This window comes from Bradyrhizobium sp., from assembly GCF_004799405.1.
Taxonomy (GTDB): Bacteria; Pseudomonadota; Alphaproteobacteria; order Rhizobiales; family Xanthobacteraceae; genus Bradyrhizobium.
Map to the genome: position 1 here is coordinate 1 of NZ_SSMW01000113.1, position 57671 is coordinate 57671.

Annotated in this window: 49 protein-coding genes (1 of these 49 running past the window's edge); 26 read left to right on the forward strand and 23 right to left on the reverse strand. The window is 62.6% G+C overall.

What is annotated here, in order from left to right; all coding sequences use genetic code 11:
- Positions 1–742: 742 nt before the first annotated feature.
- The 10 genes from E7813_RS17290 to E7813_RS17335 all read left to right on the forward strand — a co-directional run bounded on the left by E7813_RS17290 (position 743) and on the right by E7813_RS17335 (position 9495).
- Positions 743–2422 carry a benzoate-CoA ligase family protein gene (locus E7813_RS17290; RefSeq protein WP_291575863.1) on the forward strand — a complete coding sequence of 560 codons (1680 nt, stop codon included), beginning with the start codon at positions 743–745 and terminating at the stop codon, positions 2420–2422.
- A gap of 52 nt (positions 2423–2474) precedes the next feature.
- Positions 2475–2894, forward strand: coding sequence for a RidA family protein (locus tag E7813_RS17295; RefSeq protein ID WP_291575934.1), 420 nt, complete (start codon positions 2475–2477; stop codon positions 2892–2894).
- 80 nt (positions 2895–2974) lie between these two features.
- Complete coding sequence (locus E7813_RS17300) at positions 2975–3403, forward strand: SgcJ/EcaC family oxidoreductase (protein WP_291575865.1); 429 nt, start codon at positions 2975–2977, stop codon at positions 3401–3403.
- Positions 3404–3568: 165 nt separating this feature from the next.
- Entirely contained in the window at positions 3569–4576 is a 1008-nt protein-coding gene (locus E7813_RS17305) for an ABC transporter substrate-binding protein (RefSeq protein ID WP_291575866.1), read from the forward strand.
- A 38-nt stretch (positions 4577–4614) separates the two neighbouring features.
- Complete coding sequence (locus E7813_RS17310; protein ID WP_291575867.1) at positions 4615–5430, forward strand: ABC transporter permease; 816 nt, start codon at positions 4615–4617, stop codon at positions 5428–5430.
- A 4-nt stretch (positions 5431–5434) separates the two neighbouring features.
- Positions 5435–6220: an ABC transporter permease subunit gene (locus E7813_RS17315; RefSeq protein WP_291575868.1), complete on the forward strand. Its 786-nt coding sequence runs from the start codon at positions 5435–5437 to the stop codon at positions 6218–6220.
- Positions 6217–7278, forward strand: a complete 1062-nt coding sequence (locus E7813_RS17320) for an ABC transporter ATP-binding protein (protein WP_291575869.1) — start codon at positions 6217–6219, stop codon at positions 7276–7278. The genes E7813_RS17315 and E7813_RS17320 overlap by 4 nt, the downstream gene beginning before the upstream one ends.
- 3 nt (positions 7279–7281) lie before the next feature.
- Positions 7282–8121 carry a phosphodiesterase gene (locus E7813_RS17325; protein ID WP_291575871.1) on the forward strand — a complete coding sequence of 280 codons (840 nt, stop codon included), beginning with the start codon at positions 7282–7284 and terminating at the stop codon, positions 8119–8121.
- A 51-nt stretch (positions 8122–8172) separates the two neighbouring features.
- Entirely contained in the window at positions 8173–9141 is a 969-nt protein-coding gene (locus tag E7813_RS17330) for a tripartite tricarboxylate transporter substrate-binding protein (protein ID WP_291575873.1), read from the forward strand.
- A gap of 99 nt (positions 9142–9240) precedes the next feature.
- The gene (locus E7813_RS17335; protein ID WP_291575875.1) at positions 9241–9495 is read left to right on the forward strand and encodes a hypothetical protein; all 255 of its coding nucleotides are present in this window, start codon (positions 9241–9243) and stop codon (positions 9493–9495) included.
- 68 nt (positions 9496–9563) lie between these two features.
- Here E7813_RS17335 and E7813_RS17340 read toward each other — a convergent pair whose 3' ends face one another.
- The 3 genes from E7813_RS17340 to E7813_RS17350 form a co-directional block, all read right to left on the reverse strand.
- The gene (locus E7813_RS17340) at positions 9564–10565 is read right to left on the reverse strand and encodes a TRAP transporter substrate-binding protein (RefSeq protein ID WP_291575877.1); all 1002 of its coding nucleotides are present in this window, start codon (positions 10563–10565) and stop codon (positions 9564–9566) included.
- 43 nt (positions 10566–10608) lie between these two features.
- Positions 10609–12501, reverse strand: a complete 1893-nt coding sequence (locus E7813_RS17345; protein WP_291575878.1) for a TRAP transporter large permease subunit — start codon at positions 12499–12501, stop codon at positions 10609–10611.
- Positions 12502–12619: 118 nt separating this feature from the next.
- On the reverse strand, positions 12620–13360 hold the full coding sequence (locus E7813_RS17350; protein ID WP_291575879.1) for a GntR family transcriptional regulator: 741 nt from the start codon (positions 13358–13360) through the stop codon (positions 12620–12622).
- A gap of 77 nt (positions 13361–13437) precedes the next feature.
- On the opposite strand from E7813_RS17350, the gene E7813_RS17355 reads away from it, so the two are divergent.
- A complete protein-coding gene (locus E7813_RS17355; protein WP_291575880.1) occupies positions 13438–14250 on the forward strand; it encodes an SDR family oxidoreductase in 813 nt (270 codons plus the stop codon).
- Positions 14251–14256: 6 nt separating this feature from the next.
- Here the strand turns inward: E7813_RS17355 and E7813_RS17360 are convergent, their stop codons facing one another.
- The 4 genes from E7813_RS17360 to E7813_RS17375 are packed head-to-tail and all read right to left on the reverse strand — an operon-like array spanning position 14257 to position 18527.
- On the reverse strand, positions 14257–14964 hold the full coding sequence (locus tag E7813_RS17360) for a substrate-binding domain-containing protein (RefSeq protein ID WP_291575881.1): 708 nt from the start codon (positions 14962–14964) through the stop codon (positions 14257–14259).
- On the reverse strand, positions 14961–17093 hold the full coding sequence (locus E7813_RS17365) for a molybdopterin cofactor-binding domain-containing protein (RefSeq protein WP_291575882.1): 2133 nt from the start codon (positions 17091–17093) through the stop codon (positions 14961–14963). The genes E7813_RS17360 and E7813_RS17365 overlap by 4 nt, the downstream gene beginning before the upstream one ends.
- Positions 17090–17560 (reverse strand): (2Fe-2S)-binding protein, encoded by a 471-nt coding sequence (locus E7813_RS17370; RefSeq protein WP_291575883.1) that lies wholly within the window; start codon positions 17558–17560, stop codon positions 17090–17092. Before E7813_RS17370 ends, E7813_RS17365 begins: the two co-directional genes overlap by 4 nt.
- Before the next feature lie 13 nt (positions 17561–17573).
- On the reverse strand, positions 17574–18527 hold the full coding sequence (locus E7813_RS17375) for a tripartite tricarboxylate transporter substrate binding protein (RefSeq protein WP_291575936.1): 954 nt from the start codon (positions 18525–18527) through the stop codon (positions 17574–17576).
- Positions 18528–18725: 198 nt separating this feature from the next.
- Between E7813_RS17375 and E7813_RS17380 the strand changes: the two genes are divergently transcribed.
- The 6 genes from E7813_RS17380 to E7813_RS17405 all read left to right on the forward strand — a co-directional run bounded on the left by E7813_RS17380 (position 18726) and on the right by E7813_RS17405 (position 25314).
- Complete coding sequence (locus E7813_RS17380) at positions 18726–19793, forward strand: extracellular solute-binding protein (RefSeq protein ID WP_291575885.1); 1068 nt, start codon at positions 18726–18728, stop codon at positions 19791–19793.
- Positions 19794–19807: 14 nt separating this feature from the next.
- Complete coding sequence (locus E7813_RS17385) at positions 19808–21181, forward strand: MmgE/PrpD family protein (protein ID WP_291575887.1); 1374 nt, start codon at positions 19808–19810, stop codon at positions 21179–21181.
- Between the two features lie 120 nt (positions 21182–21301).
- The gene (locus tag E7813_RS17390) at positions 21302–22057 is read left to right on the forward strand and encodes a 3-oxoacyl-ACP reductase family protein (RefSeq protein ID WP_291575889.1); all 756 of its coding nucleotides are present in this window, start codon (positions 21302–21304) and stop codon (positions 22055–22057) included.
- Positions 22058–22140: 83 nt separating this feature from the next.
- A complete protein-coding gene (locus E7813_RS17395) occupies positions 22141–24228 on the forward strand; it encodes a molybdopterin oxidoreductase family protein (protein ID WP_291575891.1) in 2088 nt (695 codons plus the stop codon).
- Positions 24229–24304: 76 nt separating this feature from the next.
- Positions 24305–24502 carry a hypothetical protein gene (locus E7813_RS17400; RefSeq protein ID WP_291575893.1) on the forward strand — a complete coding sequence of 66 codons (198 nt, stop codon included), beginning with the start codon at positions 24305–24307 and terminating at the stop codon, positions 24500–24502.
- A gap of 35 nt (positions 24503–24537) precedes the next feature.
- The gene (locus E7813_RS17405) at positions 24538–25314 is read left to right on the forward strand and encodes an enoyl-CoA hydratase/isomerase family protein (RefSeq protein ID WP_291575894.1); all 777 of its coding nucleotides are present in this window, start codon (positions 24538–24540) and stop codon (positions 25312–25314) included.
- Positions 25315–25321: 7 nt separating this feature from the next.
- Here E7813_RS17405 and E7813_RS17410 read toward each other — a convergent pair whose 3' ends face one another.
- Together E7813_RS17410 and E7813_RS17415 are read right to left on the reverse strand one after the other, a co-directional pair.
- Positions 25322–25750: a heme-binding protein gene (locus E7813_RS17410; RefSeq protein ID WP_291575895.1), complete on the reverse strand. Its 429-nt coding sequence runs from the start codon at positions 25748–25750 to the stop codon at positions 25322–25324.
- The gene (locus tag E7813_RS17415; RefSeq protein WP_291575897.1) at positions 25743–28685 is read right to left on the reverse strand and encodes an FAD-binding and (Fe-S)-binding domain-containing protein; all 2943 of its coding nucleotides are present in this window, start codon (positions 28683–28685) and stop codon (positions 25743–25745) included. Before E7813_RS17415 ends, E7813_RS17410 begins: the two co-directional genes overlap by 8 nt.
- 145 nt (positions 28686–28830) lie before the next feature.
- On the opposite strand from E7813_RS17415, the gene E7813_RS17420 reads away from it, so the two are divergent.
- From E7813_RS17420 to E7813_RS17430, 3 genes are all read left to right on the forward strand, one after another.
- The gene (locus E7813_RS17420; protein ID WP_291575898.1) at positions 28831–30033 is read left to right on the forward strand and encodes an aminotransferase class V-fold PLP-dependent enzyme; all 1203 of its coding nucleotides are present in this window, start codon (positions 28831–28833) and stop codon (positions 30031–30033) included.
- Positions 30034–30181: 148 nt separating this feature from the next.
- Positions 30182–31390 carry an aminotransferase class V-fold PLP-dependent enzyme gene (locus tag E7813_RS17425; protein ID WP_291575900.1) on the forward strand — a complete coding sequence of 403 codons (1209 nt, stop codon included), beginning with the start codon at positions 30182–30184 and terminating at the stop codon, positions 31388–31390.
- Positions 31391–31441: 51 nt separating this feature from the next.
- Positions 31442–32239, forward strand: coding sequence for an enoyl-CoA hydratase/isomerase family protein (locus E7813_RS17430; RefSeq protein ID WP_291575902.1), 798 nt, complete (start codon positions 31442–31444; stop codon positions 32237–32239).
- A gap of 12 nt (positions 32240–32251) precedes the next feature.
- Here the strand turns inward: E7813_RS17430 and E7813_RS17435 are convergent, their stop codons facing one another.
- From E7813_RS17435 to E7813_RS17470, 8 genes are all read right to left on the reverse strand, one after another.
- Positions 32252–33841, reverse strand: coding sequence for a hypothetical protein (locus E7813_RS17435; protein ID WP_291575904.1), 1590 nt, complete (start codon positions 33839–33841; stop codon positions 32252–32254).
- A 39-nt stretch (positions 33842–33880) separates the two neighbouring features.
- A complete protein-coding gene (locus tag E7813_RS17440) occupies positions 33881–35149 on the reverse strand; it encodes a class I SAM-dependent methyltransferase (RefSeq protein ID WP_291575906.1) in 1269 nt (422 codons plus the stop codon).
- 37 nt (positions 35150–35186) lie between these two features.
- Positions 35187–36164: an SDR family NAD(P)-dependent oxidoreductase gene (locus E7813_RS17445; RefSeq protein ID WP_291575907.1), complete on the reverse strand. Its 978-nt coding sequence runs from the start codon at positions 36162–36164 to the stop codon at positions 35187–35189.
- Complete coding sequence (locus E7813_RS17450) at positions 36161–37222, reverse strand: Gfo/Idh/MocA family oxidoreductase (RefSeq protein ID WP_291575908.1); 1062 nt, start codon at positions 37220–37222, stop codon at positions 36161–36163. Before E7813_RS17450 ends, E7813_RS17445 begins: the two co-directional genes overlap by 4 nt.
- A gap of 80 nt (positions 37223–37302) precedes the next feature.
- Positions 37303–37851: an NUDIX hydrolase gene (locus E7813_RS17455; protein ID WP_291575909.1), complete on the reverse strand. Its 549-nt coding sequence runs from the start codon at positions 37849–37851 to the stop codon at positions 37303–37305.
- Positions 37848–38660 (reverse strand): glycosyltransferase, encoded by an 813-nt coding sequence (locus E7813_RS17460; RefSeq protein ID WP_291575910.1) that lies wholly within the window; start codon positions 38658–38660, stop codon positions 37848–37850. Before E7813_RS17460 ends, E7813_RS17455 begins: the two co-directional genes overlap by 4 nt.
- Before the next feature lie 18 nt (positions 38661–38678).
- Entirely contained in the window at positions 38679–39941 is a 1263-nt protein-coding gene (locus E7813_RS17465) for a nucleotide sugar dehydrogenase (protein ID WP_291575911.1), read from the reverse strand.
- Positions 39938–40672: a class I SAM-dependent methyltransferase gene (locus E7813_RS17470; RefSeq protein WP_291575912.1), complete on the reverse strand. Its 735-nt coding sequence runs from the start codon at positions 40670–40672 to the stop codon at positions 39938–39940. The genes E7813_RS17465 and E7813_RS17470 overlap by 4 nt, the downstream gene beginning before the upstream one ends.
- A 347-nt stretch (positions 40673–41019) precedes the next feature.
- Here E7813_RS17470 and E7813_RS17475 point away from each other — a divergent pair, with 347 nt between their 5' ends.
- The 4 genes from E7813_RS17475 (at position 41020) to E7813_RS17490 (ending at position 46183) form a co-directional block, all read left to right on the forward strand.
- Positions 41020–42006 carry a tripartite tricarboxylate transporter substrate-binding protein gene (locus E7813_RS17475; protein ID WP_291575914.1) on the forward strand — a complete coding sequence of 329 codons (987 nt, stop codon included), beginning with the start codon at positions 41020–41022 and terminating at the stop codon, positions 42004–42006.
- A gap of 163 nt (positions 42007–42169) precedes the next feature.
- Positions 42170–42712: a tripartite tricarboxylate transporter TctB family protein gene (locus E7813_RS17480; RefSeq protein ID WP_291575916.1), complete on the forward strand. Its 543-nt coding sequence runs from the start codon at positions 42170–42172 to the stop codon at positions 42710–42712.
- A 23-nt stretch (positions 42713–42735) separates the two neighbouring features.
- Positions 42736–44247 carry a tripartite tricarboxylate transporter permease gene (locus E7813_RS17485; protein ID WP_291575918.1) on the forward strand — a complete coding sequence of 504 codons (1512 nt, stop codon included), beginning with the start codon at positions 42736–42738 and terminating at the stop codon, positions 44245–44247.
- Between the two features lie 196 nt (positions 44248–44443).
- Entirely contained in the window at positions 44444–46183 is a 1740-nt protein-coding gene (locus tag E7813_RS17490) for an NF038122 family metalloprotease (RefSeq protein ID WP_291575921.1), read from the forward strand.
- 32 nt (positions 46184–46215) lie between these two features.
- On the opposite strand, the gene E7813_RS17495 is transcribed toward E7813_RS17490, so the two are convergent.
- The 5 genes from E7813_RS17495 to E7813_RS17515 form a co-directional block, all read right to left on the reverse strand.
- Complete coding sequence (locus E7813_RS17495) at positions 46216–47409, reverse strand: CoA transferase (protein ID WP_291575922.1); 1194 nt, start codon at positions 47407–47409, stop codon at positions 46216–46218.
- A gap of 95 nt (positions 47410–47504) precedes the next feature.
- Complete coding sequence (gene rfbB, locus E7813_RS17500) at positions 47505–48629, reverse strand: dTDP-glucose 4,6-dehydratase (RefSeq protein WP_291575923.1); 1125 nt, start codon at positions 48627–48629, stop codon at positions 47505–47507.
- Positions 48630–48775: 146 nt separating this feature from the next.
- Positions 48776–49807, reverse strand: a complete 1032-nt coding sequence (locus E7813_RS17505) for a glycosyltransferase family 2 protein (protein ID WP_291575924.1) — start codon at positions 49805–49807, stop codon at positions 48776–48778.
- A 2-nt stretch (positions 49808–49809) separates the two neighbouring features.
- Positions 49810–51003: a glycosyltransferase family 4 protein gene (locus E7813_RS17510; protein WP_291575925.1), complete on the reverse strand. Its 1194-nt coding sequence runs from the start codon at positions 51001–51003 to the stop codon at positions 49810–49812.
- On the reverse strand, positions 51000–53348 hold the full coding sequence (locus E7813_RS17515; RefSeq protein ID WP_291575927.1) for a glycosyltransferase: 2349 nt from the start codon (positions 53346–53348) through the stop codon (positions 51000–51002). The genes E7813_RS17510 and E7813_RS17515 overlap by 4 nt, the downstream gene beginning before the upstream one ends.
- 270 nt (positions 53349–53618) lie before the next feature.
- Between E7813_RS17515 and E7813_RS17520 the strand changes: the two genes are divergently transcribed.
- Positions 53619–54668 (forward strand): glycosyltransferase, encoded by a 1050-nt coding sequence (locus E7813_RS17520; protein ID WP_291575929.1) that lies wholly within the window; start codon positions 53619–53621, stop codon positions 54666–54668.
- 25 nt (positions 54669–54693) lie between these two features.
- Here E7813_RS17520 and E7813_RS17525 read toward each other — a convergent pair whose 3' ends face one another.
- Positions 54694–56622, reverse strand: a complete 1929-nt coding sequence (locus E7813_RS17525; protein WP_291575930.1) for a hypothetical protein — start codon at positions 56620–56622, stop codon at positions 54694–54696.
- A gap of 351 nt (positions 56623–56973) precedes the next feature.
- Here E7813_RS17525 and E7813_RS17530 point away from each other — a divergent pair.
- The coding region annotated (locus E7813_RS17530) for a glycosyltransferase family A protein (RefSeq protein WP_291575932.1) crosses the window boundary (this coding region is incomplete at its 3' end): on the forward strand, positions 56974–57671 show 698 of its 839 nt. The annotated region continues 141 nt past the right edge of the window.

Here is a 57671-nt window from a genome sequence, read left to right on the forward strand (position 1 = left end):
CGAAGTCGTGTGGTCCTGACACCCCGACGCTGGTGTCAAGTTTGCGAAAGGCAACTTTCGCAGATGACGGTGGCAAGAAAGCCCGGTCACCGGGGAGAGCGCGAAAGAAGCCGTAAAACCATTGTGCGGGGAATGCCGGGTGATTTCCGGTGTGACCGTGGTGACTTTGCTGGCATGGCTTGTTTTTTCTGCCCTGCCAGGCTGCGGGCGCGTTGGGCGCCCGGCATTCCCTGCCCTGGCAAACCTCGGGCACATGGGTGCCGCGAGAATGCGAAAGTGTGTCCACAGCCGTCATCGCCCGCGAATGCGGGCGATCCAGTATTCCAGAGACGTTGATGATTGAATCGATAAGCCGCGGCGTACTGGATGCCCCGCCCGAGCCTGTCATCGGGCTCGCCGAAGGCGAGACCCGGTGGCGGGGCATGACGACGTGCGATGAAGCGACGCGGCGCGTCATACCCTCTATCGTCGTTCCTGCGAACGCAGGAACCCATAACCACAGGAAGTTGGGTTATGCGAAACGCGTCGAACAGCGTCTTTCACAACAAGCGGCGCAGCGTGTGGATCTCTGCGTCCGCAGGGACGGCGAGAGCGTGGCTTCGTCGCGCGGAATCAGCAGGGCGCGCCAATGTCAGCTCTCAAAAAACCGTTGAATGACCGGGTCTTGGGCCCTTGCGTCCAATTCCTTTAAGTATAAAATGTTTTGGAAATGAGCCTTTCATCCCGAAAACGAGGGGCGAACATGTCGGTTCCCGAGCTTGGCCCGTCCGGGCATGTCGACGATTTCGCGCGGCGCAATCTGCCGCCGTTCCAGCAATGGCCGGAATTGCTGCTGGAGCGGCCGGAGTTTCAATACCCCGAATATCTCAACGCCGCGGTCGAACTGACCGACCGCATCGTCGAGAAGGGGCTCGGCGACCGGATCGCGCTGATCGGCAACGGCCGCCAGCGCACCTACAAGGAACTGGCGGACTGGTCGAACCGGCTGGCGCATGCGCTGGTGGAGAATTACAGCGTCAAGCCCGGCAACCGCGTGTTGATCCGCTCGGGCAACAATCCGGCGCTGGTGGCGGCATGGCTTGGCGCTACCAAGGCCGGCGCCGTCGTCGTCAACACCATGCCGATGCTGCGCGCCGGTGAACTGACCAAGATCGTCGACAAGGCCGAGATCGCGCTGGCGCTGACCGACAGCCGCATCGCCGATGAACTGGTGGCCTGCGCCAAGACCAGCCGCTTTCTCAAGCAGGTGGTGAATTTCGACGGCACCTCGAACCACGATGCCGAACTCGACCGCGTGGCGCTGAACAAGCCGGTTCGCTTCGATGCGGTCAGGACGGGGCGCGATGATGTCGCGCTGCTGGGATTTACCTCGGGCACCACCGGCGAGCCCAAGGCGACGATGCATTTCCATCGCGACCTCATGATCGTGGCGGACGGCTACGCCAGGGAAGTCCTCAACGTCACCCCGGACGATGTCTTCGTGGGCTCGCCGCCGCTGGCCTTTACGTTCGGGCTCGGTGGCCTCGCGATCTTTCCGTTGCGGTTCGGCGCCACCGCCACGCTTTTGGAAAACGCCGCGCCTCCCGAGATGGTCAAGATCATCGAAACCTACAAGGCCACGATCTGCTTCACCTCGCCGACCGCGTATCGCGCGATGATGGCCGCGATGGACAAGGGCGCCGACCTGTCGTCGCTGCGGATCGCGGTTTCGGCCGGCGAGACCCTGCCGGCTCCGGTGTTCGAAAGCTGGACCCGCAGGACCGGCAAGACGATTCTCGACGGCATCGGCAGCACCGAATTGCTGCATATCTTTATCACCAACCGGGTCGGCGATGCCGTCGCCGGCTCCACCGGCCGGCCGGTTTCCGGCTACGAGGCCAGAATCGTCGACGATGACATGAACGAATTGCCGCCGGATACCGCCGGCAAGCTCGCGGTGCGCGGGCCGACCGGCTGCCGCTATCTCGCTGACGCGCGGCAATCGAACTATGTGCGCGATGGCTGGAACCTGACCGGCGATACGTTTGTCCGCGACGCCAATGGCCGCCTGTCATTCGTGGCCCGCTCCGACGACATGATCATCTCGTCCGGCTACAACATCGCCGGCCCCGAAGTCGAGGCAGCCCTGCTAAGCCATCCGGCGGTCGCCGAATGCGGCGTGGTCGGCGCGCCCGACGATGCGCGCGGCATGATCGTCAAGGCCTATGTGGTTCTGGCGGCCGATGTCACCGGCGATGCCGCGCTGGCGGCTGAATTGCAGGACCACGTCAAGCGCGAGATCGCGCCCTACAAATATCCGCGCGCGATCGAGTTCGTCACCCAACTGCCGAAGACCGGAACCGGCAAACTGCAGCGCTTTGCCTTGCGGCAGATGGCTTCCGCGAGCCCGGCGTCGCCGTCCTCGGGCATGGCCGCGGAATGAAGGAGATCGATTCGTGAGCATGCCAAAAGGTCCAACCCGCACTGTGCTGCCGATGGCGAAGGACGACGTTTCGCGGGCGGGGCCGCAAATCCTGCAGCCGAGCGGCTGGCCGGCGCCAAAGGGCTACGCCAACGGCATGGCCGCCGATGGCCGCCTCGTGGTGACCGGCGGGGTGATCGGCTGGGACGGCCAGGGACATTTGCCCGACAATTTCATTGCGCAGGTCCGGCAAACCCTGGGCAACATCTCCGCCATTCTGGCGGAAGGAGGCGCCCGTCCCGAACATCTGGTTCGCCTTACCTGGTATGTCGTCGACATCGAAGAATATCTGGCGAACCTGAAGACTCTAGGGCAGGTCTATCGCGAGTTTTTTGGCGCGCACTATCCCGCGATGGCGCTGGTCCAGGTGGTGCGTCTTGTGGAAAAGGCCGCAAGGGTTGAGATCGAGGCCACCGCGGTGGTGCCGCGCTGAGTACCGGGGTTAAAAAATTTGAACGCTAGGCGCTCCGTTTGTGCGTAGACTGCCGGTATCGTCGGAGGATGGAGACCGTTATGCATAGACATATTGCAGTGATTTGCCTCGCAACCATGTTGTTTTCGATGGGGGCTGCGAAAGCCGGGCCGGTTGAGGATGCAGCCTCAGTTCGGGCGCAGTGGGAGCAGGTCTACAATTCCGGAGACGCCGACAAGTTCATGGCTCTCTATACCAAGGATGCGATGCTGTTCGGATCGACCGCCCAGCTGTTCACCGGCGCCGACGGCGTGCGCACCTACTTCAGCAAGCTTCCGCCCGGTATCAAGACAAAGATGGGCGACCAGCAAGCCATCGCGGCCGGACCCAATGTTCTGCTCAGTTCGGGGTTTGCGGATTTCATCCTAAAGGACGGCACCGTGGTGCCCTACCGCCTGACATTTGCGATGGTCAAAGTCGACGGCCAGTGGTTGATCGCTCAGCACCACGGTTCACCCGTGCCGAAGTAACTATTGACCAGGTAGTTTGATCCTGCTCCCGAGCAGTCCCCGGTTTTGCTGCAGAGCAAAAGCTCGTCGTCGCAAATCTTTCACACGCGGACTGTACTTGGTCGCTCGTTGGTGATGATGTCCCGATCTTCGGGAATGCCTGGCTTTGAAATCGGAGCGAATTTCATGAAGACCGTCCGTTTTGTCCTGACTTTGCTCGCGCTGTCGCTGGTGGCTCCGTGGCAATTCGCCAAAGCGGCCGACGTCATCTGCTACAATTGTCCGCCGGAATGGGCGGACTGGGCTTCCATGCTCAGGGCGGTCAAGGCCGATCTCGGCTACGATATTCCGCACGACAACAAGAACTCGGGTCAGGCGCTGGCGCAGATCCTGGCGGAGAAAAGCAATCCGGTCGGCGATATCGGCTATTTCGGCGTCACCTTCGGCATGAAAGCCAAGGCGGAAGGCGCGCTGGAGCCGTACAAGCCGGCCGGTTGGGACGAGGTGCCCGCCGGATTGAAGGATCCCGACGGCTACTGGACCACCATCCATTCCGGCACGCTTGGGCTGTTCGTCAACAAGGATGCGCTCGGCGGCAAGCCGGTGCCGGCCTGCTGGAAGGATCTGTTGAAGCCGGACTACAAGGGCATGGTGGGCTATCTCGATCCATCGTCGGCGGCGGTCGGGTATGTCGGGGCGGTGGCGATCAACCAGTCGCTCGGCGGCAGCGAGACCAATTTCGATCCGGCGATCAACTTCTTCAAGGAGTTGCGGAAGAATGATGCGATCGTTCCCAAGCAGACCTCCTACGCCCGCGTGGTTTCCGGCGAGATGCCGATCCTGCTGGATTACGATTTCAACGCCTATCGCGCGAAATATTCGGAGAAGGGCAATTTCGAATTCGTGATCCCGTGCGAGGGATCGGTGGTGTTTCCCTATGTCGTCGGCCTGGTGAAGAATGCACCCGACAAGGCCAAGGCCGAGAAGGTGCTGGATTATCTGTTGTCCGACAAGGGACAGGCGATCTGGACCAACGCCTATCTGCGGCCGGCGCGTCCCATTGAACTGCCGGCGGCGGTCAAGGCCAAATTCCTGCCCGACAGCGACTATGCCCGCGCCAAGTCGGTTGATTGGGGCCGGATGGAAAGCGTGCAAAAAGGCTTTGTCGACCGCTATCTCGCCGAGGTCCGCTGATGCAGTATGGCGCCTTGAATTAAAGGCGCCGTCGCTTGATGCCGCATAAAACCTTCGTCTGGCTGTGCCTGCTGCCGCTCGCCGTGGTGACGACGGCGTTCTTTCTGCTGCCGATGGCCCGTCTGGTGGTGACCGGCGCCGAAGGCCCGCAGGGCCTCGCCGGATATCTCGCGATCCTGACCGAGCCGCGCTACCGCGCCACTTTGATCAACACCGTGTTGCTGGCCACCGCGACCACGATCGTGACGCTCGCGGTCGCGACGGTGGCCGGAATGTTCCTGCAGCGTCATCGCTTCCCCGGCCGCGCCGTGCTGATTGCGATGCTGACCTTTCCATTGGCGTTTCCCGGCGTGGTGGTTGGTTTCCTGATCATCCTGCTCGCCGGACGCCAGGGCCTGATCGGCGATATCACCAGCCACCTGTTCGGCGAGAAGCTGGTGTTCGCCTATTCGATCTACGGCCTTTTCCTCGGCTATCTCTATTTTTCGATCCCGCGCGTCATCCTTACCATCATGGCGGCGGTCCAGAAACTCGACGTCGGGCTGGAAGAAGCCGCGCGTTCGCTTGGTGCCAGCCCCTGGGCCGTGCAACGCGACGTCGTGCTGCCGGCGCTGGGACCGGCCTTCGTTGCGTCCGGCGCGATTGCGTTTGCCACCGCGATGGGAGCGTTCGGCACCGCGTTCACGCTGGCCACCAATATCGACGTGCTGCCGATGCTGATCTATACCGAGTTCACGCTGGCTGCGAATTTTGCAACTTCGGCCGCGCTGTCGGTCGGCCTCGGCATCATCGCCTGGGCGATCCTGGCGCTGGCCCGCTCGTTTGCCGGCAGCTCTGTCGCGGCGGCCGGATGAAACCATGCGCGACCGCCTGATTTTCACCGGCCAACTGATGTTCACGCTGCTCGTCGCTGCCTTCCTGGTGGTGCCCGCCATCCTGTCGATTTCCGCCGGCGTCACGGTGAATTACTTTCGCGGCATTTCTTCCGGCGTGACGCTGCAATGGGTATTCCAGGTCTGGGACCTTTATGCCGGCACGATCCTGCTGTCGTTCGTGATCGCGTTCGCGACGCTCGTCGTGACGCTGGCGGTCGGCGTTCCCGCAGCTTACGCCTTGCACGTCCGAGGCGGGCGGGTCTCACGCATCGTCGAGGAAATCATCACGCTGCCGCTGGCGATTCCGGGGCTCGCGATCGCGCTGGCGTTGTTGCTGACCTACCAGGGCTTCGGCGGCTTTCGCCGCTCCTGGCTCTTCATCCTCACCGGCCATGTCGTCTTCACCATGCCGTTCATGGTGCGGTCGGTGATGGCGGTGTTCGCGACCGTCGATATCAAGACGCTGGACGAGGGTGCGGCATCGCTCGGCGCCTCGCCATGGCGGCGCTTTCGTGACGTGATTGTTCCCAACGCGGTGCCGGGAATCCTGGCCGGCAGCCTGATGGTGGTCACGCTTTCGCTCGGCGAATTCAACCTGACCTGGATGCTGCATACGCCCTTGACCAAGACGCTCCCGATCGGGCTCGCCGACAGCTACGCCTCGATGCGGCTGGAAGTGGCGTCGGCCTATACGCTGATTTTCTTCGTGATGATCATTCCGCTATTGGTCGCGATGCAGATGTTCGCCGACAAGGAGCAAAGCAGATGACGATGGCTGCCGGGCACGGCGCTTCGGTGCGCATCAAGAGTTGCGGCAAGACGTTCGCCGACGGCACCCGCGCGCTTGAACCGGCGACCCTCGACATCGCGCGCGGCGAAACGCTGGTCCTGCTCGGCCCTTCCGGCTGCGGCAAGACCACCATGCTGCGCATCATCGCAGGACTCGAATTGCCCGATCCCGGCGGCCGGGTGCTGTTCGACGGCAACGACATGACGTCGGTGCCGATCGAGCGGCGCAATGTCGGCATGGTGTTTCAGTCCTACGCGCTGTTTCCGAACATGAGCGTCGCCGACAATATCGGCTATGGCCTGAAAATCCGCGGCATGGCTCAGCAAGCACGCGCCGCGCGCATCGCCGAGCTGGTGGCGCTGACCAATATCACCGGACTAGAGAACCGCCGCATCGACCAGCTTTCCGGCGGGCAGCGCCAGCGCGTCGCACTGGCGCGCGCGGTTGCGATCCGGCCCGGCATCCTGCTGCTCGACGAACCCCTGACCGCGCTCGATGCCGCGCTGCGCGACCGCTTGCGCGGCGAGCTCAATCGATTGCTACGCGCGCTCGGCATCACGACGATTTATGTGACGCACGATCAATCCGAAGCCATGGAGCTCGGCGACCGCATTGTCGTCATGCAAAAAGGCGCGATCGCCCAGATCGGCACGCCGCGCGAGATTTATTTCAAGCCGAAGAACCGCTTCGTGGCCGAATTCATCGGGGCTGCGAACATCATCGAAGCGCCGGTCGAGAACGGCCATCTCGTGCTGCCGGGCGGCCGGCAACCGATCGGCGGCGACGCCAACCTTGCGGCCACGATCGCGATGATCCGCCCCGAGACGATTGAGGTCGTCGATCCCGCACGCGCGCCGCTAACGGGAACCATCGACAGCGTCAGCTTTATCGGCAACCGGCAGCGGATGATCGTCAGCGGCGCATCGGACAAGCTTCTGACCATCGATGCGCCGAATACCGTCAAGGTCCAGGCGGGTGAACGGATCGGGCTTTCGATGGTGCCGGATGCCGTCCGCTTGCTGCCGCCGGAAAACTGAACGATGCCGCCAAAACCCGTTCGCATTGCGCAGATTTCCGATCTGCATATCAAGCAGCCGGGTAAGCTTGCTTACGGCCGCGTCGATACCGCCCGCGCGCTGGAGCGTTGCGTGACGGCCCTGAACGAATTCCTCCCGCAGCCCGACCTCGTGGTGATCTCGGGCGATCTTGCCGATACTCCGAAGCCTGAGGAATATGACCACCTCAAGCGCCTGCTGACGCCGCTGAAGCGGCCCTTCGTCGGCATTCCCGGCAATCACGATGCACGCGAGATGATGCGTGCCGCGTTTCCCGACGCCGGCTATGCGTTTTCATCCGGGCCGCTCAATCAAAAGCTTGAGACCGACGGTCTCGATCTGTTGCTGCTGGACTCCAGCGTCGCCGGTGAACCGTATGGCGAACTCGATGCGCCGACCTTGCGGTGGCTCGACACCATGCTTGCATCCTCGCCGGACCGGCCTGCGCTGCTGTTCCTGCACCATCCGCCATTCATCACCGGCATCTGGCACATGGACCGCCAGAATCTGCGCAACGCCGGCGACCTCGCATCGATCGTCCGGCGTCATCCGCGCGTGCAACTGATCGCCACCGGCCACGTTCACCGCGCGACGCTAACGATGTTCGCCGGTGTTCCCACCACGATTTGCCCCGCGCCCAATCACGCCGTCGACCTCGACCTGGAACAGTTGCGGCCGCCCTCGTTCAGGGTCGAGCACCCCGCATTTCATCTCCACAGCTGGTTTCCAGGGGAGGGATTTGGCAACCTCGTGACGCATCAGGTGCCCATCGGCGATTTCGACGGGCCGCGTCCATTTTTCGGACCGGACGGGAAGTTGCTGTAGCGAACGCCATCGCTAGCTGGCAACGTCGTCCAAACACAGGGAGGACCCGGTATGCGCCTGCTTCGTTTGTTTGTCCCGGCTTTGGCGTTGCTCGCCGGTCCCACTGCGATCGCGCAGACGGCCTATCCGGACCGGCCGATCAAGATGATCGTGCCATTGGCGGCGGCCAGCGCCGTCGACGTCGCGGCGCGGATCGTGACCCAGAAGATGGCCGACAACATGGGCCAGCAGATCGTCATCATCAACCAGGCGGGCGCGTCGGGGCTGATCGGCGCCGAGCAACTCGCGCGAGCCGCGCCTGACGGCTACACCATCGGCGGGTTCAACGACAGCGTCATGACCATGGTGCCCAACCTGCATTCGAAGATGCCGTGGGACATCCTGAAGGATTTCGAGCCGGTATCGCTGGTGGCGACAGTGGAGTGGGGACTGATCGCCGCCAACAACACCAGCTACAGGACCGCAGCCGATCTGATCGCCGCCGCCAAGGCCGCACCGGGAAAGATCAACTATAGCTCCGGCGGTCCCGGCAGCCCGCAACACCTGGCGATGGCGATGTTCGCTTCGCAGGCCGGCATCTCGCTGACTCACGTGCCCTATAAGGGCGCCACGCAGGCGGCGACTGATGTCGCCTCCGGCCAGATCCCGGTCGGCTTTCAGGGCCTCGGCACGGTCGCAGGACTGGTGCGCGGCGGTCAGCTCCGCCTGATCGGCGTGACCACCGAGAAGCGACTGCCGCAATTCCCCAATGTGCCCACCGTTGCGGAATCCGGCCTGCCTGGCTTCTTCTTCAATTCCTGGTTTGCGATGCTGGCGCCGGCCGGCACGCCGCAGGATATCGTCGCCAGGCTGAACGCCGAAGTCCTCAAGGCGCTCGGCGATCCCGAGGTTCGCCGCAAGCTTGAGGATCTGGGTTTTACGGTGCGCGGTACTTCGGCCAGCGAACTGGGAGTCCTGACGCGCGACCAGCTCGCCAAATATGCGCGGGTGATGAAGGAGATGGGGATCGCCGACGAATAAGTGCCGGCTGTCGTTAAGGCAAAGTGTGAAGCAGCTCACATCGAGCTGTCGCGAACCGGGTTAAGCCATCATGGGGCACATCGCGCCATGGAGGCTACCATGCATGGATCATTCGATCGATCAGGCGAACCCGATAACCGTACACACCAGCGCTGGAACGTTGCAGTTTTTGCCATCCCCGCGCTTGTTGCCGCCGCTTTGGCAGGGTTGATGCTAACCCAGCCATCCGCGTCCCTCTGGATATCGGAGGCGGCGCAAGCCGAGTTTGTCGGCTTCAATCCGCCGCCCGCAATGGCTTCGACGCAAATCGCGCAGCCGGCCGCGCCCGTTCGGGCCGTCAAGGCTGTGAATTGATGCAGTCTATCCTTAAGGCGCATACGCGCTCGCGCGCGTATGCGGCCTCGACCGAAACTCCCGGGTCGTCAGCCTTTGCGAAACTTGTCGACGATGTCGCGGAATTTCTTGACGTTGTCCTCGCCGGCATAGTCGGCGATCCGCTTGTAGGCCGGGTCCATTTTCGCACGGAACGGAGCCAGGTCGGGACGCGTGATCTGCATGCCGGCCTTCTGCAGCTTGTCGATCTGATCGGACTCGGAGTCGGCCATCAGCTTGCGCATCAGTTCGCCTGAACTCTTGCTCTCTTCCCGGAAAATGGCCTGCTGTTCCGGCGTCAGCTTCTTCCAGCTATTGATGCCGACGGTATGGATCATGTTGTTATAGATGTGCCGGGTGATGGCCAGGTGCTTCTGGACTTCGTAGAGCTTGTTGAAATAGATCACCGGGACCGGATTCTCTTCACCATCGACGACTTTTTGGGATAGCGCGAGATAAAGTTCCGGGAACGCGATCGCCTGCACCACCGCGCCGAGCGCTTCCATCGAGGCCTGGATCTGAAGTTCGGGTGGCGTGCGGATCTTCAGGCCCTTGACGTCGTCAGGCACGTTGACCGGATGCACGCTGTTGGTGACGTTGCGGAACCCGTAATCCCAGTTGCGCAGCAGGACGAAGCCCTGCTTCTCCGCCAGCGGCGCGAGCCAGTCCATGGTCGGGCCGTCCAGGATCGGGAAAGCGTCCGCCGGTCCATTGAAGATGAAGGGAAGCATGACGGCGGCGAACGACTTGTCGTACTTGTCCAACTGTCCCTGCGTCGGCAGGCCCATGTCGATGGTGCCGAGCTTGATCTGCTGCGCCTGCTCCGGCGGTCCGCCAAGCTGGTTGTTCGGGAAGATCGCAATCTTGATCGCCCCGTCGGTCCGCTTCTCGACCTGGCTGGCGAATTGCTTGGCGGCGATATTTGCCGGATGACCCTCTTCGGCAAAATGCGCAAATCGCATCGTGATGGTCGCTGCGCGTGCGATGTAGGGTGCCGCTATCGTCAGACCGGCAACGCCGGCGCTGGTCATCAGGAAATGTCTGCGATCCATTTGGTATCCTCCCGTTGTTGTTGGTCCGCGTTAGGTGCGGACATTATCCGCGAAAGCCGAAATAGTGAGGCAGAAACAGCGTAAACCACGGCACGAAGGCAACGATCAGCAGCCCGACCAGGAGCACGACAAGGTAGGGCAGCATGGCGCGCGATGCCGTCTCGATATTGCAGCGCATGACGGCGCAGCAGACGTAGAACCCGACGCCGGCGAAAGGCATGAAGCCTCCAATCCCCATCGCGATGATCAGAACCAGCGCATAGTGCAATTCGCTGAGGCCAAGCTTGCCGGCAATCGGTATCAAGAGGGGCGCAAGCACGTTGAGCGACGGCAGCCCCTCCAGCAGCACGCCGACCACGATCAGAAGAACGACCGAGCAGATCATGAAGATCGTCTGGCTGTCGCCGACCGATTGCAGCAGCGCCACCAGCCGCTGGGGCAGGTAGGCGACGGTCAGGGTCCAGGAGAAGCTCGACGCCGCCGCAAAGATGAAAAGCAAAACCCCCGTGAGAGCCGCGGTGTCGATCGCAATGCGGATGAACCCTTGCAGGTTCATTTCGCGATAGACCACGCTGGACAGCAGGATACCGTACACGACCGCGATGGCCGCAATCTCGGTCGGGGTGGCAATTCCCAGCAGGATGCCTGCCAGCAGCGTTCCCGGCATCAGCAGCGGCAGGATGGCGCCGAGCCCGGCGCGGGCGACGACACCTGCACCTGCGCGCGGACTGCGCGGTGCGCCGCTGGCGCGGGCACGCAGGTAGATCAAAGCCATCAGGCAGAGCGCCATCACCGCGGCGGGCACGAGGCCGCCGATGAACATGGCTCCCACCGACACGTTGGTAATGGAGCCGACGATCAGCATCGCGATGCTCGGCGGCACCGTTTCGCCCATTACCGCGGAGGCAGCCAGAACCGCGGCGCCCTCCGCCGGGCCGTGGCGTTCACCGAGCTCGTCGCGCATCACGGTACCGACAGCCGCGACATCCGCCGGCTTCGAGCCGGACAGGCCGGAGACCACGTACATGCTGGCGACGGTGACCTGGAGCAGGCCGCCTCTAACGTGACCGACCAGGGCATAGATGAAGCGCACCAGCCGGATGCTGATCCCGCCGCGTTCCATCACGAGCCCGGCAAGAATGAAAAACGGCACCGCGAGCAGAATGAAATTGCCGGTGCCGTTGACCATGGTCTGCGGCAGCACCACCAGCGACGCGGTTCCGGTGCCCCAGAGATAGGTCGCGGTCGACAGCAGCAATACGAAGCCAACGGGAACGCCGGCCAGGATCGCAAAGAAAAACAGGCCGAGCGCCGCGATGATGGAGGCGTCGTCTCCGAGCAGCGGCAGCCAGATGTCACGCGTCAGTGCCGCGACGGTGATGACCACGGCAAATACGACGCCGACACCGAGCGCCATCGCGCCATGGTCGCGCCTGAGATTGACCCCGGCATACAGCATCAGCAGCGCCATTCCGATCGGAAGCGGCACTGCGATCAACGCCGCCGGCAGCTGGAAGATCGGCGTGAGTTCACCCCAGCTCGAGGCAAGAAATTCGATCGATGCGAAGCCCGTCAGTCCGGCGACGAACAGCACGACGACATCGGCAAGCGCGAGGCAACCTCGCTCTACGCCGAGCGGAAGCCGGCTAAGAATGACGCGAACAAACGCGTGATCGCGCCGCCGATAGGCGACCGCGCCGCCGATAAACGCCAGGATAGACAGCGCCAATCTGGCGACTTCGTCGGTCCACAAAAACGAGTGCTGGAAATAAACCCGTGCGGCGACGTTGGCCAGCACCAGCACGAGTTCACCAAGGAGAGCGGTAACGATCGCGCTTTCGGCGGCAAGATCGACGAACCGAAGCAGCGTGATCTCCGGCCGGTCCGATGACGTGGCCACGCCCGACAGAGCGATCGGCTCTCCCGTATCGGTCAACACGATCTCGACAGCACTAGTGCGCATCGCGCCGCAACGTTTGCGAACGTTGAAATAACGGAATGCCGTTCAAGGCTGATCCTCCCAATGGCGCGGCTGTTTGCGCGTCCTTTATTTGTCAGCGGCGCTCGTCGAAAAACTCCGGATTGATGCTTTGCGTGGCGGAGATATCGCTGAGAAGCCTTTCGAGATGGAATTCCATGGCGGTTTTGGCGGCGGCCGGATCATGGGCCTCGATCGCGGCCAGGATGGCCTCATGTTCCCCGATTGCTTGCGCGATCCGTCCCTGTTGCGGCAGGGTCAGCCGGCGATAGCGATCGACGTGGACTTTTACCTGCTGGATCAGGGTCCAGATTCCCGGATAACCCGCAACCCCGGCAATGGTCGCATGAAACATTTCATCCGCCTGGTGGAAGGCGTCGCGGTCCTCCGCGGCATTCGCCTCTCGCTGGCGTTCCAGGATCGAATGCAGCGCCATAATCTGGCTGGAGGAGGCGCGCTCCGCGGCCAAACGTGCGGTGGTTTCCTCAAGCGCCTTGCGGACGATGATGGCTTCCGGCAGCGCCGCCATCGGAATCCGCGAGACGAAGATGCCGGATTGGGGAAATATTTCCAGCAAGCCTTCATCCGACAGTTTCAGGATGGCTTCGCGAACCGGCGTTCGGCTCACCCCGTAGGACAGCGCGATCTCGGCTTCCGAGATCGCCTCGCCAGGGCGCCGTTGCAGCGACACCAGCTCGATCCGCAGGTCCGAATAGATCTTCGCCGACGCGGTCGCAGCACGAGGACGGCCGCCACGGCGAACGCCGGCCGCGGCAGCGCCGGCAGCTTCGGTCCTTTTGGTCGCGCGCGCCGGCATCTTTGCCTCGTCCAAATTGATATATTAGTATACGAACGCTTTCGGCCAAAGATCAAGCCAGCCCGGGAGGATTCTCGTTGACCGATTATCGCAAGCTTTTCGATCTCACCGGCAAGACCGCGGTGGTGCTTGGTGCTGCTTCCGGCATTGGCAAGTCGTCGGCGGAAGCCCTGGCAAATCTCGGCGCCAGCGTGGTCTGCGCCGATCGCGCCAGGGAAGGTGCCGAAGCGACGGCCGCCGGCATTCGCGGGCAGGGCGGTTCGGCCGACAGCGCGGCGTGCGATGCGGCCAATGCCGATGACGTCAACGCGCTTGCGACCGTCGTGATGAAAAAGTTCCCACAACTGGATATTGCCGTCACCACGCCCGGACTGAACATCCGCAAGACCATCCTCGATTATACCGAGGAGGATCTCGACCGTGTCATCAACCTCAACATCAAGGGCACGGTGTGGTTCTTCCAGGCGTTCGGCCGCATCATGGTGAAACAACAGCGCGGCAGCCTGATTGCCTGCTCATCGGTACGCGCCGTCACCATCGAGCCGGGGCTGGCGGTCTATGGCTCGACCAAGGCGGCGATCGGCCTGTTGGTCAAGGGGTTTGCTTCCGAAGTCGGCCGCTTCGGCGTTCGCGTCAATGCCATTGCGCCGAGCATCGTTGAGACGGCGCTGACCGCGCCGTTCAAGCAGCGGCCGGAGATTCACAAGCTTTACGCCGGGCATACGGTGTTCAATCGCTGGAGCAGCGCCGACGAAGTTGCGACCGCGGTCGCGTATCTGGCCTCGGACGCGGCAAGCTATGTCAGCGGCAGCACTTTGTTTGTCGATGGCGGCTGGACCGGCATCGACGGGCCGCCGACCGGTTTGACGCAATTGAATAGCGGCAACTGAGCGCGGCTATTTCTGGCCGCTGAGAAAGCCCGCGCGTTCGCGCAGTTCGCGCTGGTCGGTGCCGGTTAACAACGCGATCAGGCTTCGGGCGTGCTGTGCGGCGGCAGCTTTGGTAGCCACAGCCGCGGTATACATGGTCGAGAGTTCGCATCCCTCTGGCAGCGACCCCGATAGCGTCACGCCTTGGGTGCTGATGATTTCAGTCGATTGCGTGCAACCGACGGGTCTGGCGGCATCTGACGCCGCCAGATGACGCATCGCGGTGGCGCCATTCGGATAGATCTTGAGCCGGGCGGCGACCTCGTCGGCGATGCCGAGCTGTCTCAGAACCTTTGCGACATGAATCCCGGCGGTAGACGCCGCGGTATCGGGAACGAAGATCGCATCGGCCGCAAGAAAGGCCGCGCGTAACGCTGCGGCGTCACCAACCGAAACCCTGGGATCGCCGGCGCGCACGGCCATCGCGGTCTCGACCAGGCCGATATCGGCGATCGAAACGCTTACCACCAGATTCTCGGCTCCCAGCTTCGCGATCAGCGCCGCGGTCAAAACCACAATGTCGGCCGGCGTGCCGGTCCGCAACTTGTCGGCCATGACGCCGACCGCGCCGAACTCGCCTTCGATATCGAGACCGGTCAGCGCCTTGAATTTCGGTGCAACGCTCGCGACCAGCCCATGGGCCGCGCCGCCGCTGAGAATGTTCAGATGGCTCATGCCGTCAATTCCATCGACGCGATCAGGCTGTCGCGCGTGATCGGCAGGTTGCGGACCCGCACGCCGAGCGCATCGAACACGGCGTTGGCAATTGCGGCGGTGACCGGGCCGTGCGCGGCCTCTCCAGCACCGACCGAATCGCACTCCGGTCGTTGAATGAGCTCGACATCGACATCCGGCACCTCGCTGAAGCGAAGAATGGGATAGCCCGTCCAGGTGTTGCTGGTAATGCGCTGGCGATCGAAGCGGACGCGCTCCTTCAACACCCAGCTGGTGGCCTGGATCGCGCCGCCCTCGATCTGGTTGATGACGCCATCCGGATTGATGGCCTCGCCGACATCGACCGCGATCGTGAGCCGCCTGACGCTGATATCCTGCGCGCCCTCGATCTCGGCGATCACCGCGCAATAAGCGCCGGTGTTCTTGTAACGGCCGAAGCCGATACCGTAACCGGTGCCGCTTTGCTTCTGCGGCTTCCAGTTGGCGCGCCTTGCAACGGAACGAATGACATCCCTGGCTCGCTCGTCTCTGAGATGGCGCAGCCGGAGTGCGACCGGATCTTCACCGCGTTCGGCCGCCAACTCGTCGAGAAAGGATTCGATCGCAAAGATATTGCCTTGCGCGCCCAGTGTTCGCAGCGCCGACGTCCTGATCGGCATGGTCAAAAGGCGATGGCTTTCGATCTGCCACGCCGGAAAATCATACAGCGGTATGGAATTTCGGTCACCGCCCCCACCATTGGCCTGCGGCGGGTTGGCAGAGATGGTGCGTGGGAAAGGATTGGCCAGTTCAGTTCCCGCCAGCAGCGCCGGAAGTGCCGCGCGCCCCGGCCGCGCGGCGTGACCGTTGCTCCAGATGCTGTGCCGCCAATCGAGAATCTCGCCATGCGCATCGAGATCGGCCTCGACCTCGATCGCCATCGCCGCACCGAACGGCCCATGCGACATCTCGTCTTCGCGCGACCATTGCACCCGCACCGGGCGGCCGCCGGCCGCTTTCGCCAGCAGCACCGCATCGAGCGCGACGTCGTCGGCGGCATTGTGTCCGTAGCAGCCGGCGCCTTCCAGGTGCTCGACCGTGATGTTCTCGATCGGGAGATTGAGAACCAGCGCCAGATCGGTGCGGAGCAGATAGACCCCCTGACTGTGGGTCCAGACCCGGACGCGATCCTGCGTCCACTGCGCCATGGCGCAGGACGGCGCAATCGAGGCATGCGCGATATAGGGGCGGGTATATTGCCGCCGGATCGTCCGTGTCTTTTCATTGGCCCGCGACGCTGTTTTTCGGTCGATGAGGGTCGATTCCACCGGCTGGGCTTTCAGCCATTCCGCCAGTCCGTCTTCATCGGGAAGTGTTTCGCCGGACGACCATGCCGCGCCCTTGCGCAAGGCGCCAAGCGTGGTCAGCGCACTGTGTTCGGTTTCGCTGACCACGCCCACGAAATTGCCGTCACGGACGATGTTGACGAAGCCGGCAATGCCGCGCGCGGCATCCTCCCGCAACGCGACGAGTTTTGCACCGTAGAGTTCCGGTCGCAGCACGCGGCCGTGCAGCGTCCCCGGCAGCGCCGAATCGTGAATGAAACGGGGATGCGCGAATACCTTGTCGGGGATATCGACCCGCTGCACCGAGCTTCCGGCCAGCACGCGTTGCGCCGATGGCTTGGGTATCGCCCCCGGGATGGCGTCGCGCTCCAGCGAGACTTCTTCGGCGAGTTCCCAATAGCTGGTCCTGATATTGCCGGGTCCCGAGATGGTGCCGTCTTTGACGTCGAGCGCTTCGATACCGACACCCAGCCGGTCGGATGCGACGCCGAGAAAGATCTGCCGGACTTCGGCGCAGACCTGCCGTATCGCCCGTCCCGACTGCTGCACCGAGAGACTGCCCGAGGTGACGCCTTCATTGGGACTTGCAGCCGTCGATGCGCGGACCAACTGCACGCGGCCGATATCGACATCGAGTTCATCCGCGGCGATCTGGGCCAATGCCGTCACGATGCCTTGCCCGATCTCGACCTTGCCCGGCGAGATGGTGACATGGCCTTCGGTGGAGAAGCGTATCCACGACGACAGCTTCGGGTTCGCCGCGAGACTGACCGGCAGTTTCGGCGCGGGGGGTGGCTCCGTCATGGCGCCTCCAACTCGGCCGCCGCGCGCAGCACCGCCCGCACCATCCGGTTATGCGAACCGCAACGGCAGAGATTGCGGTCCAGAGCGGCCTTCACCTCGGCGGCGGTAGGCTTCGGGTTTCGCTTCAACAAAGCCGCGGCGCTCATCAGGATGCCGGATACGCAATAGCCGCACTGCAACGCTTGCTCGGCGATAAATGCACGCTGCAAGGGGTGTGGTCGCCCGGCAGTTCCCAGCCCTTCAGGGGTGACGATCTCCTTGCCGGCGACCGACCACAGCGGCGTGTCGCATGAAGCAACTGCATGATCGTCGACCATGACGTTGCAGGCGCCGCATTCGTTGACGCCGCAGCCGAAATGCGGGCCGGTCATGTGCAGGTCGCCGCGCAGGATATCGAGCAGCGACCTGTCAGGATCGGCTTCGACATCGGTCTCGACACCATTGAGGCGAAATCGAACGTGCGGCATCGGGTGTGCGGCCTTATTGCGGCCTGTCGGCGAATCGCTTGACCACATCGGCCCATTTCACGATATCGCCACGCAGGTATTTGTCGAACTCTTCCGGCGTCATCGACATCGCAACCGCGCCTTGTTCGGTCCAGAGCTTGACGATGTCGGGCCGCTTGACCGCGGCGTTGACGGCGGCATTCAGCCTGTCGATAACAGCCTTCGGCGTGCCCATCGGCGCCATCAATCCGAGCCAGATGGTTGCTTCATACCCGGCAACGCCGGCCTCATTGGCCGTCGGCACATCGGGCAGAACCTTTGAGCGCATCTTGCCGGTGGTGGCGAGTGCCCTTACCTGGCCTGCCGTGACGTTGGGGGCCATGGCTGGAACCGCATCGATCATCATCTGCACCTGTCCGCCGATGACGCCGCTGCGTGCTTCACCGCTGTTGCGGTAGGGGACGTGCACGACATCGATGCCGGCCATGGCTTTGAACAGTTCGCCCGCCATGTGATAGGGCGTACCCTGGCCGGACGATGCGTAGTTCAGTTTCCCCGGCTGCGATTTGGCGAGCATGATGAACTCAGCCAGCGTCTTGGCCGCGACCTGCGGATTCACGACGATCACGAGGTCGGAATAGTTGACCGGCGCGATCGGCGCCAGGTCGCGCATCAACTCATATTTGCGCTGCGGCACCAGCGATTCGTTGGCGGTTTGGGTGTTCGACATCATCAGGAGCGTGTAGCCGTCGGGTGTCGACTTGGCGACTTCCTGTGTGCCGATCACGCCGCCCGCGCCGGGCCGGTCCTCGATCACGAAGGGCTGCCCGAAACCTTCCTGCAGGATGTTGCCGAGCAGGCGGGCGTTCACGTCGGCAGGGCCTCCGGCGCCGAAGGGGACGATGATGCGCACCGGCCGCGTCGGGTAATCCTGACCGAGACACTCCGTCGCCAAGAGACCTGGAGCCGCAAGGAACGCTGCCGCCAGTGCGAGGGCGAAACCTGATCTCGTCAAAGTTTTGGCCCCGTCATTGTCGATCTCCCGGATTTTGTTCGTGCGATGTGTTAGCCAAGTCTAGCTGCAATGGGAATGCGCTGTCGACGATAGACTAAGGGTGTCCGGCAGGAATAAAACATCACGATCGGTGTACCCAGCCTCGCCAGAACATGCGGATCGAATGAGCCAATGAAACATCTGAAATTGTCGCGCCGCGGCCTGCTCAAGGGCACCGGCGGTTTGTTTGCCGGTGCCGCCTTCTCGACCCGCGTCATGGCCGCGGCTCCGCCGCCGGAACCGGTCACGCCGGACCTGATCGAAGCGGCGAAGAAGGAAGGCCAGGTCAGCTACTACACCTCGGTCGACCTGCCGGTCGCCGAGAAACTGGCGAAGGCGTTCGAGGCGAAATATCCCGGCATTGCGGTGCGCGTCGAGCGCACCGGGGCGGAGCGGGTGTTCCAGCGGATCGGCCAGGAATATTCCAGCAACATCCATGCCGTCGACGTGGTGAATTCGTCCGACGCCGCGCATTTCATCGTCTGGAAACGCGATGGTATCCTGGCGGCGTATGTGCCGGAAGACGTCGCCAAATTCTATCCTCCCGAGCACAAGGATGCCGACGGCCAGTTTGCCAGTTGGCGCGTCTGGCTCAGCATCATCGCCTACAATACCAACCTCGTAAAAGCCGACGAAGCGCCGAAGAGTTTTGCCGATCTGCTCGATCCCAAATGGAAGGGCAAGATCGTCAAGGCGCATCCCGGCTACAGCGGCACCATCATGACCGCGACCTACCAGATGCAGCGCGATCTCGGCTGGGGCTTTTTCGAAGCGCTCGCCAAGCAGAACATCATGCAGGTGCAGTCCTCGGCCGATCCGCCGAAGAAGCTCGATCTCGGCGAGCGTGCGGTGATGGCCGACGGCAACGAGTACAATATTTTCCAGATGAAGGAGGCGGGGCGCCCGGTCGAGCCGGTCTATGCCAGCGAAGGATCGCCGCTGATCATCGGACCGAACGGCATCTTCAAGGACTCGCCGCATCCGAACGCGGCGAAGCTGTTTCAAGCGTTCTGCTTCAGCCGCGACGCCCAGCAGCTCATCATCGAGGTCGGAGGCCTGCGCTCGGTGCATCCGCAGACCGTGGAGAAGCCGGGGCGCAAGCCGTTCAGGGATATCAAGACCATGAAGGATGACGCGGCGGCCGTGGAAAAAGAGGGCGATGCGATCAAGGCGCACTATACCAGGCTGTTCCACGTTTAGCGGTTAGGCCGAGTATGTCATCCGAGCTGCCGAAGACCTCCGTCGCTGAAACGCTTGCCGCCAAGATCGTGGCGCTGAAGCCGGGCGGTTTGCCGGTAGCGACCGCGCGCAAATGCGAGGATTTGCTGACCGACGTGGTCGGCCTGTGCGTCACCGCGCGCAACGAGGTTTATGTGCGCAGCTCGCTGGCCGGCTGGGACGATGATGGCCCATGCACGGTGATCGGCCACAAGCGCACCCTGACCGCTGCGGGAGCGGCCTTCGTCAACGGCACCGCGGCGCATGGCGAGGATTTCGACGACACCTTCGAGGGCGGTCCGGTTCACGCCGGAGCGGTGGTGGTGCCGGCGGTTCTGGCGGCGTGCGAGCGGCACAATCCCGACGGCCGCATGGCATTGGCCGGCATCGCCGTCGGATCCGAGGTGCTGTGCCGGCTCAGCACAGTGGCGCCGAAGGCCGTGCACAGAGCCGGGTTTCACCCGACCGCGATCTTCGGCGCCATTGGTGCGGCGGCCGGCGTTGGTGCGGCACTCGGCCTCGATGCCAGGCAGATCGTGGATGCGCTCGGCATCGCCGGCAGCATGGCGGGTGGCATCATCGAATATCTCGCCGAGGGCGCATGGACCAAGCGGCTGCATGCCGGCTGGGCGGCGCAATCGGGGATTAGGGCGGCGTTGCTGGCGCGGCAGGGATTTGTCGGCCCGCGCACGGTGTTCGAGGGTGTCCACGGGCTGTTCCACGGCTTCGCGCACACCGCCAAAGGCGACTACGACGCGCTGACCGGCGATTTCGGTAGCCGTTGGGTGACCGACACGCTGGCGTTCAAGCCCTATCCCTGCGGAACCATGGCGCAGCCCTATATCGATTGTGCGAGACGGCTGGCTGCGCGCGGCATCAAAGCGGAGGACATCAGCGAGATCGTCTGCGAGGTCGCGGAGGGGACGGTGCACCGGCTGTGGGATCCGCTCGCCGACAAGCAGCGTCCGCGCAACGGCTATGCCGCCAAATTCGCCACGCCGTATTTGCTGGCGACCGGTTTTGTCAAAGGTGGCGTCGGGCTCGGCGCCTTCACCGAAAAAGCAATTCGCGACGCCGCAGTGCTTGCCTTGGCCGCCAAGGTGAAGTTCGTCGTCGACCCTGATAATCCCTATCCGAACAACTACACCGGCCATATCCGCGCCACCCTGAAAGACGGCAGCGTGGTCGAGGAACGGCAGCCCTATTTGCGCGGCGGGGCGCGGGAGCCGCTGACGCGGCAGGACGTGACCGACAAGTTCGCGCTCAATGCGCAACACGGCGGCTGGGATAAAGCGCAAAGCGATGGGGCGTTGAAGCTGCTGGCGGGGTTGTATCACGGGAAGATCGATCTATCCTCGTTACGCAAGTAACCAACGTCATGCCCGCGCAGGCGGGCATCCAGGAATCGCCGCACTATCGGATGAAACATAGCTTGCCGTGTTCACTGGATCGTCCGCCTTTGCGGACGATGACGAACCAAGAGAGCGCACATGACCAACAAGGAACTCGGCGGCAAGGTCGCCATCGTCACCGGCGCGGGGCGAAACATCGGCCGCGCGATTGCGCTGGCGCTGGCGGAGGCGGGAACATCCATTGTGGTGAATGCGCGCAGCAACCGCGCCGAGGCCGACGCCGTTGTGCGCGAGATCGAAGCTTTGGGGTGCAAGGCGCTGGTCCATATCGGCGACGTGGCCGATGCCACCGCCGTGCAGGCGATGGCGGATGCGGCGGTGAAGCATTTCGGCCGCATCGATATACTCGTCAACAATGCCGCGCTGCGGCGGGAAAAGCCTTTTGCCGAGATGGACTATGCCGAATGGCGCGAAATCCTCGATGTCACCCTCGACGGCACATTTCATTGCGTGAGGGCCTGCCTGCCGGCGCTGCGCCGGAGCGGCGCGGGAACCATCGTCAATATCGGCGGGTTGAGCGCACATACCGGCGCCAAAAACCGCGCGCATGTGGTGACGGCAAAGGCCGGAATCATCGGCTTCACCCGCGCGCTGGCCCATGATCTCGCCGCCGACGGCATCACCGTCAATTGCGTCGTTCCCGGCCTGATCGGCACCCCGCGCCCCAAGGACAGGCCGGAACCGGCGCATCATCAGACCCATCAGACCATTACCGGCGATCGCGGCAAGCCGGAAGACGTCGCTGCGACCGTGCGATTCCTGTGCGGGCCGGGTGCGCGCTACATCAACGGACAGGCGATCCACGCCAATGGCGGGGCTTATTTCGGGGCCTGATGCATGGCCCACGGGCGGTTTTGCGCGGGCATGCCGGATAAATGCGCTCGGCTGTCCGGGTTTTTGATGGTACCTATCGCTGCATGAACCAGCACGCCAAGGTCGACATCCGGCATTCCACCTGTCCGCACGATTGCCCGTCGGCCTGCGCCCTCGATATCGAGGTGATCGGCGGCCAGACCATCGGCCGGGTGCGCGGTTCCAAGCTGCAGAGTTACACCGCAGGCGTGGTTTGCGCCAAGGTCGCGCGCTACGCCGAGCGCATCCATCACCCGGACCGGCTGATGTTTCCGCAGCGCCGCACCGGCCCGAAAGGGTCGGGCCGGTTCGCGCGCATCTCATGGGACGAGGCGCTGGACGAAATCGCGCAGCGATTCAATGCGGCCGAGCGCGAGTTCGGCGCCGAGTCGGTGTGGCCCTATTACTATGCCGGCACCATGGGCCTGGTTATGCGCGATGGCATCAATCGCCTGGCGCATGTGAAGAAATATTCGCGTTTCTATTCGACGATCTGCTCCAACATCGCGCGCGTCGGCTTTGTCGCCGGCACCGGCAAGATTGCGGGCGTCGATCCGCGCGAGATGGCAGTCTCCGACCTGGTCGTGATCTGGGGCACCAATCCGGTGAACACCCAAGTCAATGTGATGACGCACGCGATGCGCGCGCGCAAGGAGCGCGGCGCCAGGATCGCGGCGGTCGATGTCTACAATAACGACACCATGAAGCAGGCCGACATCAAGATCATCCTGCGGCCCGGCACCGATGCTGCGTTTTCATGCGGCGTCATGCATGTGCTGTTCCGCGAAGGCTATGCCGACCGCGACTACATGGCGCGCTACGCCGATTGTCCCGGCGAGTTGGAGGCGCATCTGGCGACCCGCACGCCCCAATGGGCGTCATCGATTTGCGGCGTGCCGGTGGAAGAGATCGAGGCTTTCGCCCGCGCAGTTGGACAGACCAAGCGCAGCTTCTTCCGCCTCGGTTACGGTTTTGCCCGCAGCCGCAATGGTGCTGCGCAGATGCACGCGGCAGTATGCATCCCGACCGTGACCGGCGCCTGGCAACATGAAGGCGGCGGCGCGTTCTTCAACAATTATTCGATCTGGAAGTTCAACGAAGCGCTGATCGAGGGTCAAGACGCGATCGATCCCAATATCCGGCAGCTCGATCAGTCGCAGATCGGACGCATCCTGACCGGCGATGCCGAGGCGTTGCGGGGCGGCGGCCCGGTCAAGGCGATGCTGATCCAGAACACCAACCCGATGACGGTGGCGCCGGAGCAGAAGCTGGTGCGCCAGGGTTTTGCGCGCGAGGACCTGTTCATGGTGGTGCATGAGCAGTTCATGACCGAAACCGCCGAGATGGCCGATATCGTGTTGCCGGCGACCATGTTCATGGAGCATGACGACCTCTATTACGGCGGCGGCCATCAGCACATTTCGGTCGGCGCCAAGCTGATCGAGCCGCCGGGCGAATGCCGTTCCAACCACGAGGTGCTGCAAGGACTTGCCCGCCGCCTCAACGCCGTGCATCCCGGATTCGAGATGACCCCGCGCCAATTGATCGACGCCACCCTGAAAAAGAGCGGTCATGGCGATATCGAAACGCTGGAGGCCGATCTCTGGCGCGACATTCAGCCAGACTTCCGCACCTCGCACTATCTCGACGGTTTTGCGCATGCCGACGGCAAATTCCACTTCAAGGCCGACTGGTCGTGCGTCCCCATGGGCAATGCCGGCCTGATGGGGGCGTGGAACCAGATTCCGTCGCTGCCCGATCACTGGACCATCATCGAGGAGGCCGACGAAGCGCACCCGTTCCGCCTCGCTACCAGCCCGTCGCGCAGCTTCCTCAATACCAGCTTCAACGAAACGCCGTCGTCGCAGGCGCGCGAAGGCGTGCCGACGGTGATGATACATCCCGCCGATGCCGCCGCGCTTTCCATTGCCGATGGCGACCCGGTCACGCTCGGCAACACTCGAGGCGAGACGACGCTGACGGCCAGATTATTCGATGGCGTGCGGCGCGGCGTGCTGATCGCGGAATCCGTGCATCCGAACAAGGCGCATATCGGCGGCCGCGGTATCAACATGCTCACCGGCGCGGAGGCTGTGGCGCCCTATGGCGGCGCGGCATTCCACGACAACAAGGTCTGGGTGAAAAAGGCTTGATCGGCCTTTTGGAACCAAATCGCACCCGCCTCCTTAGCCCTTCGAACGACAAGGCTTCGCACCCAGGGAGAACACGATGTCACGCCACAATGAAATGCCGCCGATCCCGCCCGCCAATCGCAGTCCCAAGGGCACCGGCGGCAACACCGAAGTCAACAAGGACACCTCGAAGGGGCACGAAGGCATCCAGAACTCGGCCGAGCAGGGCGACACCGCCAACATCAAGCAGAACACCACCAATGCGGGGTTTTTCAAGGGACGGCGCGTGAAGTAAGATGGTGCTGAGTTCCAGGTTTGAGCGAGCGGGCAATGACCGACAGCGTGATACTTAAAAAGCGCGGACAGGCGTTCTGGATCACCATCAACCGGCCGGACAAGCGCAACGCCATCAATGGCGACGTGGTCGCCGGCATCGCCAAGGGCTATCGCGACGCCCATGACGATCGCGACGTGCGGGTAATCGTGCTGACCGGCGCGGGCGACAAGGCATTTTGCGCGGGCGCCGACCTGCAGAACAGCGGTGCGGCGTTCGCGATGGATTTTGCCAGGCCGAACGTCGACTACGCCGATCTGTTGCGGCTGTCGCAGATTGCCACCAAGCCTTCGATCGCGCGGGTCGGCGGGGTCTGCATGGCCGGCGGCATGGGTCTGTTGTGCATGACCGACATGGCGGTCGCGGCCGATCACGTGATGTTCGGATTGCCCGAGGTGAAGGTCGGGGTATTCCCAATGCAGGTGCTGAGCCTGCTGCAATCGATCGCGCCGCGGCGTCTGGTCAACGAATGGGCGCTCACCGGGGAGCCATTCGATGCGAAGGCCGCGCAGGCCGCCGGGCTGCTCAACTATGTGGTGCCGTCGAGCGAACTGGACGCCAAGGTCGACTGGCTGATCGGGCGGATCACCGACAAGTCGCCGACCGCGATCCGGCGCGGTAAATACGCCATGCACGCGATCGCCTCGATGTCGTTCGATGAGAGCATCGCCTACACCGAAAGCCAGATCGCGCTATTGGCGATGACCGAAGACGCCCGGGAAGGCCTCAAGGCGTTCGCGGAGAAGCGCAAACCGGTGTGGCCGGGGAAATAATACGCGGCTACCCCGGGTTCGCCTTCAATCCCGCAGCCTCAATGCCGGCGATCGCGCAGGCTTCATCGTTATCGGAAGTATCGCCGCTGATTCCGACTGCGCCGAGCAGCACGCTGCCATCCTGAATCAGGACGCCGCCGGGCACCGGCACCAGCCGTCCCTGCGCCAGCGTATTCACCGCGCTGACGAAAAACGGCGCTTCCTGCGCGCGCTGGAACAGCGCCCGTGAACCCATCCCCATCGCCAGCGCGCCGAACGCCTTGCCGTTGGCGATTTCGCTTCGCAACAGGCTGGTGCCGTCCTGTGCCGCGGTGAGTTTGACGCAGCCGCGGGCGTCGAGAATCGTCACCACAAGCGGCTTCAGCTTCTTCTCGATGCCCTTGGCAAGCGCGGCATCGAGAATCCTGCGGGCAACGTCGAGGGTCAGTTCAGCCATGATGATCTTCCTTTGCAAGCGATGATGATTTTGAAGGAGATTGCGCGGCGTCGAGGCTCATCGCCAGCACACGTGCGACGTGAAGGGCAGTGCGCCCGGTGCCATCCTTGATCTGATGCCGGCACGAGGTGCCGTCGGCAACGATCAGCGTTGTTTCATTCGCGTGCCTGACGGCCGGCAGCAGCGAAAGCTCGGCCATGTCGATCGAGGTCTGGTAGGTATCGGCGCCGTAGCCGAAGGCGCCGGCCATGCCGCAACAACTGGACTCGATCGTCTCCACATTCAAATCCGGGACGAGGCGCAGCACCTGCTCGGCCGGCTTGAACGCGCCGAACGATTTTTGATGACAGTGCCCGTGCACCAGAGCTTTCCCGGCGACCGGACCGAGCGGCAGTCGCAAGCGGCCGGCGCCGGCCTCGCGAACCAGGAATTCCTCGAACAACAGCGCATGCGCGCCGATGCTTTTTGCCGCGGCATCCGAACGCAGCGAGAGCAACTCGTCGCGCAGCGTGAGCAGGCAACTCGGCTCCAGCCCGACGATGGGTACGCCGCGCGAGGCGAACGGCGCGTAAGTCGCGACCAGCCGGTCGAGTTCGGTCCGTGCGTTATCAACGAGGCCGGCCGAAAGGAACGTCCGTCCACAGCACAGGGGTCTTGCGCCATCCGGGGGCCTTGGAATGTGGACGCGGTATCCACCCTTGACCAGCACGCGCAAAGCGGCGTCGAGATTCTCGCGCTCATAAATGCGGTTGAAGGTGTCGGCGAACAGCACGACCTCATGGCCATCGGCGGGGCCGGCTGCTTCGGCGTCGGCGGTGAAAACGTCGCGCCGCCAGGCCGGCAGCGCCCGTTGCGCGCTGATGCCGGCGAATTTTTCAAACGCCTTGCGCAACAACGGACTTCTATTGCGAAGATTGGCGAGCGGCGCGAAGCGCGCCGCCAGATCGGCATAATGCGGCAGATATCCCACCAGCCGGTCCCTGAGCGAAAGCCCGTGCTTGGCGGCGCGTGCGGCGAGCACTTCGATCTTCATCTTCGCCATGTCGACGCCGGTTGGACACTCGTGGCGGCAGGCCTTGCAGGACACGCAGAGCTTCAGGGTGTCCATCATCTCGTCGGAGGTGAGGGCGTCCGGCCCCAGCTGGCCGGAAATCGCCAGCCTGAGCGTATTGGCGCGGCCGCGTGTCACGTCTTTTTCGTCGCGGGTGGCGCGATAGGATGGACACATCACGCCGCCTTCGAGCTTGCGGCAGGCGCCGTTGTTGTTGCACATCTCGACCGCGCCCTGGAAGCCGCCGCCGGCGCCGGGATAGGCCGACCAGTCGAGCGCGGTCTTCAATTCGCCAACGCGATAGTCTGGCGGATAGCGAAACAGCGAGCGGTCATCCATTTCAGGCGGATCGACGATCTTGCCGGGATTGAGCACGTTGGCAGGATCGAAGCGGTGCTTGACCTCACGGAAATCGGCGACGATGCGCGCGCCGAACATGGTCTCGTGAAATTCCGAACGCACGATGCCGTCGCCGTGCTCGCCGGAATGCGACCCCTTGTATTCCCTGACCATCGCAAAGGTTTCCTCGGCGATGGCGCGCATCGCCTTGACGTCCTTTTCGAGCTTCAGGTTGAGCACCGGCCGCACATGCAGGCAGCCTTCCGAGGCGTGCGCATACATGGTGCCGCGGGTGCCGTGTTTGGCGAAAATGCCGTTGAGCCGCTCGGTGTAGTCGGCCAGGTGCGGCAGCGGCACCGCGCAGTCCTCGACGAACGAAACCGGCTTACCCTCCTGCTTCATCGACATCATGACGTTGAGGCCGGCGGCGCGAAACTCCGCGATCCCGGTCTGCAGGCCTGGGTCGGTGATCTCGACCACGCCGCCCCATTTGCGTTGCGGATTGTTCCAGCCGAAACCGAGATCGGCCATCAACTCGCCGAGCTGTTTCAACCGCTGGATATTGTCGGCGTGGTCTTCCTCGGCGAACTCGACGATCAAGACCGCATCAGGATCGCCGCGGATTGCGGCGCCGATGACAGGCTGGAACATCGCGATCTCGCGGCCGAGCGACAGCATGGTGCGATCGACCAGCTCGACCGCGATCGGGCGAAGCTTCACCAGATGCTGGGTGGCATCCATCGCTTGGTAGAAGCTGCCGAAATGGCAGACGCCGAGCACCTTGTTGCGGATGAGCGGCCAAAGCTTCAGTTCGACCCGGGTGGTGAAGGCCAGCGTTCCTTCCGAGCCCACCAGCAGATGCGCCATGTTGTTGTCGGCATTGCGCGGCACCAGCGCATCGAGATTGTAGCCGCCGACGCGGCGCTGCACCTTTGGAAATTTCTTCGCGATCTCGGCGGCCTCGCGCTCGCCGAGCGCCAGCATGTCGCGAAACAGCCCGACGTCGCTGTCGCGCGGCACCTCGCCGAAATGCATCAGGGTGCCGTCGGCGAGCGCCGCATCCATCGCCAGCGTGTTGTCGCGCATGGTGCCGTATCGCAGCGAACGCCCGCCGCAGGAATTGTTGCCGGCCATGCCGCCGATGGTGGCGCGGGATGCCGTGGAAACATCGACCGGAAACCACAGGCCGTGTTTTCTGAGCTGGCGGTTGAGGTCGTCGAGCACGATCCCCGGCTCGACCACGCAGCTACGGTTTTCGACGTCGAGCGAGATCAGGCGATTGAGGTGCTTGGAAAGGTCGATGACGACGCCGTGATTGACGGTCTGGCCGCATTGCGAGGTTCCGCCGCCGCGCGGGGTGACCGTCCGCCCCTCGTCGCGGCAGATCGCCAGCGCTCGAAGCGCCTCGTCGATGGTGCGGGGGATCACCACGCCGGCCGGCAAAATCTGGTAGAACGACGCGTCGGTGGCGTAGCGGCCGCGGCTGAAGGAATCGAACAAAACCTCGCCGCTGGTCTCGCGCGCAAGCCTGTCTTCAAGCGTCATTGAAATCGAAAAATGAGAGCTTTCATAGCAAGGAACATAGGCCCCCGGCGGGGAAGCCGTCGATCAAAAAATGCGAACAATTTGTTGGTTGTAGGTTGAAAAATTGGATGCAATATGCACCCGGCCAGATCGAATGGAGGAATCCATGACTCAGGGACGCCATTTTCTGCAGATTCCCGGACCGAGCCCGGTACCGGATCGCGTGCTGCGCGCCATGGACATGCCGGTCATCGATCATCGCAGTGCCGGATTTGCCGAGCTCAGCAAGACGGTATTCGAAGGCTGCCGGAAAATCTTCAAGACCGCCGGCCCGGTCATCATTTTTCCGTCGTCGGGCACCGGTGCCTGGGAGGCGGCGATCGTCAATACGCTGTCACCCGGCGACAAGGTCCTGATGGTCGAGACCGGCCATTTCGCCATGCTGTGGCGGCAGATGGCGGCGCGCTGGGGCATCGAGGTGGATCTCATGCCCGGCGACTGGCGCCATGGCGCCGATCCCGCGGCGGTCGAGGCCCGGCTGGCGCAGGATACCGCCCATGCCATCAAGGCCGTCATGGTGGTGCACAACGAGACGTCCACCGGCGTCACCAGCCGGATCGGCGATATCCGCGCCGCGATGGACAAGGTGAAGCATCCCGCATTGCTGCTGGTGGATACGATCTCTTCGCTAGGCTCGGTCGATTACCGGCACGACGAGTGGAAGGTCGACGTCACCGTCAGCTGTTCGCAAAAGGGATTCATGCTGCCGCCGGGAATAGGCTTCAACGCCATCTCCGAAAAGGCCCGCGCCGCCTCAAAGACCAACAAGATGCCGCGGTCGTATTGGGACTGGGAAGAGATGCTCAAGCCCAACGCGTCCGGCTTCTTCCCCTATACCCCGGCCACGACGCTGCTCTATGGCCTGCGCGAAGCCATCGCGATGTTGCTGGAGGAGGGGCTGGATGCGGTGTTCGCCCGCCACAAGCGCCTTGCCGCCGCTACCCGCGCCGCAGTTACGCAGTGGGGCCTCGAGGTACTGTGTCTTGAACCGGCCGAATATTCTCCGGTGCTGACGGCCGTGCTGATGCCGCCGGGGCACGATGCCGACAAGTTCCGCAAGACCGTGCTCGACAACTACAACATGTCGCTCGGCTCCGGCCTCAGCAAACTTGCAGGCAAGGTATTTCGCATCGGCCATCTCGGCGAGTGCAACGAACTGACCCTGATGGGGGCCTTGTCCGGCGTGGAGATGGGACTCGCCGCCGCGGGCGTGCCGCACCGTGCGGGCGGGGTCGACGCTGCGATGGCGTCGCTGGAAGAGCGCACTACGCTGAATTCGCCGGGCCACCTCAAGGTAGTCAAGACCTAGCGCGGGGCAGGAGATTCGCTCAAGCGGGCCAGGCAGGGCAACCCCCGGGCCACTTACGCATTGACGGGACCCGCCGGGCGGGGGACAAGCCCGCCAAATAGTGATATTCGACCCCCTGCCAAACCAAGACCCCCCGGAAGGACCCCAGATGACCCTGCATACCGGAAGGCATTTTCTTCAGATTCCAGGCCCGACCAACGTGCCCGACCGGGTGCTGCGGGCCATGGACATGCCGACCCTGGACCATCGCGGCCCCGAATTCGCCGAACTTGGTTATGCCGTGCTCGCCGGCTGCCAGCGCATTTTCCGCACCAAACAGCCGGTCATCATCTATCCCGCGTCGGGCTCGGGCGCCTGGGAAGCCGCGATCGTCAATGTGCTGTCGCCGGGCGACAAGGTGCTGCTGGCCGAAACCGGACAATTCGCGGTGTTGTGGCGCGGCATTGCTGAGCGGTTCAAACTCGACGTCGAATTCCTGCCGACCGACTGGCGGCGCGGCGCCGATGTCGAGCAGATCGAGGCCAAGCTCGCCGCCGATCGTGCGCACAAGATCAAGGCCGTGCTGGTGGTGCACAACGAGACCTCGACCAGCTGCGTCACCCATCCGCTCGAAGTCCGCAAGGCCCTCAATCGCACCAACCACCCGGCGCTGTTGATGGTCGACACCATCTCTGGGCTGGCGGCGCTCGAATACGAACATGACGCCTGGGGCATCGATATCTCCGTCGGCGGGTCGCAAAAGGGCATGATGGTGCCGCCGGGACTGAGCTTCAACGCGGTTTCGGAAAAGGCGCTCGCGGCCGCCAAGGCGAACAAATCGGCGATGCGGTCCTACTGGGACTGGCACGACATGATCGAGATCAACAAGCAGGGCACGTTCCCCTATACGCCGGCGACCAACCTGCTGTTTGCGCTCAAAGAAGCCATTGCGATGCTCGAGGAAGAGGGGCTCGACAATGTGTTCCTGCGCCACAAGCGCCATGGCGCGGCGTCCCGTGCGGCGGTCAAGGCGTGGGGCCTCGAACTTGTGTGCCTTGATCCGCACTGCTACTCGCCGGCGCTGACCGCGGTCATGGTTCCGGACGGAAACGACGCCGACAATTTCCGCAAGGTGGTTCTGGAAAACTTCGACATGTCGCTGGGCACCGGGCTCGGAAAGCTCAAGGGCAAGGCATTCCGGATCGGCCATATCGGGCACTTCAACGACCTGATGCTGATGGGAACGCTGTCGGGCATCGAGATGGGCTTCGATCTCGCCAAGGTGCCGCATCGCGCCGGCGGCGTGCTCGCCGCCATGGAGGTCCTGAAAGGACGCGACGTGGTGCCGATGCCGAAATCAAAGGCCGCGGTTGCCTGAGTCAATTTCGACTCGGGCTGGATAAAGAAGCAAGAACAGAAAGAGCCCGCGATGAATGCTCCGGTGCCAGCGACTGAGGACCTGCTCTACGTCGTCGAGGACGGCATCGCCCGGCTGACCTTCAACCGTCCGCAGGCGCGCAATGCGCTGACCTTTGCGATGTACGAGCAGATGGCGGCGATCTGCGAAAGCGTCAACGCCGACCGCTCGATCAAGGCGATGATCCTCACCGGCACCGGCGAGAAGGCTTTCGCCTCCGGCACCGACATTTCGCAATTCCGCGCCTTCAAGACCGCGCAGGATTCGCTCGACTACGAGGCGCGGATCGACCGCGTGCTCGGCGCGCTGGAAACCTGCCGGGTGCCGACCATCGCCGCGATCGCCGGCGCCTGCACCGGTGGCGGGGCGGGGATCGCCGCCTGCTGCGATATCCGGATCGGCACCGCGTCAACCCGGATCGGCTTTCCGATTGCGCGTACGCTCGGCAATTGCCTGTCGATGACCAACATCAGCCGGTTGGTGTCGCTGATCGGACCGGCGCGAACCAAGGATTTGATCTTCAAGGCAAGGCTGGTCGAGGCCCCCGAGGCGCTCGCCCTGGGCCTGCTCAATGAAGTGGTGCCCGACGTCGAGACGCTGCAGCGCCGCGCCAACGAGACCGCAAAGCTGGTGGCCAGCCATGCGCCGATCACGCTTGAGGTCACCAAGGAAGCGGTGCGCCGCATCCGGCGGACGCTCTCGCGCGACGAGGGCGAGGACCTCATCCTGCGCGCTTACATGAGCGAGGATTTCCGCGAAGGAATGGATGCCTTCCTCAACAAGCGCACGCCGAACTGGAAGGGCAAATAGGCTCTCTTCGCGTCAGCGGCGCGGTTGCACGCTCGTCACTTTCCACAGCGTGCAGGACTGATCGTCGGTAGCGCCGAGTTTCTCGGCAACGACGTCCCGGGTGGTTCTCAGGTTGTGAAACCAGGCCCGGCCGGATTGTTCGATGGCGAGGAATTGCGGGAAATTCCTCACGATATCCTCGGTGGGCATGACCGCGGGCATCGGCCCCCATTTCTGCAGGCTTCGCATGATATTGTAATCCACGGCGTTGCCTCTGGCGCGCTCGGGATAGTTCAACACCACATCCCAATCCAGCGGGAAGCGGTACGCCTCGCGGTGATTTGCGTAGGTTGCGCGGGGCAGGAAGACGTGCGGAGATTCCGCGATCACCGGCATGTCCCCGTTGACGAAACCGGTTTCGAAGGCGGTTCCGGCGCTGTTGGAGCAGGGCACGTCGTTGTGAAACGGATCTCGGGAGAGCATCACCGCGCTCAGCAGCAGCGGCGGAACGACGGCCGCATAGACGGCAAGGCTCGCCGGGTCCTCGAGGCGCTGCCGCGCCAGCCGCGTCAGCCATTCGCAGAACGCGATATGGAGCGCAAAGCCGACGATCAGTTGGGGCGTGAAATACCGGGGCACAAACAGCGGAAACAGCGCCACCGACACGGTCCATGCCGCCAGCGTGAAACCGGATATTCCGATTAACACCAGCGCGAGATATCGGAGCGGTTGCCATGCCGGGTCGCTGAAAACCGTGCGCAACTGCAATCCGCCGCGTCTGAGGCCGGCGACCGCCGCGCTCGCAAGGCAGCCCAGTTCCACGATCGCAATCCACATCGACAATTTCGATGCGAACAGGCTTTCGAGCAGATCGGGAAGGCCCGGAGGGCCGACCCACATATAGGGCCGGCCCACCGCGCTCTGCTGGACAAAGAACGGCATCCAGGCTGCCAGCACCACGATCGCGGGGATGACGGCAACGGCGATACGCCGCCAATGGGGCCATCCGTCTTGAGGCTGGCTGAGCCCGCCGGCGAGCGCGATGCAGCCGACATAGACGATGCCAAACGTGTGCGCCAGCGTCAGTCCCGCATAAAGGAGCGCGAGCGCGGCGACGTCGCGGGGCCGGTGGCGTTCGATCAGGCGCTGCTGAAATAGCACGGCGAGCGCTGCCATGAAAAAGTACAGCGCGTAGGTTCGCAGTTCGACCGCGATATGGATCAGGTTGTCGTTCAGCGCAGCGAACAGGAACGTGCCGATCCAGCACGCCGTCGCGGACGCAGCCCGCCGGCTTACGCGATAGAGCGCTATGGTCGCGGCCATCGTCAGCGCCAGATTTGTCAGTTCGAGCGCCGCGACTGACGATACCGCGCGCGGCATCGCATGGACGATCAGCCATGCGGCGGTGAGATAAAGCGGCGGGTTGCCGTCGATGCCGGCGATGATTCCGGACCAGAGTCTAGGGAGGCTATCGGCCTGAACCAGAGTCATTGTCAGGAGTTCGTCGAGCCACAGCGGGCCGGCCAGCGACCGGAACGCGAAGATCGCGATTGCGCAACAGGCGAGAAGCAAAGATGCCGCCCGCAGTGCCCGCGTCACCCGGATTGTGCCGGCATCATCCATCGGATACTTGTCCGGCGGCGCCGCTCGCCTGCGGTTGCGTCAAAGCACCCTCGGCACCGGCAATGGCGTCACCAGCATGCCTTTGTAGCCCTTGGCGCGCAGCTTCGGCGCCAACTCATCTGCGATGTGCCAGGAAAGAATGATGGCGCAGTCCGGCTGATCTCTGAACAGCCGGCTTTCCTCGACCACGGGGATCAGCGTGCCCGGCATGCATTTTCCGATTTTCAGCGAGCCCTCGATCTCGCAGACATAGTCGATGATCGCCGAATCCAGTCCGACATAATTGATCAGCGTCGAGGCGCGCGAAGGCGCGCTGATGCCGCAGATCCGGCCGTCCTTTTCCTTGACGTCGCGGATCAGCGCATGAAGCCGTTCCTTCGAGAGCATGACGTCGTGGCGGAAGGTGACGAGGCGTCGGCGCATTGCCTCGCCGGTGGGCTCGCCGGCAAGCATTTCCTTCACGCTGGCCTGTACCGGCCGCGTCCCCTTGCGCGCCGCATAAACCCGGATCGATCCGCCATGGGTCGGTATCTTGCGGGCGTGAAACACTTCGAGCCCGTGCATGCCGAGCAGGTAAGCGAGGCTCCCGACGGTGTAGTGCCGCAGATGTTCGTGATAGACGGTGTCGTATTGCAGGTCGTCGAGCAGGCCGATCAGGTAATGCGATTCCGAGATGAACACGCCGTCGGGCGCCAGCATTTCCACAATGCCGTCGACGATCGCATGGACGTCCTCGATATGTGCAAAACAATTGGCGGCGGTGATCACCTTGGCGGCACCGTGTTTTTCCCTGACTTCGCGCGCGACTTCACGGGAGAAGTAGCGTTGCAGCGTCGGAATGCCGCGATCATTGGCGATCTTCGAAACGTCGGTCGGCTCGATGCCTAGAATGCGATGGCCGCCGTTCTGGAAGTTCGAGATCAGCGTGCCGTCATTGGAGCCGATGTCGACCACCAGGTCGTCTTTCTTGAGCCCGAGCATGCCGGAGGATTCGGCATAGAGACCGGCGAAATTGTCGCGCAGGATCCGGGTCATGCCGCTGGTGTAGGGATATTCCGGCGGGAAGATGATCTCGGGATCGACGGCAACGCCGAGCTGCACTAGTTCGCAATTCGTGCAATGCATCAGGTTGGTCGGAAACCAGATCTGCTGTTTTTGGACGGCGCCGACCGCCACCATCTGGTTTACCGGCGGCATGTAGCCCAGCGACAGCACGGTCTCCAGCGGCTCATGGCCGCAGATCTGGCAGCATTCGACCGGGACACTTCCGCCGCTACCGGCACCGCGCGCGACTTTTGTGGGGAACACGGCAATATCTCCTGGGGGCCTGGCCCGGTGCAATCGTTTAGCTCCGCGGCGCGAGGTTTTCGTTAGCCCAATACCAGTCGATGGTCGGGGCGAGACCCTGGGCCAGCGATACCTTCGGCTTGTAGCCGAGCTTTCCAAGCTTGGCGATATCGGGGCAACGGCGGTCGGTGGCTCCAGCCGGCGCCGGCGTTGCGATCAATTCGATCTGGCGGCCGCCATGGGCCGCGACGCGCGCGGCGAGATCGGCGATGGTTACCTCTTCGGTGGTTCCGACATGATAGATGCCGAGGTGCGCACCCTTGTCCCGCATCACCAGCACGCCGGCGACCAGGTCGTCGACGTGGCAGAAGCTGCGGGTCTGCCGGCCATCGCCCTGCATCTGGAACGGCAACTTGCCGGAAGGTTGCTTCGCGGCGACCGCCTTGACGCGCCTTGCGAACTGCGGAATCACGTGTTCCCAGCCCATGTCGGGCCCGTACACATTGTGCGGCCGGAAGATCAGCACGCGATCGAAGAACTTGCGGCCGTAATTGATCGCCATCAGCTCGCTGATGATCTTGCCGCCGCCATAGGAGTAGCGCGGATTGGTCGGGTCGGGCACCAGCAGCGGCGCGGTCTCGTCGGTCGGGACGTGCGGCGGCGTCTGGTAGACTTCCGAACTCGATGCCAGGATCAGTTTGCCGATGCCTTCGCTGCGGCAGGCATCGATCACGTTGACCATGCCTTTGACGCCGACGTCGAGCACGAGCTCCGGGGCGCTGTAGAAAAATTCCGTGCCGTTGACGAAAGCGAGGTGATGCACCTCGTCGACGCCACGCACGGCCTGTGTCACCACGGCGGCATCGCGGATATCGCCGCCGATGAATTCGATGTCGCCTTCGACCTCTTTCAGGCGGCGCGGCGCGCCGCGCGAATTGTCATCCAGCACACGCACGGCGTGGCCCTGCTTCAGCAGCGCCTTGACGAGCGCCGAGCCGATAAAACCGCTGCCGCCGGTGACCAATATGGAGCTCACGCCCGCTTGTCCCCCGATTCGGGCTCCACGTCGAGCCAGCAGCCGCCTTTATGGGCGCGGCGGGCGGTGTCGAGCAGCGTTTGAACGCGATAGCCCTCGGCAAATCCGGGCCAGCCGGCGCGGCCTTGAGAGATGGCATCGAGGAAATCGGCCGCAAGGCGGGATACCGGCGCGATCCGGCCATCCTGGGGGAAGGCCCGATCGACGGAGTCGCCGATTTCGACCTTGGCGAACGCCGTCGCCGGCCGCTGCGCCAGCCGGAGTTCGAAGCCGCGCATATAGTCCGATGTCTCATTCGCCAGTGTCAGGCTGCCATCCTCGCCATAGAACTCAAGACGATGGCCGGAACCAAGATAGGACGCGCAGCTTACGGCGAGGCTGGCGGATGCGCCCGAGCATAACGCCATGTTGACGCCGGCGTTGGTTTCCGTGGCCGGTGCGTCGGGCAGGCCCGACAGCCGCGCCGACAGTCCCGAGATCGGGCCGCACAGCCATTCGATATAATGGAAACTGTGGCTGACGAAGTTTCCGAGCACGCCGCCGCCGTCTCCGCCATGCGCCCTCCAGTTGCCGATCCGCATCCGCGTGGTCTGATTCTCGACGTTCCAGTTCACGGCGACGTGACGCAACCGGCCTAGGGCACCCTGTTCCAGCAGCAACTTCGCCTTGCGCCATGCCAGGATCGCGGAAAAATTGAAATCGACCATGGCTGCCCGGCCGCTGCCTTCGGCGGCCCTCAGCATGGCCGCGGCGCGCTGCAGATCGGCGGCCATCGGTTTCTCGGCGAACACCGGCTTGCCCAGTTCGAGCGCACGCAGGGCTATCGCGTGCTGCAGGGCCGGAGGTGTTGCAATGGTGACGGCGTCGACATCCGGATGTTCGACGAGATCGATCCAGCTACCGAAAGACAGTGGAATGTTCGCGGCATGCGCCAGCTCGGCGGTACGCGCCGAATCGGTGCCGGCCAGGGCAATCACCTCGCAGCGCGGGTCCAGCCGGAAAGCCGGAAGATGGACGAGGCGCCCGTAATTGCAGCCGACAATTCCGATCCGTATCACGAGGGCTCCTGCAGTGATTTCTGGATATGGGCACCAGGGCCGTGCCGCCGCGATGCGGCGGCAAAACGATACGGCCAATATTATTTAAGCGCGATGAAGTTCCGCAGCTCCGCCAGCAGCAATGCACCCAAATGCAGTTGAGAATTGAATTCTCCCGACTTGATCATCGCAACCAGTTCAGACGGGGTCGCCAATTCGACGGCAACACCCGGTTCGGGCGTGAAATTGTCGATACGGCGCTCAGTTTGCAGAAAATAGGAATGCAGCCGGTTGCTCAAGCGTCCGGTGCAGGGCGCGGTTGTTCCCAAGGGATAGATGGCGCCCGTGGGATATCCGGTTTCTTCGAGCAGTTCGCGCTGGCAGCCGATCGCTGGATCTTCGCCGGGTTCAGCGAGGCCGGCGGGCAGTTCGAGCGTAAATGCCTCCAGCGCCGGCCGATACTGCCGCACCAGCGGGAAGCGGCCATCCGGCGTCAACGCGACGATGGCGAGATAATCGAGCTGGCCGATCGCATGATAGGTCTGTGCCGGTTGGTTTGGCGCGAATTCAACCTCACGGGTGATGATATCGATCCAGGGCGAGACGGCGGTGGTTTGCCGGGATTTGATCCTCGGCCATGACTGGTTCATGCGGACAGTTCCCGCCGGATTTTCAATGCCACCGTCGCTGACGGGCGGCGAAGAAAGGTGGTCGCAAAGGCGTAGCGATACCAGCGCAGATAGGCCGGCAGCCATTTCAATACGCGGAACCGGCTGGTGCCGTGCTGGCGTTCAAACCAGCGCGCCGGTACCTCGCCGACGCGCCAGCCAAGCCGGTGCGCTTTTACCAGCAGTTCGATGCTGTAGCAGAAACCCTGATCCGACTCGATATCGATCTGTTCGATGACCCTTCGCGAAAACATCCGAAAGCCGCTGGTGGGATCTCTGGTCGGAACGGCTGCGATGTAGTGCAGGGTGAATGCCGCGGTTCGCACCAGCGCAGCCTTCAGCCATGGACAGCCCTGCATGGTGCCGCCGGGCATGAAACGGCTGGCACAGACCACGTCGCAGCCGCCGCGCATCAATGCGGCCATCGAATCGATGATGCCGGCATTGAAGTCGTCGTCGGCCGGATACACCACGACCATGGGAGCCGTGCTGACCGCAAATCCGGCAAGTACCGCGCCATGCGCGCCGCGGCCGAGATTACGGACGAACATGATATCCAGTTTCGCCCAGTCCCCAGGGTTGTTGCGGATGGCGGGCAACGTGTCGTCGTCTTCGCTGTCATAGCAGATCAGCACCCGCGCCGGTGTCCTGATCTCGCGCGCCAAGGCGCCGAGCGTCATGCGGATGTTGGCACCCTCGTTATAGACGGGAATGACAAGGTCGATCTGTGGGGCCATCACATCGGGCTCGCGTTCGCCGATCGGATTTGGGACACATTCGGTTTCCGTCATCGATCGCCGGCCGTCGATCTAGATCGACGGCACCAGGGTGCTGTCGGCGAACTCGGGAGTATTCTGCAGCATTCCCCAGACGTCGATCACCGGTTTGCCCATCAGATCGGCGGTCCGGTAGAAGCCGTGCGGCGTGCAGAGGATGAGGATATCGCTGCGGGCGACGACTTCGTCGAACGGCAGCAGATCGGGATCGGCCGTGACGAAAGGATCGGTAGTCAGAACCTCGCGCGCGTAGCCGTTCAGCACTTTCTTGAACTTGTAGCTCAGCGAAGCCCGGATATCGTCGATCTCCGATTTGAAGGCCATACCCAGCAAGCCGACCGTCATCCTGCCGAGGTCGTAGCGGCGGCGCAGATCGTCGACAATGTGCAGCGGCAGCCCTTCATTGACCAGCATCGCGGCATTGCCGAGGCTGAATTCATTACGGGCGAAAGCCGTCAACTGCATCGTGTCCTTCATCAGGCACGGACCCGCCGCATAGCCGGGACTCGGGATATTCCTGGCGCGGGGATAATTGTGCTTCATCGCCTGCAGGATGCGCTGATAGTCGAGGCCGGCGGACTTTGCGATCAGATAGAACTGGTTGGTGATGGCGAATTCGATGTAGCGATAGGCGTTGCCGAACAATTTGGCGAATTCGGCCTCGATCGGATCCAGCACGACGATTTCCGGAGCGATGATTCGAAACAGCGCGGCGGCTTCTTCCGCGGCCTCCGCGGTCGTGCCGCTGACGATCTGCGGCATCCTGGCCAGTTCATCGACGCCGTGGCCTTGCACGATTCGTTCGGGACAGAAGGCGACCTTGAGACTGCGGCCTTGGCGCGTGAGGTAGGCATTGATCCAGTCGGTGGTGCCCGGATAGAGCGTCGAACGCAGCACCAGCAATTGTCCGTCGCGCAGATGCGGCAGCAGGACGTCGATACAGTCCTGGATGACCTGGCGCTCCGGATTGAGAAATTCATCGACCGGCGTTCCGATCGTGACGATCACCGGCCCCGAGCCGGAAATCTCGCCGGGATTGCTGGTGAAGGTCAGGCGTTTGTCGCGCAGCGCGCCGGTCAGCAGTTGTTCGGCGCCGTATTCGATAAAGGGCAGGCGGCCGCTCTTCAATGCGGCGAGATTGTCGAGGTTCAGGTCGTTGACGTTGACGCTGAGGCCTTTGGCGGCAAACGAAAGCACCAGGGGAATGCCGACATGCCCGGCGCCGCCCACAACGGTGAGATCCGCCGTGCGGGCGCCGGTCCGGCTGGCGATTTTGGGAAGTTCGGCAACTGTCACGGCTTCTCACCATAGGTCAGGACGAATGAACGCAACGGCTTCATCAGGTTCGGTGCAAAGACCACGCGATCGACGGCATTATAAGCCGGTAGCAGCCAGCGCAGCTTCGCCGAAGCCAGGTAGCGATAGCTCAGGTCCGAGATATAATCCGTGTCGGCCTTGAATCCGGCCGCGGTGAAGACCGCGGAAATCCGGTGCGCCAGCACCGGGCGTTCATTCTCGGTTACGCCGACCGGGCTGTAGAGCGGCGAAGAGCGGTCGCGATACAGATACATGAACGGGTTCATACGGTTGGGATCGAACGCGGCGAACGAACCGCCCGGTCTCAACACCCGGAACGCCTCGGCGACGCAGCGCGCGGGATCGGGGAGGTGATGCAACAAGCCGCTGAGCAGGATGCCGTCGAGACTGGCATCGGCAAACGGCAGATGTTCGACATCGCCTTCGATGAAGGTGATACCGGGATATTTGGCCTGACCGAGCGTGATGAGTTTCGGGCTGAGGTCGAGCCCGACCGCATCGAAACCCTGCCGGCGCAACAGATCGGTGAACACGCCGGAACCGCAGCCGAGATCGGCGATCCGCGCGCCGGGCTTCCATTTGGCGAGCCGTGCGCAGGTGCCGATCAGCCGTAAATTGCTCTCGGGCGTAAAAACGTCATAGCTGTCCGCGGCGGCGTGACCGTCGAAGAACGCGATTTCCTTCTGCTTGTCCTGGGTGGATACGATCATTCGGACGCCTAGCACAAGACCTTGGGCCAATCATGCAGCGGGCGTGACCTGACCCCGAGCGCGAGAAAATCCTCGAATGATGTTCTGCCTGCAATTGGCGCAGCGCACGACGATCTTGTTCGAAAAAGCTTAACGCAATGCTACGTTTTCCCGGCCCCGGCGGGCCCGCTGGAGCCGCCAAAGGCGTCCATCAACGCTCTCAAAACCGGGTGCGCTAAAGGCTTGCAATCTCATGCGAAAGTCATAAGCCATGCGACCGGGATCGGCTTGAACTCGGGGTCGTTACCCCGCACTATGGTTCCAACAAGCCATCGTGAGGCCTAACCAAGGACATAGGGAAGAAACACGTGCGAAATGTCATGAAGGTTGCCGCCGCTCTGTCGGCCATGCTGGCGAGCGCGCCGGCGAGCGCCGGCTGGGAGCCGACCAAGCCGGTTGAAATCGTGGTGGCGGCCGGTGCCGGCGGCGCCTCCGACCAGATGGCGCGGATGATGCAGGCCGCGATCCAGAAGAACAATCTGATGAAGCAGCCGATGGTGGTTTCGCTCAAGGGCGGAGCGTCCGGCGCCGAAGCGCTGATGTACATGAAGTCGAGCGACGGCGACGCCAACAAGGTTTTGATAGCGTATTCGCTGATCTACATGCTGCCGCTGTCGGCGAAAATTCCGTTCAACTGGCGCGACCTGACGCCGGTCGCGGTGGTCGCACTCGACCAGTTCGTGCTGTGGGACAATGCCGCCGGGCCGAAGACCGTGAAGGAATTCATCGCGGCTGCGAAAGCTGCCAATCCGCCGTTCAAGATGGGCGGCACCGGATCGAAGCGCGAGGACAACGTCCTCACCGTGTTCGTCGAGCAGAAGACTGGCGCGAAATTCGCCTATCTGCCCTACAAGTCCGGCGGCGAAGCGGCGACGCAACTGGTTGGCAATCACACCGAATCCAACACCAACAATCCGAGCGAAAACCTCGAGGTCTGGCGCGCCGGCCAGGTTCGCGCGCTTTGCGTGTTCGATAAGGAGCGGATTGCCTACAAGACCAAGGTCACCGAGACGCAGTCGTGGAACGATATCCCGACCTGCAAGGAAGAGGGCCTTGACGTCCAGTATCTGATGCTGCGCGCCATGTTCCTGCCCGGCAAGGTCACCGCCGAACAGCAGGCATTCTACGTCGACCTGTTCCAGAAGGTGACGCAGACACCCGAATACAAGGACTACATGGAGAAGCAGGCGCTGAAGCCGATCTTCCTCACTGGCAACGATATGCTGAAGTTTCTCGAGGAAGATGACGCGCTCAATAAGTCGCTGATGACCGAAGCGGGGTTTGTGGCGAAGTGAACACCGCTGTCATGCTCCGCGAAAGCGGGGCGTCCGGTACCCCGGGCTTTCGCGATATCTTCCGGCTATGCGGAATACCGGCTCATCCGCATTTGCGGATGGCGACGGCGAGTTCGGCTCTTGCCTAACGAAACAATCGCCGGGTCAAGACAACGAGACGCGAATGTCCGATTCAGAAATTGAGATTGTCGTCGACGATCCGACCGCGCCGGAGCCTGACTCGCCTGCCGTGGCCGACACGCGCACCGTCGAAATCGTGGTCTCGCTGCTGCTGATCGCGCTGGCGCTGACGCTTGGCTGGGACAACTGGCGCACCGGAATCGCCTGGGATTCGACCGGACCGCAGGCCGGCTATTTTCCGTTTTATCTGTCGCTGATTCTGGCCTGCGCCAGCCTCTACGGGCTTGTCGTCATCCTGCTGGCGCGCCAGGAGGTCTCGGACACTTTCGTCACCCGCGCGCAACTGCGGCGCGTCATGGCGGTGTTCGTGCCGACGTTGCTGTTTTGCCTCGCCACGCAATTCCTCGGGATGTATGTCGCGAGTTTTCTGTTGATCGCCGTCTTCATGCGGATGGTCGGCAAGATCGCGCTGTGGAAGTCGCTGCTCACCGCTTTCCTGTTTACGGCGATCATGTTCGTAACATTCGATATCGCCTTTGACGTCATCATGCCGAAGGGACCGCTCGAAGCGGCCTTCGGCTACTAGCCGCAACCCGGGATAAGCGTTTCATGGAAGCCTTCGGTCTATTGCTGCACGGCTTTGCCGTCCTGATGACGTGGAAGACGCTGGCGCTGATGATGGTGGGCCTCGTGCTCGGCATTTTCGTCGGCGTGCTGCCGGGTCTCGGCGGCCCCAACGGCGTGGCTATCCTGCTGCCGCTGACGTTCACCATGGACCCGACCTCGGCCATCGTGATGCTGTCGAGCATCTACTGGGGCGCGCTGTTCGGTGGCGCCATCACCTCGATCCTGTTCAATATTCCGGGCGAGGCGTGGTCGGTCGCCACTACCTTTGACGGCTATCCGATGGCGCAGCAGGGCAAGGCGGCCGAGGCGCTGACGGCCGCGTTCACTTCGTCGTTCATCGGCTCGTTGGTGGCTGTGCTGCTGATCACCTTCCTGGCGCCGCTGATCTCGTCATTCGCGCTGCAATTCGGGCCGCCGGAATTCTTTGCGGTCTATCTCCTGACCTTCTGTTCGTTCGTAGGGCTGGGGCGCGAGTCGAAACACAAGACCATCATCTCGATGTCGCTGGGACTGTTGCTGGCCGGCGTCGGCATGGACACGGTGTCCGGCCAGTTGCGCATGACTTTCGGTTCCGACGACCTGTTGCGCGGCATCAACTTCCTGGTCGCGGTGATCGGCCTGTTCGGGATCAGCGAGATATTGCTGACGATGGAGGAGCGGCTGGCACTGCGCGGCCACGCGGCCAAGATCAGCCTGCGCGTGGTGCTCAGGGTCTGGAAGGACCTGCCCAAATACTGGGTGACGCTGCTGCGTTCCTCCGTGATCGGCTGCTGGCTCGGCATCACGCCGGGCGGTGCGATCGCGGCCTCGTTCATGGGCTATAATCTCGCCAAGCGATTTTCCAAAGATCCGGAGAGTTTCGGCAAGGGCCGCATCGAGGGCGTATTCGCGCCGGAAACCGCCGCACACGCCTCCGGCACCGCGGCGTTGCTGCCGATGCTGGCGCTGGGCATCCCCGGCTCCGGCACCGCGGCGATCCTGCTCGGCGGTCTGATGGTATGGGGACTCAATCCCGGTCCGTTGCTGTTCGTCGAACACAAGGATTTCGTCTGGGGCCTGATCGCGTCGATGTACCTCGGCAACGTGGTGGGGCTGCTGCTGGTGTTGACGACGGTGCCGGTATTTGCCTCGATCCTGCGGGTGCCGTTCGCGGCCGTAGCGCCAATGATCGTGGTGTCCTGCGCGATCGGCGCCTATGCGATTCAGAACGCGATGTTCGACATCTGGCTGATGCTGGTGTTCGGCGTCGTCGGCTATGTCTTCAAGAAGATCGGCATCCCGCTGGCGCCGTTCACCCTGGCGCTGGTGCTGGGCAGCCGTGCCGAGGACGCGTTTCGGCTGTCGATGATCGGCTCGGGGGGAGACGTGAAGGTGTTCTGGTCGAACTTCCTGGTCGGCTCGATTACCACGCTGGCGATCCTGCTGCTGTTCTGGCCCGTGATCGACATGGCGTTCGGCCGCGTCTTGCGGCTGTGGCGCCCGGCCAAGGTCTGACGGCCGCGATTTTGCCAATGTATTTGAAAGCCTTCTTTAATTATGCGTGGATGAGGCCCGCCCCCGGGATAATTTAGGTTACGAAAAACAAATAAAGGCGTGATAGGTGGTGGATCAACACGCTTCGCGTTTGTCGTTCAATATTGAATAAAATGGATTTCCTGATGACACTTTCTCGAACGCAAGGGTTTCGGCAATGAGGCATCCTTACGAGCAAGGCAGCGACTTTTCAGTACAGGCGGGCGAGATCTATTCGACCTCCGCGCCCTGGATGGCCGGCAGGCCGGGAAATCCTTCCGGGCAGCTGGCGTCCGTAAATGGGGGCAGTACAGGAATATCGACTTCCAGCGGCTCCACCGTCACGGTGACGAGCGGCGGGATTACCATCAATCTTCTTTTCGATGATGCAGCGATGGCTGCGCCGGCGAGTTTCCGCGCCGGCATCATAGAGGCGGCGACTATCCTGGCCGGAACGATTACCGACAAAATCACGGTGAATATTATCATTGACTACAGCGGTACCGGAGGTGGCGCTTCGGCCGGTCCCGATAGCGGCCAATACGAAAGCTACTCAACCGTCAGAGCCGATCTGGTCAATGACGCAACGCCTGGCGACCAGACCTTCAATGCATTGCCCACTGGGACATCGGTTCAGGGGCAAACAAGCGTCGCCGTCTGGAATGCTCAGCTGAAGCTTTGGGGCCTCATCAACCCCAACGACACAACCACCGATGACGGAAGTGCCACTTTTGCCACCGACATCGATCCCGCCCTCCTCGTGGGCGTTGCGCTTCATGAATTGACGCACGCGCTTGGGCGCGTTCCCTTTGGGACGCAGCCCGATGTGTTCGACCTGTTTCGTTTTACGGGCCCCGGTACGCGGCTGTTTTCGGGAAGCTCCACCGCTCCAGCTGCATATTTTTCGGTAGACGGCGGTCTTACCAAACTCGCCGACCTGGGCCAGCATTCGGACCCCAGCGACTTCCTTAATACCGGCGTGCAGGGGCCAAACGATCCCTTCAACGAATATTACACAAGCTCGACGACCCAGGGCCTCACGAAGGCTGATCTGGAGATGCTTGACGCGCTGGGATTCCATACGACCGGGTCAGGCTCGACCCCTCCACCTCCCCCTCCGACTTTGGCCGATCTTTCCGTCACCGGATTAAGTCTGAAGGATACCACCGTCGACTTTACGATAAACGATAGCGGGGCCGCGGCAGCGGCTTCAACTACCGGGTTGTATCTGTCGACCGACAGCACGATCACCACGGCGGATAAGCTGCTCGGAACCTTCTCGTCGCCTGCGGAGCAGGCTGGAGGCGCCAGTAACGAGGTAATTGCGCTGTCATTGCCGAGCAACCTTACCCCTGGCACCTACTATCTTGGCGTCATCGCGGACAGTACCGGCAGCGTGACCGAGAGCAATGAAACCAACAACGCGTCGGGTGCGATTCCCATCATAGTGGGCAATAGCAGCGGCAATTCGTTGACCGGCACGGCGGGTAACGACACGATTTTTGGTCTCGGTGGCAATGACAAGCTGTCGGGCGGCAGCGGAAACGACGTTCTCATAGGCGGTACCGGCAATGACACCCTGATGGGCGGTTCCGGCAATGATCAATTCGTATTCAATGCAACCAATGAAGGTCTAGACCAGATTTACAATTTCCATGCGGGCGACCTTATCGACTTCGCGGCGGCAGGCTTCGGAAACGGCCTGGCTGTCGGGCATGCCAACACCGGAGTGCTAGACCCGTCTCATTTCATCGCCAATGCGACGGGTCCGACCAATTCAGCACAGGAATTTTGGTTCGATACGGCCAATCACACCCTGTATTTCGATTCAAACGGTTCCGCGCCTGGTGGGCAGGTCGCGATTGCGCACCTGCAGAACACCTACGTCATGCACAGCACCGACATCATTCTCGTTTGACGCAGGACACCGGGCTGGGGCGGCGCACGCGATTACACCACCTTGTTTTTCCTCAGGTCGGCAATCTCGGCCGCGGTAAAGCCGAACTCGCCAAGCACCTCGTCGGTCTGCTCGCCGAACTCCGGCGGCGGGGCCGCCATCTTGCTCGGAGTGCGTGACAGCGTGACCGGCTGTCCGACCAGGCGGATGTGGCGGTTCTCGGCGTTGGGCACGTCCTGGGCGATGCCGAGATGTTTGACCTGCTCGTCTTCGAACATCTGGTCGATCGAATAGATCGGGCCGCAGGGCACGCCCGCGGCGTTGAGCTCCTTGACCCAGGCGTCGGTGGATTTCTTCGCCGTCAGCAGGTTGAGCGCCGCGTTGAGCGCATCGCGGTTCTTGGAGCGCGCAGGTGCGGTAGCGTAGTCGGGATTGGTGATGAATTCCGGTGCGCCGAGCGTCTGGGCGCAGCGTTCCCAGATCCGCCCCCCGGTGGTGGCGATGTTGATGTAGCCGTCGGAGGTCTTGAACACGCCGGTCGGAATGCTGGTCGGATGGTTGTTGCCGGCCTGCTTGGCGACGTCCTTTTCCATCAGCCAGCGCGAGGCCTGGAAATCCAGCATGAAGATTTGCGCCTGCAGCAGGGAAGTCTTCACCCACTGACCTTCGCCGGAGACATCGCGTTCCAGCAGCGCAATAAGGATACCCATGGCGCAGAACAGTCCGGCCGTGAGATCGGCAACGGGAATGCCGACGCGCATCGGACCGCCGCCCGGGGCGCCGGTGATCGACATCAGCCCGCCCATGCCTTGGGCGATCTGATCGAAGCCGGGGCGCTTGTGATAGGGGCCATCCTGCCCGAACCCGGAGATGCTGCCATAGACGATGCGCGGGTTGATCTTCCGCACGCTCTCATAGTCGACGCCGAGCCGCGCCTTGACGTCGGGACGGAAATTCTCGACCACGACGTCGGCCTTTTCGACAAGACGCCGGAACACCTCGAGGCCCCTGGGATCCTTCAAATTGAGAGTCATGGCCCGTTTGTTGCGGTGCAAATTCTGGAAGTCGGACCCGCGCCGCGGCCCGCCCAGCTGTTCGGCGCCGGCGTCCTCCAGCAGGGCATCGATCTTGATGACATTGGCACCCCAGTCCGCAAGTTGCCGCACGCAGGTCGGGCCGGCACGGACGCGGGTCAGATCGAGCACGGTGAAGCGGGCGAGGGCGGCTGAGGCACGCGGGAAGGGCATTCAGAAGGCTCCGGTAGATCAAGGGGATCAGGGCTTTGATAGCCTGGCAGCGCCACCATCGCACGGCGAGTCGCACGACGTAAAGTTTGCAAGACTCAAATTGCGTTAACTGCGGTCCGGGAACCGTAATTCTTGTCGATCCAGTCCCTGTAGGCGCCGCTGGTCACCTCGCGCCACCAGTCTTCCTGGTCAAGATACCAGCGCACCGTCTGGCTCAGTCCGCTCTCGAAGTCGACGTCACATCGATGGCCAAGTTCGTCGGCGAGTTTTGTTGCATCGATCGCATAGCGGTGATCGTGACCCGGACGGTCGGTTACATAGCGGATGAGCGAGCGACACGAATGTCCGGCGGCGGCGGCGGGACATGATGGAAAGCGTGCTGCAAGCCGTGGATCGGCGGCGAAGGCGCTGTCGAGGGTGTCGCAGATCCGGCCGACGACGTCGCGGTTATTTCGCTCGTTGCCGCCACCGATATTATAGGTTTCTCCGACGCGGCCTTTTTCGATCACGCTCATCAGCGCTTCGCAATGATCGGACACGTGCAGCCAATCGCGGATATTGGAGCCATCGCCGTAGATCGGCAGCGGCTTTCCTTCCAACGCATGAATGATCATCAGCGGGATCAGTTTTTCGGGGTGCTGATACGGGCCATAATTGTTCGAGCAGTTTGTTATAAGAGCCGGCAGCCCGTAGGTTGCAACGAACGAGCGTACGAGGTGATCGCTTGCGGCCTTGCTTGCCGCGTAGGGTGAATTCGGACGGTACGGCGACGATTCCGAAAAAGCGGGATCGCCCGACGCCAGCGATCCGTAAACCTCATCGGTCGATACGTGAAGAAAGCGGGCACGATCGAGCGCGTCATTCGACCGCCAGCTATCCAGAGCCGCCTTGAGCAGCGAGAACGTGCCGAGCACATTGGTCTGCAGAAATGCTTCGGGGTCCGCGATGGACCGGTCGACATGCGATTCCGCAGCGAGATGGGCAACGCGGGTAAATCGATGCTCTTCGAACAGACGCCGCATCAATGCGGCATCCCTGATGTCTCCCTTTGCGAACAATATGCTTTTATCGGCGATCAGTGACTGAAGACTCCGGACATTGGCGGCATAGGTCATCGCATCCACCACGACGAGCCGGTCGGCCGGATGCGCCATGCGCCACGCATGCACCAGGTTCTGCCCGATAAAACCGGCGCCGCCGGTGATCAGAATGCTTTGCATCGAAGTCGCTGCGTTGCCCGGCAACTGGAGTATTGCCTGAAAGTGACAAACCGTCGCCTATAGGGCATCGCGAAGCCCATTGGTCAACGAGAATTATTGTGCGTAAACTCGCCAAATATGGCTGCAATCGCCTAACCTTCGCAGTCCTATTGCAGCCCTGTTCCACGAAACAGCACATCCCGCATCTGCCTTATCAGGATATCGCGTTCGAACGGGTTTTTCATGCACGGGATCGCATGGACGAGGCCGGGCCAATACCGTTCGCGCAGCGCTTCGACGGCGCAGTGGCGATGGTGGGAAATCCGGCGGCGGGTTAAAAGCTTCGACTGATCGGTCGTCAGCCGGCAATGCCGCTCGACGCGATCGAGCAGCCGCAAGTGATAGGATGCCTCGACATACCTGGTGTGGCGCCTCGAGGGATGGTACGACGCATATCGCGCGCCGGCTCCGCCATCGCGGCCGGTGATGTCGTAACGCGCCAGTACTTCGTCGATATAGACGAAGCGACCCATGCTCTCCAGCCTTAGCCAAAGGTCGATGTCTTCGGTTCGCATCAAGCCTTCGTCGAACAGGCCGGCCGCAAAAGCTGCATCGCGCCGTATCATCGTCGAGGACGTGTGGACCCAGGGGAAACCGGCGATCGTCAGGCTGGCGAACAGGCCTGGCTGCGCGATCGTCTGGATATCGCGAGCCAACGCGTCGCAGCGCGTGACCTCGCGGGCCAGCGGATCAGTTTGCCACCACGGCACCATGGTTTTGAGCAGGAACGATTTCATCGTGGTCACAGAGGAGCTGTCGCGGTCCACCATGCAGTTGTCGCTTGCAACCAGGACCGCGGCCGGGACGGCGTCGAATTCCACCATGAAACGCGCGAGCTTCGAAGGTTCCCAATAGTCGTCGCTGTCGAGAAAGCCGAGGACAGCGCCCCTTGCGGCGCGGATACCGGTGTTGCGCGCGCCCGCCGGACCGCGAGCGCCTTCGTTGACCAGCAGTCTCAGCCGTGGGTCTTCGCGAAGCAGTGGCGCGATGGCAGCCGACGTCTCGTCGGTACTGCCGTCGTCGACGATAATCAGCTCCCAGTCCGGCCGGGTCTGGGCTCGAACCGACTCGATCGCGGCGGGCAACAGCGCGGCCCGATTGTATGTCGGCACAATAACGCTGATGGGCGGCCGATCCATGGTCAGCCTCGGTTGAACGCAAGCAAGCGGGGACCTGGCTGCGGGAGCGCCGGCGCCTCCACCTCAAGCGCGTCGAGAATGTCCGGCAAGCGGCGCTGCCGTGAAAATTCGGCCGCGATCAGCGTGGCCGCCGCCGCTCCCATCTGCTGAAGGCGTTCGGGTCCTTTCCCGATCAGTTCCGCCAGCCCCGCCGCCAACCCTTCGGCGGAGTGCATGTCGACCAACATGCCGGTTTTGCCGCTCTCGATCAGCCGTGTCGTGCTCGACATTGGATGGGCCATGCACGGGCATCCGCTAGCCATCGCCTCCATCAACGCGAGCGGAAATCCCTCCACCAGACTTGGCAGCACAAAGAGGTCGCATGCTCCAAGTATGGTTGACGGCATCGTCGACCAGCCGAGGAACCGGACGCGGTCTTTGGTGCCGAGGTCGCAGGCGAGTTGGGTCAGGGGCTGGCGCTTCCAGCCGTCGCCGACGATTACAAGCTCGACCTGAGGCGTGGGCCGGCCGGCGAGCATGGCGAAAGCCTCTAACAGCACATCGATTCGTTTTTCCGGCGCCAGCCTTCCCACATAGCCGATCAGCAGCGTCGACGACGCGATTGCAAGTTCCGCCCGGGCGTCGCGGCGCTGTTGGGCGGTCGGCGGGGTAAACCCAGGGTGGACCCAGTTGAGGCACGTGCTGATCTTTCGTGCCGGAAACCGGAATTCGTTTATCGCCGACGTCTTGATCTCGTCCGAGACGCAGATCGAGCGATGCAGGAGCAAACCGCTCAATCGACCGTATTGCGTCTTGGACATGCGCCGGCGCCAGGCATTTTCCCAGGGCCGGTGTTCGATCGTGAAAAGCCGGCGCGCCAGGCCGGCCGCGGTTGCCAGATCGACGATTTGAGTTTCGGCAAAACTACCGCGGCAGAAAACGATGTCCGGACGCGGATGGAGCGGTATCACGCGAAGCCATCCGAGCACTCGTTCATGCCATCGGCCCTCGCCCAGCGGGGGAATACACGCGACGATGACGCGCGGATCGCAGATCAAGCCATCGAAGTAATTGATGCTCGGACACAGGATTGTCACCCGATGCCCCAGCGCGGCGCAAGCCTGCGCGACTTCGGCGGTGTGAATATGAAGGCCGCCTGGCTCAGACGAGCCGCCAACGAAAATGATATGTCGCCTCTGCGGCGCATCGCCCGTCATCTGCTCGCCTGGCGCCTGCCCGGTCGCTGGCCAATTTCAACCGGGACAGCGGCATCCTGCAATTTCCCGGCGACAGGCGCTGCGACACGGTCGGAACGATCGATCAGTCCGGCGCACAGCGCAGCGAGTCGCTCGGCGACCAGGGCCGGAGCATAGTCGGCCTCGGCGCGCCGCCGAGCGGCGTCGCCGATAGCGGCTGCAAGGTTCGGGTCAAGCAGCAGCGTGACGCAGGCTCGGGCAAAGCCTTCGGGACTGTCATCCAGCAGGATTTCCGAGCGGGGCACAAACGACAGCCCTTCAGCACCCAGGACGGTGGAAACAACGGGCCGTGAGTTCATCGCGGCTTCAATGATCTTGATCCGGGTGCCTGCGCCGCGACGGATCGGACATAAGGCAATGGAAGTGCGCTGGTAGACCGAGGCGAGATCCGCAACGAACCCGAGACCTTCGACCCCTTCGGCCGGACATTCGCCGGCGACCTCTTGCATGCCTTCGCCGGCGAGCAGAAGCCGCGCCTGCGGGACTTGCTCGCGAACCAGCGGCCAGATTTCGCGCAACAGCCAGACCGCAGCTTCGCGATTCGGTGGATAGGCTGCGGTTCCGACAAAAAGCGTCACTGGGTCTGGCGCCTTGCGCGGAGGAACGAACGACGATGCGGTGTTTGGGATAACCGCTACTGCAGCGTTGCGGCAGACGCCGAGCAGGTTCGACCGGTCGAACTCCGAGGCAACCAGCAGGCATGCTGCCATCTTGCCGATCCGGCGCGAAGCATGGATCGCCAGCGACGCCTCGGCCAGGATAGTCAGCCATCGCCGAGAGCGCGGCATCGTCGCCGCCAGCCGTTCAAGCTTGACGTGTTCGAGGTCGTCAAAATCAACCACGACCGGCGGCAACGGCAGCCGGGTCCTCATCAAGGGCGCTGCTGCACCCAGCCGGTACACAAAAATCAGGTCGGGCTGCAGGTCATAGAGACAGCGGCGCAAGGCGTCCGCCTGCTCGCGCCCGCAGGTCCGCATGGTCGCCGCGGTATGGTAAAAGCCGACGCAGCCCCTGACAGCCCAGATCGCGTCTGCGATCCATTGCAGCGGCCGGCGGCGAACGGTCCCCACCTTGACGAACCTGACGGAACCTTCGATCGGCCAAAACCCTTTCACCCTGTCGATGTGCTGGCGCGTTTCCGCGGGCGACAGTTCGTGCTCCCCCCAGAAAAATATCGCGTCCACCGGGCCAATTCGGGAAAGGGCGTCGAGATGACGACGCAGACGCTGAAACGCGCCGAATACGCATTTTGCCGGATCGGCCGGATAGAATTCCGTGATCAGGAGGATTCGCGGCAGCCGGCGGGCGGTGATATCGGCGGAGCGCGCCGGCGGGCGACTGAGGGGGGCTCGATCGAACCGGCCCCCCAGCACGGCGGCGAAATCGCTCAACCGCCCCGTCGCCAGGGCGCCCCCGAGCGCCGCCATTGCGTAGGACCAGTCGCGCCGTCCAATGGCGCGACCGGCTTGCTGCATCGCCCAGCGGACCGCGTGGCGCCGGGCGCTGCGCTGGACCGGCTCGCGCGCCGGTGGCGAGATGCGTGCGATCGCGGCGTTGCGGCAATGACCGACTTCAAGCGAGGAGGCGATCCCTCGAACCCGCGAATGTGACGCGGAATGATCATGAACGCGGAATTCGGCGAGTGGCAGAGGATCGAACCAGAGTGGGTATTCCGTGGCGATGCGCTGCCACATGTCGTAGTCGAGGCAATAGTCATAGCGATCGTCGAAGCCACCGAGCTTTTCGTAGACGGCCCGCCTGACCACGATCGCGGGGCACTGGATCGCCAGATTGGCGACGACATATTCCAGCCAGTCGTCGAGCAGGCCGGCGTTGGGCCGATCCAGATGTCCCGCTCGAATCGCGGCTCCGTCGTCTGCGATAAAGACATGCTGCGAGAAGCTGGCCCCGACGCCGGGGGCCGCTTCCAGCCCTGCCGCCATGGCGCGGTAGAATTCGGGTCGTACGCGATCGTCCTGATGCAGAATATGCACCAGACGCCCGCGTGAAAGTTGCAGACAGCGGTTCCAGTTGCCGGCAAGGCCGGCCTGGCTGGCGAAACGGTGAATCTCTATCCCGCGTTGCTCGCATTGCTGCCAAAACGCATCGGCATCGCCGCTACGGGTCTGCCCGTTGGCATCGTCGACCAGCGCTATCTGCATGTCACGTGGGGCCAGGCCGGCGCCAAGCGGACCCGCAATGGCTTCGCGCAACCACGCAATATCGGGACGGTGAACCGGAATCATGACCGACCACAGCGGTTGGTGCCCGTCGTGATCGACGGCGGCAATCACGGGTCTGCTCATCGTTGCTTTCGACTATAACTGCCAATCGCGGCAAAACGCACTGGACCAATCTCCTTCACAGCTACAGGCCTGGTTCTCCAAGCTGGCGCGTTGCCGCGATCGAATTGACTTTACCCCATCATTAAACCAGATTTGCCAGATGCTTTCTCGGGTATTTGGCGCTTGCATCGGGCGTTGCGGCGTTTGTCCTTTGTCCAGCAGACTCGCATTTGCGGGTGCTTCAGTCGCTGTCACGCCGTGGCTGATGCAGCCATGAACGGGCCGAAGCCGATGCAGGCGGCGATCTGGGCGGCGCCGGATCCAAGCGCGAGCACGTGGGCGGAACTGCTGTCGGTTTCACCGACAATCATCCACACCTCGTTTTCGACCGGATTTCCGCTTGGCGCGGCCAGCGCACTTGGACCGCTCTTCAGGGATCGTGCTGTACATTTCCTGGTCATGATGTCGTGGTCCTTGGAACAGCCAAGATCAAGCGAGGGGCTGGCCCAGAAAGCCGCGGCCTACCTGATTGATCATCCGTTGCACACGGTGACGTTTCTTTGCAATACCCCGCGCGAAGCGCAATTGTTGCGCGCCAACGGCTGCACGGCCGCGACCATCAACAAAAACTGCCTCACGGACGACACCGTATTCAGGCCGATGCCCAATGCCACACCGGTCTATGATGCCGTCTACAATGCTCGTATGTCCCCGGAAAAGCGCCCAGAACTCGCCCGCGAGGTTGACAGGCTCGCTCTGGTTTATTTCTACAATGCCCTTGATGGGTCGCCCGCCGAGTTCCACGCCATCCATGCACGCTTGCGCGCCTTGATGCCAAGGGCGCACTTCGTCAATCAACTAACCTCCGACGGCTGCGAATGGCTGTTGGGACCCGCGATCAACAAAGTATATGCGCAATCGCGCGTCGGTCTATGCCTCTCTCCGATCGAGGGCGCGATGCGGGCTTCAATCGAGTACCTGTTTGCAGGGCTCTCCATCGTTTCCACGCCAAGTCTCGGCGGCCGCGACTACTTTTTCGACGACGAATTCTGCATCATCGCCGAGCCCGATCCGCGCTCGATCCGCGAGGCGGTCGATGCCCTCATCGCCCGGAATATTCCCCGTGACTATGTGCGTTCCAGGACCCTGGCTCGCGTCGAATTGGACCGTCGCCGCTATATCGATCTTGTGCAGGACCTGATCGACAGGGCCGGTGGAACATTTCAGTTCGAGGGTCGCTTCTGGCAATGCACGCGCGCGCAGACTATCACGCGTTGGCGTTCGATGAAGGAATTCGCCGAGACAGTCGCTACAGCGGTGCGTGACGAAAAACCCCTGTAATTGGCTGGCGAACTTGCCGCTATTTTCAAAACTTGAACCAGCGTCGCCAGCGCTGTTGAATGCGCCACAGTGTTCTCGATCGAAGCGGCGAAGTCAGACGCCAGGACAGCGACTTCTGCATCAGCGCGGTTTTGGCTTCAGCGACTTCTACTCTCCGCTCGGCATCCCGCATACGGACGATGTCATTGACGGAGATTGTGGTCGTCAGCGTGTTGAAAAAAAGTCGGGTGGCCACTGACGTTTCGCCCCAGTCGCGCCACGACGCGGCGTCGCTACGGTGGGCCATGACCGTGTTGCTTCCGTCCGAGCGATGGATATATTCCGCCACCGCCGTTCCGATGCTTGCCCAATCGGTTTGATATTTGGATACGATCACTGCAAACACCCGATAGTCCTCGTGCTTGGACAGCGTCGTATCGGCGTACAGGTCCCGGGTCTGTATTTGAGTCCGATCCAGCAGAAGGCTGTTTGGCGGACAGAAGTTCTTCAGGAAGAAATCGTAGCGGTCCTTGCCTGGGATGAACCGCTTTGCGAACGCGAAGTCGAAGCCGTGCATAGGGGTGCAGTCGACGTGTAACGACGATGCGAACACCCCTGCCGCACCCGTGAACTGAATCCTGTGGAGCAGGTAACCGTAACCGGTGGGATAGACGACGTCATCGAAGTCACAGAACCCGATGTAGCGCGACCGCCCCAGATCGACGCCGGCGTTCCACAACAGCGACCGGTGGTCACCGGTCGGCGGGACAGCCACGTTGGTCACGATCGGGCGCCGGCGTGGCGGCGACCAGTCAAAGGCATCGACACAGCGGTCGACCGCAGCGACGTCCGCATCGACCAAGCCATGCAACATCAGAAGAATCTGGATTGGCTGATGCCGCTGCCCGTACAGCGAAAACAGGCATCGCGACAGCCGCACGATTTGTGCCGGATCGTGAAAGCGCACGACGATATCGATGGTGTTGTCAACCTCGGCCTGCCGGGTAACGCCATGATTGGGAATCGGGGTCGGGCAGATCCAGCGTTCCGATGCGAATCTGAGACCGTGGCTGAAGTCGGCAACCGACAGGTCTGTTTCCGAAGGAATCAATTTCGGAAACGGTTTTGGTTCCCAGCCGCGGGCGGCCAGATCGCTTTCGATTTTGCGCACGAACGCTTCATTGCCCCATTTCTTCGCGAGATAGCGGGCGGCGTCCAGATATACCTGCCTGGTCGCATGATTGGTCCCGGGCCGTGCGCGATGCCAGCTGTGATGGATCAATGCACGCGGAGCGTGCTTCACCGAATAGCCGGCCGCGAGGGCCCGCCACGAGAGGTCGACATCCTCGAAGTACAGAAAAATGTTCTCGTCAAAGCCGCCAATGCTGTCGAATATCCGTGCAGGAACCAGCAGACAACAGCCGCTGGCCCAGGGCGTGTCGAAGGTCAGGGCATCGAAACTTTTCGGCGGTTCTTCCGGGAATTGAGCCGCCTCGATCAGCGCGCGCCCCTCGTTCCGGCGCGCAACCGCGATCATCTCGATGAGCGCGTCCGGATGCAGCTTGCCGTCCGGGTTTAGCGCCAGATAAAACTCCGCGCCGTCCGCGAACGCCTCGCGCATCAACAGATTGTGAGCCTTCCCGAATCCGAGGTTGCCTGTTGAGCGACCCAGCCGCGCGTGCGATCCGAATATCGCCGGATCGATCGGGCTGTCACCGTTATTTTGCAGCCGAATGGAGACCGCGGTCGCGCCTTGCGGATTGGCATTGGCTTCGTTTTCGGCCAGCCGTGCGATCGCCCGCTGCAGCGTGCGGGCGAGGTCGGTAAGCTCGTCGGCTCCGTTATTGAACAGGACGATACCGATCGCGACTGACAATCCCGGAATCGTCGGCGCTTGTGAGGTCGTCCCTGGAACCGGTTGCTTTTGCAACAGCATCGATGCTGCCTCGGTACGTGGCGAAACCGGCAGGTTCATTCCAAGACCCCGAAAAAAGGATGAGGTATCCTATGATATCGCGCCCTACAACAGCTTGCCGTCGCGCAAATTCCTCTGCGGCAAAAGCCCTCGATTGCAAGTCAATTCAACCTTTTACGGGTTTCGCGGACCGCTGGCTAGTACCCGCTGCGGCTGGGTTATGGGTTTAACGCGATCGCATTCGGCGGCGCGGGCGGTCGCGATGCGACGCCAACGGTTTGCATTTTTGTTCGCAAAGATGTCAGGTCTTTTGCGATCGGCTCCGCTCCGGAATTTTGACTTGTAACAATGACCAGCCTAGTCAGTGTCTGTATTCCTACCCACAGGCGGCCGGTAGGCCTTGATCGGCTGTTGACGTCGCTGGCGGCGCAGAGCGGCGCTCCGCCCTTCGATGTCATCGTCGTCGATAACGACAGCACTGGTTCTGGCGAACAGGTTGCCGTGCGCCATCGCGATCGGCTCGCCTTGTCCTATTTGGTGGAACCGGTTCGAGGGCTTGCCCGGGTCCGAAACCGCGCCGTCGCCTTCGCCGCCACGCCCTTCATCGCTTTTATCGACGATGACGAGTGGGCGCCACCGGAGTGGCTCGCGGCGATGCACCACGTCGCAAACGACTTTGCTGCCGACGTCGTCATCGGGGGTGTCGAGCAGATGTTTGACGACGCGGTGCCGGACTACATCAGAACCTGCGGTCTTTTCGACAACCCCCCGCGTCGGAACGGGGCGGCAGTCCCTTGGTACCTGACACGGACCTCGAATGCCCTGATCCGGCGCGAGTCGTTACCGGATTTTTTTGCGCCGTTCTCGACCCGCTTCGATCTGGTGGGCGGGGAGGATCTTGAACTGTTCAGGCGAATGATCGACGACGGAACGCGCGTCGTCGCCGCCGACGTAAATGTCTTCGAGTCTCGACCGTTCACCCGCGCCAATCTTCGGTGGGTGCTCCGGCGCGCGCTGCGCAACGGCGGCACCTTCGGAGCAGTGGAATGGGGCCGGAGCGACCGGCAAACGTCCGCGCGACGGCTGGCACGGTCTGGCGTGGAAGCGAT

Coding starts and splice junctions, on each gene's coding strand:
- E7813_RS17370 (WP_291575883.1), bottom strand. CDS start 17,560: ATGCCGCACGTTCGATTTCGCCTCAATGGTGTCGAGACCGATGTCGAA.
- E7813_RS17480 (WP_291575916.1), top strand. CDS start 42,170: ATGTCCGATTCAGAAATTGAGATTGTCGTCGACGATCCGACCGCGCCG.
- E7813_RS17485 (WP_291575918.1), top strand. CDS start 42,736: ATGGAAGCCTTCGGTCTATTGCTGCACGGCTTTGCCGTCCTGATGACG.
- E7813_RS17525 (WP_291575930.1), bottom strand. CDS start 56,622: ATGAACCTGCCGGTTTCGCCACGTACCGAGGCAGCATCGATGCTGTTG.
- E7813_RS17520 (WP_291575929.1), top strand. CDS start 53,619: ATGCAGGCGGCGATCTGGGCGGCGCCGGATCCAAGCGCGAGCACGTGG.
- E7813_RS17330 (WP_291575873.1), top strand. CDS start 8,173: ATGCGCCTGCTTCGTTTGTTTGTCCCGGCTTTGGCGTTGCTCGCCGGT.
- E7813_RS17460 (WP_291575910.1), bottom strand. CDS start 38,660: ATGACGGAAACCGAATGTGTCCCAAATCCGATCGGCGAACGCGAGCCC.
- E7813_RS17420 (WP_291575898.1), top strand. CDS start 28,831: ATGACTCAGGGACGCCATTTTCTGCAGATTCCCGGACCGAGCCCGGTA.
- E7813_RS17300 (WP_291575865.1), top strand. CDS start 2,975: ATGCATAGACATATTGCAGTGATTTGCCTCGCAACCATGTTGTTTTCG.
- E7813_RS17490 (WP_291575921.1), top strand. CDS start 44,444: ATGAGGCATCCTTACGAGCAAGGCAGCGACTTTTCAGTACAGGCGGGC.
- E7813_RS17320 (WP_291575869.1), top strand. CDS start 6,217: ATGACGATGGCTGCCGGGCACGGCGCTTCGGTGCGCATCAAGAGTTGC.
- E7813_RS17360 (WP_291575881.1), bottom strand. CDS start 14,964: ATGAGCCATCTGAACATTCTCAGCGGCGGCGCGGCCCATGGGCTGGTC.
- E7813_RS17405 (WP_291575894.1), top strand. CDS start 24,538: ATGACCGACAGCGTGATACTTAAAAAGCGCGGACAGGCGTTCTGGATC.
- E7813_RS17515 (WP_291575927.1), bottom strand. CDS start 53,348: ATGAGCAGACCCGTGATTGCCGCCGTCGATCACGACGGGCACCAACCG.
- E7813_RS17305 (WP_291575866.1), top strand. CDS start 3,569: ATGAAGACCGTCCGTTTTGTCCTGACTTTGCTCGCGCTGTCGCTGGTG.
- E7813_RS17385 (WP_291575887.1), top strand. CDS start 19,808: ATGTCATCCGAGCTGCCGAAGACCTCCGTCGCTGAAACGCTTGCCGCC.
- E7813_RS17350 (WP_291575879.1), bottom strand. CDS start 13,360: ATGCCGGCGCGCGCGACCAAAAGGACCGAAGCTGCCGGCGCTGCCGCG.
- E7813_RS17505 (WP_291575924.1), bottom strand. CDS start 49,807: ATGGATCGGCCGCCCATCAGCGTTATTGTGCCGACATACAATCGGGCC.
- rfbB (WP_291575923.1), bottom strand. CDS start 48,629: ATGCAAAGCATTCTGATCACCGGCGGCGCCGGTTTTATCGGGCAGAAC.
- E7813_RS17430 (WP_291575902.1), top strand. CDS start 31,442: ATGAATGCTCCGGTGCCAGCGACTGAGGACCTGCTCTACGTCGTCGAG.
- E7813_RS17435 (WP_291575904.1), bottom strand. CDS start 33,841: ATGGATGATGCCGGCACAATCCGGGTGACGCGGGCACTGCGGGCGGCA.
- E7813_RS17310 (WP_291575867.1), top strand. CDS start 4,615: ATGCCGCATAAAACCTTCGTCTGGCTGTGCCTGCTGCCGCTCGCCGTG.
- E7813_RS17325 (WP_291575871.1), top strand. CDS start 7,282: ATGCCGCCAAAACCCGTTCGCATTGCGCAGATTTCCGATCTGCATATC.
- E7813_RS17340 (WP_291575877.1), bottom strand. CDS start 10,565: ATGGATCGCAGACATTTCCTGATGACCAGCGCCGGCGTTGCCGGTCTG.
- E7813_RS17400 (WP_291575893.1), top strand. CDS start 24,305: ATGTCACGCCACAATGAAATGCCGCCGATCCCGCCCGCCAATCGCAGT.
- E7813_RS17295 (WP_291575934.1), top strand. CDS start 2,475: ATGGCGAAGGACGACGTTTCGCGGGCGGGGCCGCAAATCCTGCAGCCG.
- E7813_RS17380 (WP_291575885.1), top strand. CDS start 18,726: ATGAAACATCTGAAATTGTCGCGCCGCGGCCTGCTCAAGGGCACCGGC.
- E7813_RS17455 (WP_291575909.1), bottom strand. CDS start 37,851: ATGAACCAGTCATGGCCGAGGATCAAATCCCGGCAAACCACCGCCGTC.
- E7813_RS17290 (WP_291575863.1), top strand. CDS start 743: ATGTCGGTTCCCGAGCTTGGCCCGTCCGGGCATGTCGACGATTTCGCG.
- E7813_RS17365 (WP_291575882.1), bottom strand. CDS start 17,093: ATGACGGAGCCACCCCCCGCGCCGAAACTGCCGGTCAGTCTCGCGGCG.
- E7813_RS17390 (WP_291575889.1), top strand. CDS start 21,302: ATGACCAACAAGGAACTCGGCGGCAAGGTCGCCATCGTCACCGGCGCG.
- E7813_RS17410 (WP_291575895.1), bottom strand. CDS start 25,750: ATGGCTGAACTGACCCTCGACGTTGCCCGCAGGATTCTCGATGCCGCG.
- E7813_RS17470 (WP_291575912.1), bottom strand. CDS start 40,672: ATGATCGTATCCACCCAGGACAAGCAGAAGGAAATCGCGTTCTTCGAC.
- E7813_RS17315 (WP_291575868.1), top strand. CDS start 5,435: ATGCGCGACCGCCTGATTTTCACCGGCCAACTGATGTTCACGCTGCTC.
- E7813_RS17395 (WP_291575891.1), top strand. CDS start 22,141: ATGAACCAGCACGCCAAGGTCGACATCCGGCATTCCACCTGTCCGCAC.
- E7813_RS17415 (WP_291575897.1), bottom strand. CDS start 28,685: ATGACGCTTGAAGACAGGCTTGCGCGCGAGACCAGCGGCGAGGTTTTG.
- E7813_RS17335 (WP_291575875.1), top strand. CDS start 9,241: ATGCATGGATCATTCGATCGATCAGGCGAACCCGATAACCGTACACAC.
- E7813_RS17510 (WP_291575925.1), bottom strand. CDS start 51,003: ATGACGGGCGATGCGCCGCAGAGGCGACATATCATTTTCGTTGGCGGC.
- E7813_RS17425 (WP_291575900.1), top strand. CDS start 30,182: ATGACCCTGCATACCGGAAGGCATTTTCTTCAGATTCCAGGCCCGACC.
- E7813_RS17495 (WP_291575922.1), bottom strand. CDS start 47,409: ATGCCCTTCCCGCGTGCCTCAGCCGCCCTCGCCCGCTTCACCGTGCTC.